This window comes from Rhodobacter sp. SY28-1, assembly GCF_005222785.1.
Taxonomy (GTDB): domain Bacteria; phylum Pseudomonadota; class Alphaproteobacteria; order Rhodobacterales; family Rhodobacteraceae; genus Tabrizicola.
In genome coordinates this window covers 777373-834455 of the sequence record NZ_STGH01000001.1, presented here as the reverse complement: position 1 = coordinate 834455, position 57083 = coordinate 777373, and the positions used below count along the sequence as shown (strand labels likewise).

The window sequence follows — 57083 nt, the reverse complement described above, 5'->3', positions numbered from 1 at the left end:
CGTTTCGCGCGCCGCCCCGCCTGCGCTTTGCCGCACGGATGCTGGGCTGGCCGTTCAAGTGGCTGGGCCTGAAGGGCGACCCCGAGCTTCCTCCGGCTACCCGCGCGCTAACCGCCCTCGGCCCCGCCTACATCAAGTTCGGCCAGGTCCTGTCCACCCGCCCAGACATCGTCGGCGACGAGCTGGCGCAGCAGTTGAAATACCTGCAGGACAAGCTGCCCCCTTTCCCGACCGAAACCGCCAAAAAGATGATCGAGGCTGAACTGGAGCTTCCCGTCTCCACCCTCTTTTCCGAATTCTCCGAACCCGTCGCCGCTGCCTCCATCGCGCAGGTCCACCGCGCCCGGCTGGCCGACACGGGCGAGGACGTGGCGGTCAAGGTCCTGCGGCCCGGCATTGAACGGGCCTTCCGCAAGGACATCGACGCCTTCTACCTCGCCGCCCGCTGGATCGAGCGCCTCGCCCCCTTCTCGCGCCGCTTGCGACCGGTCGAGGTGATCCAGCACTTCGAAGGCGTGGTGATGGGAGAGTTGGACCTGCGGCTTGAGTCATCTTCAGCCGCCGAGTTCGCCGCGAACACCGAGAAGGACGAAGGTTTCCAGGTCCCCAAGCCGCAGTGGTTCCTCTCATCCCGCAACGTGATGACGCTGGGCTGGGCGGAAGGCATCGGGCTGAACGACAACGACCTGATCGACGCCGCGGGGCATGATCGCCGGGTGCTGGCCGCCCGCGTGTTGCAGCTGTTCCTGAACCACGCGCTGCGCGACGGGTTCTTCCATGCCGACATGCACCAGGGCAACCTGAAGGTCGCGGCCAATGGCGACATCATCGCCTATGACTTCGGGATCATGGGCCGGATCGACGAATACACCCGCCGGGTCTATGCCGAGATCCTGATGGGCTTCATCCGCAAGGATTACCGCCGCGTCGCCGAAGTGCATTTCGAGGCCGGCTATGTTCCTGCCGACCGCGACATCGACGAATTCGCCCGCGCCCTGCGCGCGGTGGGAGAGCCGATCTTCGGCATGGACGCAAGCCGAATCTCCATGGCGCGCCTCTTGGCCTACCTCTTCGAGGTCACCGAACGCTTCGGGATGGAGACGCGGACGGAACTGATCCTCCTCCAGCGCACGATGGTGGTGGTGGAAGGCGTGGCGCGGTCCCTGGACCCGCACATCAACATCTGGCAGGTCGCAAGCCCCACCGTCGAGCGCTACATCCGCGAGAACGTGGGGCCGAAGGCCGTGCTGCGCGATCTGGTCAAGACCGCCCGGGTGCTGGCCCGCTTCGGCCCGAAGCTCCCGGCGCTGGTCGAGGCGCAGCTGATCCGTGCGGGGAACCCGGCCACCCTGCCCCCGCGCCCGACGTCGACCATCCGCTGGGTCTTGTGGCCCACGCTGGCCGTGGTGGCCTTTGCGGCAGGATGGCTGGTGCGGGCCTTCGTCTAGGGACACAACCGGACCTCAGTAGGCGCCCTTTTCCGTCTTCGCGTCCCGCCCGTCGGTCAGCTTGCGGAACCCGGCAACCGCGGCCCCGGCCGCCGCCGCCAGAAAGCGCGTATCCCCGCCCACGGTCGTCATGTCATAGCCCCAGCCCACGGCGCGGGCGGCATAATCCGGTGACCCGCAATGCAGGGCCGCCCGGATGCCGTTCTTCTTGCAGGCCGCAAGGATTGTCTGCAGGGCGGCGATCATCTCGGGTTCTTCCCGGTCCATGCCAGGAGAAAGCCTGCCCTGGGACAAGGACAGCGACAGGTCCGACGGCCCGACATAGATCCCGTCCAACCCCGGCGTCGCGGCGATGGCATCCAGGTTCGCCATTCCGTCCGCCGTCTCGATCATCGCGAAGGCCAGGATGTTGGCGTTCGCCTCGGCCCCGTAACTCGCCCCTGCCGCGAAGGCGACCCGTGTGGGGCCGAAACTGCGGGTGCCCAAGGGCGGATAGCGCAGATAGCTGGCGAACCGCGCGGCCTCCTCGGCCGTGTTCACCATCGGGCAGATGATGCCATAGGCACCTGCATCCAGCGCCTTCATGATGATCCCCGGCTCCAGCCATGGCACCCGGGCCATCAGCGTGGCCCCGCTGGCCTGCATCGCCTGCAACATCGGCAGCAGTGCGCTGTAGTCCAGCGCGCCGTGCTGCATGTCGACCGTCACACTGTCGAACCCCTGCGCCGCCATGATCTCGGCGGTGAAGGGATTGCCGATGGAACACCAGCCGTTGATCGTGGGTTTCCCTTCGGCCCAGAGCGCTTTCAGCCGGTTCGGGATCATCGGCCTACCCGCCCTTCAGCCGTTGCAGAAGATAGACCTCGCTGTCCGGCTTGACCGGGGCGGATCGGCTGTTGGCGATGACCTCGCCGTCCACCGCCACCGACAGCCCCGCCTTGATCGCCGGACCCAGACCCGGATGCGCCTTTTCCAGCGCATCCAGCATCTGCCCTACAGTTGCGGCGTCCACCTCCACCACCTCCTGCCCGTCGGCAAAGCGCCGCAGGCTGGCCCAGAGATGGACCTTGGCCACCTTTAGCCCTTCAGCGCCTTGATCGCCGCCAGCACCTTCGGCGGTGAACACGGCAGGCTGCGGATCCGCGCCCCCGTGGCCCCTGCGATGGCAGAGGCGACTGCGGGCAGCGGCGGGGTGATCCCCGTCTCGCCCACGCCCCGCACGCCGTAGGGGTGGCCTGGGTTCGGCACCTCGACGATGACCGTATCGATCATCGGCAGGTCGCTGGCGACCGGGATGCGGTAATCCAGGAATACCGGGTTCTGCAGCCGCCCATCGGCGCCGTAGACGTATTCCTCGTTCAGCGCCCAGCCGATGCCCTGCGCAGCGCCGCCCTGGTACTGGCCCTCAACATAGGCCGGATGGATCGCGGTCCCTGCGTCCTGCACCACCAGATAGCGCAGAATAGTCGTCCGCCCTGTCTCCGGGTCAACCTCGACATCGACGACATGGGTGCCAAAGCTCGCGCCCACGCCCTCCGCCGTCACCTCATGGTGGCCCGAGATCGGACCGCCCGAGCCACCCATCTTCGACCCGATCTCGCCAATGGTCATGGGAGGGAACTTGCCCGCGTTCGGGCCAGCCGGATGCGCCGCGCCGTCCTTCCACTCGACGGCCTCCGCGTCGATCTCCCACTCTGCCGCCGCGCGCTTGCACATCTCCTTGATCGCCTGCCCAGCCGCCAGAACCGCCGCCTTGCCGCTGGCGAATGTCGCCCGGCTGCCGTGGGTCGGCTCGTTGACGCCCAGCGCCCCGGTTTCGACCACGTTGACCCGCACATCCTCATACGGGATGCCCAAGGTCTCCGCGACCATCAGGCCGATGGAGGCGCGGCTGCCGCCGATGTCGGGCGTACCGATCATCACCGTGGCCGTGCCATCCTCACCGATGGCAAGCGACACCGAGGTCTCGCCGCCGTGGTTGAACCAGAAGCCCGAGGCGACGCCGCGGCCCTGGTTCTTGCCCAGCGGGATCGCATAGTTCGGATGCGCCTTCGCGGCCTCCAGCGTTTCCTGCAGACCGATCACATTGTAGACCGGCCCGTAGGACGACTTCGACCCATTCTTCGCCCCGTTCTTCAGTCGCACTTCGATCGGGTCGAGCCCCAGTTCGCGGCACATCTCGTCGACAAGGCTTTCCACCGCAAAGGCCGCCATCGGCGAACCGGGAGCGCGGTAGGCAGCGGCCTTGGGACGGTTGGCGATGACCTCAACCGCTTCATGCTTCAGGGCCGCAATGTCGTAGCAGGCAAAGGCGCACGGCAGCGCCTCGCCGATAGGGGACATGCCGGGGAAGGCCCCGCCCTGCATGCGGAAATAGACTTGGCCGGCCGTGATCGTGCCGTCCTTCTTCATCCCCAGCTTGACGTCCATCGACGCCGAGGCCGTCGGCCCCGTCGCCCGCAGCACTTCGGAGCGCGACATCACCAGCTTCACCGGCCGGCCGCCTGCCTTCTTCGACAGGGCCAAGGTCAGCGGTTCCATGAAGATCGTGGTCTTGCCGCCGAAGCCGCCGCCGATCTCGGACGGGGTGACCCGCAGGTTCGCCGCTTCGATCCCGAGGACCGCCGCTGACATGCGTCGGATGTACCAGTGGCCCTGGGTGCAGACCCACATCTCGCCCCTGCCGTCCTCACCCATCTGGCCGACGGCGGCATGCGGTTCGATATAGCCTTGGTGGGTCGCCTCGGTCTTGTAGGTATGCTCGCGCACGATGTCGGCGGCGGCAAAGCCAGCCTCGACGTCGCCGTGCCCGAACTCCATGTAGCGGGCGACGTTGCCGTGCATGCCTTCGGGCACGGAATAGTCCGCGACACCCGGACGGATCACCGGCGCACCCGGCGCCATCGCCGCGTCGACGTCTGTCACATGCGGCAAGACCTCATAGGTCACCTCGATCAGCCGCGCCGCGTCCTGCGCCAGAAGCTGCGAGGTCGCCGCCACCGCCGCAACCGAGTGGCCGTCATAGAGGGCCTTCTCCCCCGCCAGCGTGTTGTCCTGCAGGTTCAGGTCTTCCCCTGTCAGCCCCGTCGGCAGGTCGGCGCGCGTGACCACGGCCTTGACCCCGTCCAGCGCCAGGGCCTTGGAGGCGTCGATCTTCACGATCCGCGCATGGGCATGGGGCGACCGCACTACGGCGGCATGCAGCATCCCCGGCAGGGAGAAGTCAGCCCCGTACCGCGCGCGGCCTGTCACTTTGTCCAACCCATCCGGGCGGTTCGGACGGGTGCCGACGTACTTGTAGCCAGTCTTCACATCATCCCGTGCCATCACGCAGCCCCCCGATGTTCCTGCCGCATTTCCGCAGCCGCGTCCTGAACGGCGCGGATGATCTTGTCATAGCCCGTGCACCGGCACAGGTTCCCCGCCAGCCAATAGCGCACCTCGGTGTCCGTCGGGTCCGGGTTCCGCTCCAAGAGAGCCTTCGCCGCCACCAGAATACCGGGAGTGCAGAAGCCGCACTGCAGGGCCGCATGTTCGATGAACTTGCGCTGCAACGGGTGCAGCGCTTCCTTGGCCATGCCCTCGATGGTCTCCACCCGCTTGCCGTTGGCTTCCGCCGCCAGCATCAGGCAGGAACAGACCAGCGTCCCGTCCACAGTGACCGAACAGGCCCCGCAGTCGCCGGTGCCGCAGCCTTCCTTGGTGCCCGTCAGGTCCAGCTGGTTCCGCAGCGCGTCCAGCAGCGTCTCGCGCGGGTCAGCCAGGAACTCCACCGGGTCGCCGTTGACGGTGGTGGTGACGTGAATCTTGCTCATGCTTTCAATCCTTTCGCCCGGTCATAGGCGATCTTCGCCGCCCGACGCGCCAGCACACCCGCCACGGCGATCCGGAACTCCTTGGTCCCGCGCTTGTCGGAAATCGGCTTCGCCTCGCCCTCTGCCGCCTTGGCCAGCGCGCCCAAAGCCGCGTCGTCCAGCGTCGTCCCGATGATCGCCCTGGCACAAGCCTCGGACAGCAGAACCGTCGGAGCAACCGCGCCCAATGCCACCCTCGCCTCCACCACCTTGTCGCCATCCAGCCGCAGGCTGACCGCGCAGCCCACCACCGCAATGTCCATCTCGGTCCGCGGGATGAAGCGCAGATAGGCGTCGCCGCCGTTCTTGCCACGGGGTGGCAGGGTGATCGCGGAAATCACCTCACCCTTCGCCAGATTGGTCTTCCCCGGCCCCGCCGGAACCTGCTCGACCGGGAGATCGCGGGACCCGTTCGGCCCGGTCACCGTCACCGTCGCGCCCGCCGCGATCAGCCCCGGCACCGAATCCGCCGCAGGTGAGCCGTTGCACAGGTTCCCCGCCAGGGTCGCGCGGCCCTGCACCTGGGTCGAGCCAACAAGGTTCATCCCCTCAACCACGCCCGGCCAGTCGCGTACCAGATCGGCGTGACCGCCCAGGACGATCCCCGGCACCGCGACACCGATTCGCCAGCCGCCCTCGGCCGTGCGCTCGATCTTGTCGACGCCAGGAATGTGCTTGAGGTCGATCAGGTCATCCGGCTGCACCATCCCCGCGCGCATCTGGACCAGGACATCCGTGCCCCCGGCCAGAAACCGCAGGGTTCCCGACGCCCCCGCCGCAATCGCGGCCGCATCGGCAAAACTTGTTGGGGTGTGGTATCGCATTGCGCCTCCCTACCATTCTCAGGCGTTCTTCTGCCGCCGTTCGCCGGTGACTTTGCTGCACCCGGGCCGCGGCTGCAATGGCAGTCTGCGACGCCCTCGCTCTACCGCCGACCATCCGGCCCCGGAAACCGGGCTGACCGGCTTTCAGAATATTTGCATTTGCATCTAATCGAGTCTAGCCTGACCCGCAACATGGGAGGAACTGATGACGGCGAACCTGCTGGCTCAACTGGGCGCAATGATCGCCTCGGGCGCGATCGAGGTGGTGGATTGTTCGGGCGTCCTGGGGCCGGAGACGCCGCTCCTGAAGCTCCCCCCCGATTTCGCCAAGGACACCCCGCCGATCAAGATCCACCGGATCAGCGAATACGACAAGGACGGGCCGTTCTGGGCCTGGAACTGGCTTGAACTCGGCGAGCACTCCGGCACCCATTTCGACGCGCCGCACCACTGGATCACCGGCAAAGACTATGCCGACGGCTACACCGACACGTTGTCCGTCCAGCGGCTGGTGGCCCCGGTAAATGTCTTGGACTTCAGCGTGGAATGCGCCGCCGACCCCGACTTTCTGCTGACCATCGATCATGTGAAGGCTTGGGAGGCGAAGCACGGCCCCATCGGCAAGGGCGAATGGGTCGTCCTCCGCTCCGACTGGGACGCCCGCGCCCATGACGAAGGCCTGTTCCTCAACGCCGACGCCACCGGCCCGCATACCCCGGGCCCGACGGCCGAGGTGATCCAGTACCTGATCGACAAGGGCATCGTCGGCTGGGGGTCGCAGTGCATCGGCACCGACGCGGGCCAGGCGGGCGGCATGACCCCACCCTTCCCGGCGCACAACCTTCTGCACAAGCACAACTGCTATGGCCTGGCGTCCCTTGCCAACCTGTCGAAGCTGCCCCCCAAGGGTGCGATCCTCATCGCGGCGCCCCTGAAGATCAAGAACGGCACCGGCTCGCCCATCCGCGCGCTGGCGCTGGTTCCGCGCAAGTAATGGACGGCGCCGCCCGGGGCCTGGCCGACATCGGCCTGACGAACTTCGCGCCCTACCTGATGAACCGGATCATGGGCCGCTACAACGCGGGCTTCCGCGAGGAACTGGCGGGTCTCGGCCTGACCACCCCCAAGGCCCGCGCGCTGGCCGTTTTGTCGGTCGTCGACGCGCCCCTCATCGGAGAGTTGGCGGTCTACACCGTCACCGAACAATCCACCCTCTCGCGCGCGCTGGTCCAGCTCCAGACCGATGGCCTGATCCGCCGCCAGACCGACCCCGACGACAGCCGCGCCACCCGCGTGACCATCACCGAGACCGGGCGGGAGGTCTTCCAAACCCTCTGGCCGCACATGGCTTCGGCCGAGGACCGGATGTTCAAGGGCATCCCCGAGGACGAACGTCAGGCCTTCGTCGCGACCCTCCAGAAGATGCTGGTCAACATCCGCAAGCACGAGATCTGACATGGCCGAACGCTCCTTCAAGGCTCAAGTCGAAGACCTCAAGCTGGGCGCAGGGGAGACCTTCACCGGCGAAGGCATCCTCGCCATCACCAAGGCGCTTCTGGAATCCGGAGTCGGTTATGTCGGCGGCTACCAGGGCGCGCCGATCAGTCACCTGATGGACGTCCTTGCCGATGCCGAGGACCTCTTGACCGACCTCGGCGTGCGGTACGAGGCCAACGCCAACGAGGCCGCCGCCGCCGCAATGTTGGCCGCCTCCGTCCACTACCCGATCCGGGGCGCCGTCACCTTCAAGGGCCCCGTGGGCGTCAACGTCGCCTCGGACGCGCTTGCCAACCTCTCCTCCTCCGGCGTGACCGGCGGGGCGCTGGTCATCGTCGGGGAAGACTACGGCGAGGGGTCCAGCATCATGCAGGAACGCACCCACCCCTTCGCCATGAAGGCGCAGATGTGGCTGCTGGACCCCCGCCCGAACCTGCCCTCCATCGTCAAGGCGGTGTCGGACGGGTTCGACCTCTCCGAAGCGTCGAACACCCCCGTCATGCTGATGGTGCGCATCCGGTCATGCCACGTCACCGGCCAGTTCACCGCCCGCGACAACCAACGCCCGAAGCTGACGGTAAAGGACGCACTGTCCAACCCGAGAAGCGACTTTAACCGCGTCGTGCTGCCGCCGATGTCCTACGCCCATGAACAGGACAAGGTCAAAAACCGCTGGCCCGCCGCCGAAGCCTTTATCCGCGCGAAGGGCATGAACGAGGTCTTTGGCCCAATAGACGCCCCCTTCGGCATCGTCGTACAAGGCGGCATGTACAACGGCCTGATCCGCGCGCTGCAACGGCTGGGCCTTGCCGACATCTACGGCGGCACGCAGGTCCCGATCTACGTCCTGAACGTCACCTACCCCCTGATCTCCAGCGAGTTCCTCGACTTCTGCCAAGGTAAGGACCATGTCCTCGTGGTCGAGGAAGGCCAGCCCGAATTCATCGAAACCCAGCTTGGGTCCTTCCTCTACCGCGCCGAAAGTCGGGTCAAACTCCACGGCAAGGGACTGTTCCCGATGGCCGGGGAATACACCGGCGCGGTGATGCTGAACGCCGTCGAAGGCTTCCTGAAACAGGCCGCCCCCCATATGCTCCCCGCCGCGATCCGCGCGCCGAACGTGGACCGCCCGGCCATCCCAGACCTGACCAAGACCGTCCCGATCCGTCCCCCCGGCTTTTGCACCGGCTGCCCCGAACGCCCGATCTTCGCGGCGATGAAGCTGGTGGAGAAGGAGCTTGGCAAGCACCAGATCGCCGCCGACATCGGCTGCCACCTCTTCGCCAGCCTTCCCCCGTTCGAAATCGGCGGCGCCACGATGGGCTACGGCCTTGGCCCCGCCGCGAACGGGGCCTTCGACGGCGGCGGCGAAAAGCGGCCCATCGCGATCATCGGGGACGGCGGTTTCTGGCACAACGGGCTATCGTCCAGCTTCACCAACATGGCGTTCAACAAGTCGGACGGCGTGGCGATTATCGTCGACAACTACTACTCCGCCGCGACGGGCGGGCAGGACATCATGTCCTCCCGCGCCGACAACGGCACCAAGGCCACGAAGAACCCGATCTCCAAGGCCCTGCGCGGCATCGGCATCACTTGGGTCCGCCAGATCGACCGCACCTATGACGTGGCCAAGATGCGCGACACGATCCGCGAGGCGCTGAAGACCCCAACCAAAGGCCCGAAGGTCATCGTCGCCTCGTCCGAATGCATGCTGAACAAGCAGCGCCGCCAGAAACCCCTGACCCAACAGGCGATCAAGGAAGGCCGAAGGGTCGAGGCCCCCCGCTTCGGCGTCGACGAAGCGATCTGCACCGGCGACCACGCCTGCATCCGGCTGTCCGGCTGCCCGTCCCTGTCGCTGAAACGCCTTGACGACCCCCTGCGCGACGACCCCGTGGCCAGCATCGACCAATCCTGCGTCGGCTGCGGCAACTGCGGCGAGGTCGCCGACGCCGCCATCCTCTGCCCCTCGTTCTACCGCGCCGACGTGATCCATAACCCGACCAAATGGGAGCGAACCTTCGCCCGCTTCCGCTCCTGCATCATCCGCTGGCTGCAATCCCGCCGCGAGGCCCGCCGCCTGACATGGAGGGCCGAATGACCGTCCACCCCAGCTTCGACCCCCTCCCTGCCGATGCCACCCAAGGCATCATCAAGCTCGCCCTCCTCGCTGTCGGCGGCCAGGGCGGCGGCGTCCTGACCGGCTGGATCGAGGACCTCGCGCGGGCCAACGGCTATGCGGCGCAAGCCACCAGCGTCGCAGGCGTCGCGCAACGCACCGGGGCCACGGTCTACTACGTCGAAATGGCCCCCGCGACACACGGCACCCCCATCTTCTCGCTGATGCCCGCTGCCGGTGACGTCGATATCATGGTCACCGCCGAGCTGATGGAGGCCGGGCGCGCCATCATCCGGGGCTTCGTCACGCCGGACCGCACCACGCTCATCACCTCCACCCACCGGATGCTGGCCGTCAGCGAAAAGACCGTCCCCGGCGACGGGATCGCGGACGCAACTGAGGTCCTCGCCGCCGCAGACATCGCCGCCCGCCGCGTGATCGCCGCCGATTTTGACGCCCTTGCGCTCGCCCAAGGCTCCGTCATCTCCGCCAGCCTCTTCGGAGCCCTCGCTGCCTCCGAAACCCTCCCCTTCCCCCGCGAAGCCTTCGAGGCCGCCATCGCCAAGGGCGGGAAAGGGGTGGAGCCGTCCCTGAAAGCCTTCGCCGCTGGATACGAGGCCGCCCGGAACGGCGCACCGAAAGCCGCGGCAACCCAACCCGCCACGCGCAGCGACGTCCCGAAAGGCCCCGCCAAACTCGTCGCCGCATGGGTCACCCTGACCACCCGCCTCGACCACCTGCCGCCGCAAGTCGCCGAACTCGCCCGCCCCGGCCTGCGGAAAGTGGTCGACTTCCAGGACCTCGCATACGGTCGCGCCTATCTCGACAGGCTCGACCGGATCCTTACCAAGGACCGCGCCCCCTTCGACCTGACGCGTGAGGCGGCAAAGCATATCGCCAATGCGATGGCCTATGACGACATCATCCGCGTCGCTGATGAGAAGACCCGCGCCGCCCGCATGACCCGGATCGCCGGGGAAATGGGCGCGCAGGACAAGCTGATGCATGTCACCGAATTCCTGCACCCAAGGGCCGAGGAAGTCGTTTCCCTCCTCCCCGCCCGCATCGGCGCAAAGTGGGCCGCCAACCCCGGCCGGATGGCGCTGATCGACCGGCTGTTCAACAAGGGCCGCCGTGTGCGCACGGACTCCCTCCGCGGCTTCCTGATGCTGCATGTCCTCGGGGGCCTGAAGGGCTGGCGCCTGAAGTCCCTCCGCCACGCGACCGAAACCGCGCACATGGACCGATGGCTTGCCACCGCCCTAGGCTACGTGCCGCAGAACTACGACCTCGCGGTTGAAGTCATCCGCTGCCGCCGGTTGGTCAAGGGCTACTCGGACACCCACGCCCGGGGCCTGTCGAAGTTCGACAAGGTCCTTGCCGCAATCGACCTCATCAGGGACCGAGAGGATGCGGCCGACTGGGCCGGCCGCCTGCGCGAGGCCGCGCTGAAGGATGAGGAGGGCAAGGCGCTCGACGGCGCCATCACCACCATCCGCAGCTTCGCCTGACAAGGAAAAACCCGCGCCGTCCAGCGGACGACGCGGGCCATTTTCCGAAGTTACAGAGGCTTAGGCCTTGTATTCCGGCAGAGCCTCAAGCTCTTCCTTGGTCATGTCGACCCAGACGCGCACCGCGCCGCCTTCGGTCTGGGCGACGGTCAGGCGATCCATCGGGATGGCAACCGACTTGGCGCCCATCCCGAGGAAACCGCCGACATCCAGAACCACGTCGGTCACCTGACCTTCAGCCGACAGCACAAGGTCGCTGACTTCGGCGATCGAGGCGTCCGAGGCATCACGGACGTCCGCACCCGTCAGGGTCTCGGCGGTCAGGGCCTCGGGGCCCATGGCGGTATAGCCTTCGGGCAGCGCCATCGAGCCGTTCATGCCGGTGGCATCAGCGGTCGCGCCGCCATCGGCCGGAAGAGCCGTTTCCGTCGCGCTGCCAACGCCTTCGGTGCCCTCGGCAGTGTTTGACGCGGCCACAGCCTCGTCGGTCGCGGTGCCTTGGCCCGTCGTATCCGGTGCGGCTTCAGCGGTGTCGCTGATCGCCTCGTTCACGACCGGCACGTTTTCCAGGCCGCCCTTGTCAGTGTCGGTGGCGGCAGCCTGGTCGCCCATCGCGGGCCGCAGATACTCCGGGGCGCCTTCCAGCGTGGCCCGGTCGGTCTGCAGGACCAGGAACCAGTCATCGGCATCGGTCGCATCGTCCGACACGAACTTCAGCGACGACATGTCGACCGCAACCTGACGCTCGCCCATGCCGAGGAAGCCGCCGATATCGACCAGCACGGCGTCAACCGTGCCGTCACGGCCCAGAAGGACGTCGTTCACTTCGCCGATGTCATCCCAGCCTTCCTGAACGCCCTCGTAGGCATCAGCGTCAAGGGCGGCTTCCGAGACATAGACGCGCGCGCCGATGATCTCGGACGCATAGGCCGCAGGGCCGGCAGCTTCGGCCTGGAACGGCGAAACCGGGGCGTCCTGGGCAAGCGAAGGCAGCGCGAAACCGGCCGCCAGAGCGGTGGAAAGAAGCAGAGCTTTCATGGAAATTCTCCTGACTTATCTTGATGTTGTGGCAACATCCCCTTGACGTCGCCTATGCATCCACAACGCCCTTTGCGGCAGGCAGTTCCAAGATTTTTACCAGATTGGAAACATCTGACCCCAAGCGGCGGATACCCGCCGGTTGCAGGACTGCCGTCAGACCATCTCGTCCGGGACCAGCGGGAAGGCCCGGCCAAAGGCCTCGGCCTCGCGCAGGTTGTAGGGCAGGATGAAGCCGCGCCGCGCTTCGGGGGCAGCCTTGGCGTTGCGGGCGGCCAGCGCCCACCAGGCCTGCAGCGCCCTTTCCGGATCAAAGTAGTCGGGACCGGCCCCCTTGGGCAGCCAGTGTTCCATCAGCCGCTGCCGCAGCCCGCCGACCGTTGCGGGATCGGTCAGTACCAGCCCCGCCTCGGTATCCCAGCGCAGCGACCGGCCGTTCAGGTTGGCTGACGACACGATGGCGCGATGATCGTCGAAGATCGAGACCTTGGCATGGATATAGACCAGCGGCGCGCCCTTCAGCTGCGCCCGCCCCCGGTCGCGCGTCCGCCGTGGCTGGGCCGCACCGCCGACGAACAGACGGCGCCCGAATCCGCGCCGCAGGCTGCGCAGGCATTTGGCCTGCAGGAACTCACCCAGCCGCGCATCAAGGCCCGTCGCGCCTTCGAAGGCCACGTCGTCGGGTGCAGCAGGCAGGATCAGGATCAGCTTCAGGTCCGGCTTCCGCCGCGCCTCGCGGGCCAGATGCCGGGCCAGCCGACGGTCGCGAAAATACTGCGTCTCGATGTAGATCAGCCGCCCGGCCGTCTCGATGGCCTCGTGATGCGCCGCCTCGATCTCGGCCACCGCCGGTTCGGGAGAGAGGAAGCGCCAAGCCCCCGGCCCTCGCCGCCGTGACAGCGTGCGGACCAGACGCAGGCCTTCGCGTTCGGGCGCAGCGGGCGAAGGATCCGCCCGCCCGGCAATGATGTCGAGAAACTCCATAAGATGCGCCCGGGCATCCGCCGCCACTTGGCCTTCGACCATCAGCTGCACATCGTGCCAGGTCTCATGCGCGGGCTGATGGTGGTCGGGCGTGTCGTAGAACCGTTCGTCCAGATCAAGCCCGCCGATGTACAGCCGCGCGCCGTCGAAGACTGCCAGCTTCTGGTGATGCGTCGCGGGATACAAGGGCGGCAGCGAAAAGAGGCGCGGCCTCGGCAGGGCATCCTTGGCTGCAAGCATCGCACTTGCCCCCGGCATCTCGCGCAGGGCGGTCAGCCGGTGCGCCCGGACCTGACGCCGCAGCCAGCCCGCCAGCCGCGCGACGCGCGACTGCACCACCGGCCAGAACATCACGCGCGGCCAGATCCCGGCCACCGCGGAATGCATTGAGGGCTGAATGCGCAATCTGGCGCCTGGGCCTGCCAGTTCCGCCGCAGCCCAGAACATCCGCACCGTCCGCCAGGTCGCCCGATGGAGGCGCGGACGGGCGACGGGGTCGAAGTCCGACAGAACCAGATGCAGCACCACCCCGCGCCGCAGGGTATGGATCACCAGGTCGAACCAGGTCTTGCCGATGGCCAGAGCTTCGGGCGATCGCAGCCGGGTCTTCAGGTCAAAGACCCGGAACCCGGCGACGATCTCGAAGCGCGCCGAAAGAAAGGCGCGCTCCAGTTCAGGATAGGCTTCCCCCGCCGTCACCAGGACCTGAACCTGTGGCCTGACCTCGGGCGGGAGGGCGTTCATCGCATCTGTCGCGCGGGCGGATCAGTGCCGCAGCGTGTCGGTCGAGGAGAAGAACATCGCCTGGCTGACCGCCGACCGGACCTGTTCCTCGGTATAGGGCTTGTTGATCAGGAAGGCGGGTTCAGGCCGTTCGCCCGTCAGCAGACGTTCCGGGAAGGCGGTGATGAAGATCACCGGGATGTCGCCAAACTGCGCCAGGATCTCGTTCACCGCGTCGATGCCGGACGAATTGTCGGCCAGCTGGATATCCGCCAGGATCAGGTCCGGCTTTTCAGCCGCCGCCATGCGCACCGCCTCACGGTGGGTGCGTGCGGTCGCCGAAACGCGGTGACCCATGCCTTCGACAATCGCCGTGATGTCCATCGCGATGATCGCCTCGTCCTCGATCACCAGGACCGAGCCGCGCACCGACTGCTCCATCTCGCGCACGGCGATGTCGATCAGTTCGGCCGTCTCTGCGGTGTCGATCCCCATGATCGCTGCCACATCCGCAGTGCCGAAGCCCTCGATCGTGTTCAGCAGCAGCGCCTCGCGCGAATTCGGGGTCAGCGCCGCCAGATGCGCCTGGGCCTTGCCCGACAGGTCATCGTCAGCCTCGGCGACCGGAGCGCCCGACGTGGTCCAGATCGAATGGAAGACGGCGAACAGCGACACTTTCGGGTCGGCATGCGCAGACAGCAACGCAGGATCGGCGACGATGGATTCCAGCACCGCAACGGCGTACTGGTCGCCGCTGGTCTGGTTTCCCGTCAGCGCACGGGCATAGCGGCGCAAATAGGGCAGTTGACGCGCGACAGTCGCCGAATGATCGACCACTTCCTGTGCGAGCATGACATCAGTCTCCATGTTTTTTCTGCAGTTTTTGTGTTTGGTGTCGGGAACCAAACGTGCCCGGGAACGTTCGGTTCCCAACAGTCCGCAGAAAATTTCGTCCTCGGCGAAAAAACGCGGAACCATGACGCCGCGTGGGCGTTGACCGCGAAAGAAATTAGGAAACTGAGGCAATGACAAAAGAAAAAACTGGGGATGGGCCAGACAGACGGGCCATCCGGGCGCAGATCGACGAGAATCTCAAGCGGGTCTACACCTCGGCCCTGAACGAGGAACTGCCGGACCGGTTCCGCGATCTTCTCGCCCAGCTGAAGGCAAAGGACGGCCCAAGCCAGGACGGTCTGTCATGAAATCCGTCGCCGTCGTTGTGCCGCTGTCGCCGGAAGATCCGCGCGACCGCCTGGCAGGGGCGATCCCCAAGCTGCGGGCCTTCGCGATCAGCCTCACGCGGGAGGTGTCGCGGGCGGATGACCTGGTGCAGGAGACGATCCTGAAGGCCTGGACCAACATCGACAAGTTCGATCCTGCGACCAATCTGGACGCCTGGCTGTTCACGATCCTGCGCAACACCTTCTATTCCGGTCTGCGCAAGACCCGGCGCGAGGTGCAGGACAGCGACGGCGTCCACGCCGCGACCCTGTCAGTGAAGCCCGACCATGACGGACGACTTGCTTTGACGGAATTCCTGCGCGCCTTCGACCAGCTCAGCCCCGAGCATCGCGAGGTTCTGGTCCTTGTCGGCGCCTCCGGCTTTTCCTGCGAAGAGGCGGCGGGCATGATGGGCGTGGCGGTCGGCACGGTCAAAAGCCGGGCCAGCCGGGCCAGGAAGCGTCTGGCGGAAATGCTCCACCTTGAAGACGGTGAAGGTCTCTTCACCGGCACCGACGGGGCAACCCAGGCGGTAGTGCTGCGGTCGGCAGCAGCCGGGTTTTGACAGGGTCCCCGCGAAAACGCTTGCCATCCTCGTCCCTGGGCCTGCGCCTGGGGTCGAGCCTGCTTTTGGCTCTGCTGCCTCTGGGCGTCCTGTCCGTCATGGAGACGCGGGACGCGCTCAGAAAGCTGGACGAGTCCACGCTTGAAGGGGTTGGCGGGGCAGCCCTCCAATCGGTCCGTGCGCAGATCGACCTCATCAACGAGGCGCAGGTGACCGCCCGTACGCTTGCGGGGGTGCTGCGCCATGATACCGCCAACGACACGGCCTGCGTGGACCGGGTCAAATCGATCGCGGGCGACCTGCCCCAAGCAACGCTGGTGGCCTACATCCCGCTCAGCGGGCTGATGACCTGTTCGTCAACCGGCGATGTCTTCGATTTCAAGGACAACGCCACATTCCAGCAGATGACCTCGACTGCCCTGGCAAAGCTGATCTACAACCCCGTAGGCCCCGTCACTGGCGCGGCCATCGTTGCCGTCGCGCACCCGGTGTTCGACGACGCGGGCACCAACCGTGGCTTCGTCACGATCTCGCTGCCCTACGCGTCGGTGGCCCCGGATGCCTACAAGGATTCGGTCGCATCCTGGCACCCGACCTACATTGCCACCCTTCAGACCGATGGCTCGGTGCTGGTCGCCTCGGATCCCGAAGCCTCACCCGACACGCATATCCCGGGGGGAATCGACCGCGAGCGCCTGACCAAGCTTGCCGGCAGACCGACCTTTGTGGACGGAAAAGACGGGCAGCAGATCCTCTCGGTCATCAGCGTGACCCGCGACCTGTTGCTGGTCTCGGTCTGGGAGCGGGACACCGGCGGTTTCTGGAGCGCGGCGAACAGCCTGTCCCCCTACCTCCTGCCTGCGCTGACCTGGATCGCGGCGCTTGCCGTCGCTGGCTTCGCCTCCTCCCGACTGGTGGTAAAACATGTGCGGGCGCTGGCGCGGTCAATGGATGACTTCATCACCTCGCGGCAAAGGCCGCATATCCCCGACCTCGGCGACGCCCCGACCGAAATCCAGCGCCTGCACTCGGCCTACGAAGGCATGATACGGACCATCGAACAGGAAGAGGCCGAGCTGCAGAATCTACTGGTCGACAAGGACACCCTCCTGCGCGAGGTTGAACATCGCAGCGGCAACAGCCTGCAGATCATCGCCTCGGTGATGCGGATGTACCGGCGCGAGGCGACCGACCCCGAGCTGCGGCGCGTCATGGACAGCCTGATCAACCGGGTGATCGCGCTGTCGTCCACGCACACCAGCCTGTACTCGGTCTCGGGTCGGCAGGACATCGCGATGGACATGGTCCTGACCAACGTGGTCAAGCGGCTGAAAGAGATTCACGGGGTCGCCCTGGGCGTCGCAACCAAGCAGTTCCAGCCGATCCGGATGGACGCTCAGCTGGCCGTCCCCCTGGCCCTTGCGCTGGCTGAAACCGTCGGCTGCTACTTCGCGCGCCCCGGCTTGTCCGAAAAGACGGTTCTGGTTGCCCTGACCGAAGTGGATGATCGGGTGCTTTTGCGGGTCGAGGGTCCGGTCGTGCCTGAGCTTCTGCCCGAGACGACGGTCGGATTACCCTCGTTGCCCCAGCGCATGCTTCGCCAGTTTGCAGCACAGCTGAACGGGACGGTGACAATCGTGAAAGAGGGTGACGTGATCCGCGTGGGTCTGGCCTTCCCGCGGGCGCCAGCCTGATACGGAAAAGCCCGGCCGCATCGCTGCGGCCGGGCGGGCTTCAGTGCGGGCGCTGCGGGCGATCCGCACCGGGTGACGGTGTGAACAGCGCGGCTGCGCGACCGAGGTCGCTTTTGAAAGCGCTGCTCAGGCTGCGCGCCAGATCGCTGGCCTGCGTCACCTCGTGCTTGACGGTCCGCTTCAGATCCTCGGCCAGGCGGTCGCGTGCCTCGCCCAGAAGCCGGTCCTCGGTTTCGGTCTGCGGGAACAGGCAGGCGACAAGCGCCCCTGCCGCCGCCACTGCAGCACCCACCGCAAGGGGCCGCGCTTCGACCGTCGCGCGGCCCTTCTCGGCCACGGCGATGCGCGACAGATAGACCCGCTCGCGCGCCTCGATGGCAGTGGCACGGGCGGCCTCGGACATCGAGCCAAGCCCCTTGCCCAGGGCGATCCGCGTTTCGGCGGCCAGCGCTGCGACCACCTCTGCCCGGTGCCGCGCAAGCAAGGCCGCCGGGGCCAGCCCGCGACGGGCCGCGTCGTCGATCTGGCGCAGCAGGCCTTGAGCCTTGGCACGCAGGCCCCGGGCTTCGGTCAGCCAATCCTCTTCGGGATCGACCGGCTCGGGGGCGGGCGGGCCGCCCTCGTCTTCCCAGCGCGTCAACGCCTCGAACCGGGTGCCCGCCAGCGCCGGGGCCTCGGTCGCAGCCTCGACGTCGGACACCGACGCCCGCCGCCCAAGGACCAGCGCCGCAAGCGCCAGCCCTGCCACGGTTGCCGCCACCGGATGGCCGCGCACGGCCCGGTCGACCTGCGACACCAGGGGCGACGCCTGCGCCATCAGCGCGGATTTGCCTTCCAGCATCAGGTTGCGGGGACGGACCCGCTCGCGCAGGGCCGCCACCGATTGTGCCAGCGCGACCCTGTCGCGTTCCAGCGACCGTTCGATCTCTTGGATACTGTGGTCAGACATGATGGGTTCCTTCCAGGTTCGGATGGGCCAAGTTGGGATCGGCCATCTTCAGACCGGCCTTTACCGCCCTTGCATCGCTGCGCAGGCCGTCAAGAAAGCGGCGCGGCTTGCGACCGCGCAGCAGAAGCGCCGAGCGTCCCGCCAGCGCCAGCACCAGCGCCAGCAACGTCAGGCCAAGTCCGACGACAAGCGCCGCCCAGACCGGGCCCAGACCGGCATGCGCCAGCGCTCCCACGGCCGCGCCGGCCAGGACGTTCAGCCCGACAAGGGCAACCACCGCAGCCCCCGCCAGCTTGACCAGCCCCGAGCCCACGGAGCGCAGGCTGTCGGTGGCCTCGGCCCGGGCCAGCCGCAGCTCGCCCCGGACCAGACGCCCGACACCCGACAGGACTTCTGCAAAAAGCCCTGTCAGCGCGGGATCATGCTCTGCCGCAGGATCGCGCATCAGACGCCGGGTCCCCGGCCCGTCTCGGTGTCACGCCGCGCCGCCGACGACCGCACGAAGCGCGCCGCCGCAAAGCCCACGACAGCCGCTGCCGCCATGAAGGCGCCCGGGTGACGCTTGGCCAGCGCGCGGATATCGGCCGTCAGATCCGTGACCGACCGCTGCCGCAGCGCATCCGAGGCCGTGGTCAGCCCCTGCGCCACCGATGACAGCATGCGCGAGCGCAGCGCGTCGCTATCCGTCTCGGCCGAAGCGCGCTCCAGCGTCGCCGCCAGACGTTCGCCCGCGTCCGACAGGGTCTCGCGCGCAGCGTCCGCCTTTTCGACGGCAACGTCCTTCACCGTCTCCAGCGTCGAACCCGCGCCCGCGACGATCGCATCTTTCGCATCCACCGCCTTGCGCTTCACCGCGTCAAGGCCGCTCTCGACCGCATCCGTCGCGGTGTCGGCCATGTCGCGCGCCGTATCGCCCGCAGCGTCGACGGCCCGCATCGCCTTGTTCTCTGCTGCCGTTACCGTGTCTCTGTAGGTCTGGGTCATGGCTATGGTCTCCTGATCCTTGATGGGGTGCTGCGCCCCTGCGGCGCGGTCTACGCGATGACAACCCTGTGAGGCTCATCCGGTTCCACTGATCCCCGTCCCAGGCGGGCTAGCCGGAAAATCGCACCTGCCGGGAACCGAAGTCTGGCGGCCACGTTGACGGTGCAGAAACGCAATCAGGCTCGGTGCGAGCCACCAATCCAAAGGAGAACTCTCATGCTCGGCTGGGCTGTTACCTTCCTCGTGATCGCGATCATCGCCGGTGTTCTGGGCTTCGGCGGCATTGCCGGGACCTCTGCAGGCATCGCGCAGATCCTGTTCGTGGTCTTCCTGGTCCTCTTCGTGATCTCGCTCCTTCGCGGCGCGATGTCTCGCTGAACGCCTTCCCTGTCCTTTGTCCCCACGGAAGCGGTCTATCCCTCCCGTCTTCCGATACTCTGGGCCGCGACTCGTTCGCGGCCCTTTTTTCTTGCCGATCTGGCAAAGGCGGGGAACGCCGCCGGTTCAGACCGAAGTCGTCGTCGCAACCGTCAGCCTGACCGCGATCCGGTTGTCGTCCAGGGTCGGCTGCATCCGGCGCAGGAACTGGCGCAGCGCGACCACCGCCGGACCGGGCTGAACCGCAAGATCAATGCTGGCGTCGGTTCCGCAGCGCAGGGCGGGCAGGAAGGTCACCACCATCCGCATCAGCGCGAAGATCGCGGCACTGTCCGCCCCGTCCCCGGCCAGCACCAGACGGTCCAGCCGCCCGATCTCGCGCAGCCGTTCGTCAAGCACCGCAAGGGCCGCGCTTTGCCCCGGGTCGGCGCAGATCAGCAGCGCGTCGGGAAAGGCCACCTCGGCCAGGGCCATCCGCACCGGCGAAGTGCCTACGATGATGACCGTAACGGGCTCCGGTCCCATTTCGCGCCCGGACAACAGCGAAAGGGCTGCATCGTTCATCAGGATCACTGTCGCGCCCATTCACCGTCACCCCGTCATCTGCTTTGATTGCACCAGTGACCGAACGCCCCGGCGGGTCCGGCGGTTCCCACCCGAAAGGGAACCGAAGGGTTCCCGCCAGCGTTTGCCATGACAACAAGAACCCGGGGGGACATCATGGGTGAGACCGACGCGACCGCCACATCCGGGCGGGGCCGCTTTGTCAGCGATACCGAAAGCGGCCATGCCATCGTCTCACTGACCACGCTGGCCACCATCACCGTCGTCTGCGGCATCCTCTACGTCGCCAAGGACCTGTTCCTGCCCTTGGTCCTTGGGATGCTCTTTGCCTTCATCCTGACCCCGGTCGTGAACGCGCTTCGCAGGCGTGGCTTGCGCGATGTCCCCGCCGTGATCCTGACCGTGATGACCGCCGCGGCCATGGTCGCGGCCTTTTTCCTGATCCTCGCCTACCAGCTGAGCGTGATCGGCGCGAACCTGCCGCAATATCAGGGCAACGTGCTGACCAAGGTCGACACCATCCTGGACGCCGGGACCGACAACAAGATCATCTCGCATCTGCAGGGCATGGTCGAGAACATCTCCGAACGGATGTCGGCCCAGACCGAAGCTGCCGAGAATACCCAGGCCATGAAGGTCGAAGTGGTCGAGAATGCAGACCTCAAGGCCTGGCTGACCGACGTGATCCTGCCCACGCTTACCCCTGTCGGCATCTTCGGCCTGATCTTCGTGGTCGTCGTCTTCGCCCTTCTCGAACGCGCGACCCTGCGCGACCGGCTGGTGCAACTGATCGGCGGCTCGAACATCCTGGCCACCTCGCGCCTCCTGGCCGAGGCGGGGGCGCGGGTCTCGACCTACCTCCTGGCCCAGCTTGTGGTGAACATCATCTACGCCATCCCGATCTGGCTGGGCCTCTGGCTGATCGGCGTGCCGAATGCCCTGTTCTTCGGCCTTGTCACCCTTGTCCTACGCTTTCTGCCCTACATCGGCTCGGCCATCTCGGCGATCCTGCCGCTTCTAATGGCCTTCGCCGTCTCACCCGACTGGTCGCTGGTCCTGTGGACCGCCGCCCTTTTCCTGGTGGTGGAACTCGTCACCTCGAATATCATCGAGCCTTGGTTCTACGGCCAGCGCACCGGGGTCTCGCCGCTGGCGGTCATCGTCTCGGCGATGTTCTGGACCTGGCTCTGGGGGCCGATGGGCCTGATCATCGCGACGCCGCTGACCGTCTGCCTTGTGGTCATCGGCCACCACGTCCCCAGCCTGCGGCTGTTCCCGATCCTGTTCGGCGACAAGCCCGTGCTGGCGGATTCGGCCCGGCTCTATGACCGCCTCCTCGCCGGTCGCTCGTTCGAGTTCACCGAGGCCGCGACCTCGACCACGGCCAAGCACTATCTGGCCGAATACTACGACAAGACCGCGCTTCCCGCGCTGGCGCTGGCGCAATCCGACAGCGCGGCGGGTCTCTTGTCCGACTATCAGGTGGGCCGCATCGCCAATGCCGCCTGGACCCTCACCGAGGAACTGGAAACCGTGGTCGAGGACGAACTCGCGCTCGCCGCCGCTGCGCCCGAGGGAAGCCAGCCGCCGGTCGAGACCGCAACCCTGGTCGACAACGGCCTTCTGGACGGGCTGGACCGCAAGATCGCGGTCATCGCCGCGCAGACCCGGCTGGACGAGGCCGCCGCCCAGATGGTCGGCCAGGCGCTGCGCGCCGAAGGGGCCGAGGTCGTGACCCTGCCGCCCCGCGCATCGCTGCCCCGCGCCCTGGGCGGGTTCCAGCCCGAAACCGTGATCGTCGTCGGCCTCGCCGCCAACCAGGTCACGGCGACCGACCTGCTGGTCCGCCAGATCCGCCGCCGCCTCCCAGGCGTGCGCATCGGCCAGGCGACGTGGCAGGATGCCGCGGCAGAAGCCCCTGCGCCACGCGGAAAGACCTTGGTCGATTTCCAGGCGACCGGGATGGAGGCGCTGTTCGCCGCCGCTTTCACCCCGCCCACCGCCCCGCTGGCCGCGAAAGCGTGACCCACGACGCGCGCGGCAGGGATCAACGCTCAGGTGAAGTCACGGGGAATGACCCTTGCACCCTGCAGCCGCCGGGCGCTCATCCGGATGACCATCTTCCGCAGCGGCGGGACCAACAGCAGAATGCCCAGCGTATCGGTGAAGAAACCGGGCAGGATCAGCAAGATGGCCGCCACCGCGACCAGCCCCTGATCGACGATGGGCGACAGCGGGTCCTCGGCCATCCGGCCCCGGAACCCCTCGACGAAGTCCGCCTGCGCCATCCCCGACCCCGACCGCGCCAGCGACCGCAGCACCAGCACGCCCCCGACCGCCGTCAGCAGGACCCAGGCCAGCGTCAGCCACAGGCCAAGCCGCGCGCCCAGCGTCACGAAAAGCGCAATCTCCACAAGCGGAAGCGCCAGAATTCCCAGGATGATCCACATCGCCAATCTCCGCCCGTCCGATTGTCCGCCCGCATGGTAGACTTCGGCAGGCCCCCACCCTACATAAGGGCAAACCGTGCCCATTCCAACGGAACAACTCAGGCTCAGAGGTCACTAATGAACGGCTCCTTGATCCAGCTCCTGGTCCTTGCCGGGATCGCGATCTTCCTTATCCTCAAGCTGCGTTCGGTTCTGGGCACCCGCGACGGCTTTGAAAAGCCGCCGATCCCGCTGGACGAAGTCCGCCCCCGCGTGCGCCGCGACTTCGAAGTGATCGAGGGCGGGCCCGACCGCGACATCATCGACCACGTTCCCGAAGGTTCGGACTCTGCCCGCGCGCTGGCCGAGATGAAGAAGGCCGAGCCCGCCTTTGCCGTCGGCCCCTTCCTGCAAGGCGCGCGGGGGGCTTACGAAATGATCCTGTCCGCGTTCGAGAAGGGCGAGCTTGACCGCATCCGCCCCTTCCTGTCCGACGATGTCGAAGCCAGCTTCGCCGAGGCGATCAACCAGCGCGAGGTCGACGGGCTGACCATCGAGGCGAACTTCCTTGGCATCAAGGAGCTCACCCTGCACGACGCCACGTTCAACGCTGACAGCCGCTTTGGCGAAATCGCCGTCCGCTTCGTGGCGGACCAGACCTATGTCGTGCGCAACAAGGCCGGCGAGATCGTCGAAGGCTCCCCGCGTGAGGTCAAGAAAACCCGCGACATCTGGACCTTCGCCCGCCAGATGGGGTCGGACGACCCGAACTGGCAACTGGTCGCCACCGGCGACTGACCCCTTGGCATGCGGGCGTCCCTTGTCCTCCTCTCGGTTGCGGCGGCGCTGATGTCCGCATCGCCGCCCCGCGCCGAGGTGCTGGACTTCGAATCCCTCGACGGCTGGCTGGATGACAATCACCTCGCGGCGCTGACGTCGTTCCTGAACACCTGCGACCTGATCGACCAGCCCGACTGGAAACCGATCTGCGCCGTCGCCGCCGATGTCCCGAAAGACGACGCCTCGGCCCGCAGCTTTTTCGAGCTGTTTTTCAAGCCCGTCGTCGTGGGCGCCCCCCCCGCCCTTTTCACCGGTTATTTCGAGCCTGAACTGGACGGCTCTCCCACCCGCTCCGGTCGCTACCAGTACCCGATCTACGCCCGCCCGCCCGAACTGCGCGAAGGCGTGGCCTACCACACCCGCGCCGCCATCGAAGGTGGGGCCATCGCCGGTCGGGGGCTCGAAATCGCCTGGCTCGACGACCCCGTGGATGTCTATTTCCTGCAAGTACAGGGTTCGGGCCGGATCCGGATGACCGATGGCTCGGTGGTCCGCGTGGGTTACGCCGGCAAGAACGGCCATGCCTATCGCTCGGTCGGGCAAGAGATGATCCGTCGCGGCACCCATACGATGGACCAGGTCTCTGCCCCGGAAATCGCCAACTATGTGCGCAGCAATCCCACCTCGGGCCGCGACCTTCTGGACACCAACCCGTCCTACGTCTTCTTCCGCAAGATCGGAACGCTGGACCCAAAGGACGGCCCGATCGGCGCCATGGGTCGCTCGATCACCACGATGCGGTCGATCGCGATCGACCCGAAGTTCACCCCCCTTGGCGCGCCGGTCTGGATCGAGAAGGACGGCCGCCGCCCGATCCGCAGCCTGATGGTCGCACAGGATACCGGCGGCGCGATCAAGGGCATGCAGCGCGCCGACATCTTCTATGGCACCGGCAAGGGCGCAGGCGATGCCGCAGGCACGGTGAAGGACCCCGGTCGCATGGTCCTCCTCCTGCCCATCGACCGCGCCTTCGCGATGCTGGACGACGAATAGGCCGATGGCCCGCCGCCGCCACCTCTCGCCCGAGGAAGCCGACCTCTGGCGCAGCGTCGCACGGACCGCGCGGCCTCTGCACAACCAGCCGCTGCACCTGCCCGACCCGCCCCCCGCACCGGCACTGCCCCCGCTTGCCCATGCGAAACCCAGACTCTCGCCCTTCACCCTAGGCGAAAAGCACCGCGCCCCGGAAAAGCGCGACCTTGCCCCAACGCTGCCCGACCTTCTCGGCCAGGCGCCCTTGCGGATGGACGCGAACACCCATGCCAAGATGACCCGTGGTAAGCTGCAGCCCGAGGCGCGGATCGACCTGCACGGGATGACCCTGGCCGAAGCGCACCCGGAGCTGATCCGCTTCATCCTGAACGCCCAATCGCAGGGCCTGCGCCTTGTCCTTGTCATCACCGGCAAGGGCAAACGCCGCGAGGATACCGGCCCCATCCCCCAGCGCATGGGCGCGCTGCGCCACCAGGTCCCGCACTGGCTGCACCTTCCCCCGCTTGGCCCGGCCGTCCTGCAAGTCAGCGAAGCGCATCTGAAACACGGCGGCGGCGGGGCCTACTACGTCTATCTCCGCCGTCGCTAGATTCCTGGAACGCGTCCGGACTTCTCTTGCCCATTTCGAAACACTCCACGCCCTTCTAGGGTGTGCCTCCCCGGGCGGGCGTGACTACTGCCCCTCGGCAATCGCACCCACTGGCGCAAGCACGATCTCGGTCGCATTCCGCACCGTCAGCACCAGCCCGGGCAAAAGCCCGACCCGCGCCCGCGCATCCGCCGTGAAGGCGTCCGAGATGCCGACCAGCCCGCCGAACAGCTTCAGCAGAGCAGGGTTCTCACCCAGATTCAGGTGGCCCGTCCCGGTATTGTAGGCAGCCGTGTCCATATAGGTCACGTTCAGATCGGCGACCTCGGCCACGCTGTCGATGTTGCCCAGGCGCGCGCCGGTGCCAGAGATCGTCGCCGAGATGTTCAGGATCCGGTCGCGCGAACTGCCGAAGATCACGAAGGGTTCCGGCAAGGTGCCGATGTCCTGTGCCTGCGCGCGGAACACGTCCAGATCAAGGTCGGGCGCGATCAGGACCACGCCCTTGACCCGGTCCAGTGACCCCGGCCCGTTCTGCAGCACCATCTGCCGCATGGCTTCCATGGCCAGGAAGGACCCCATCGAATGTGCAACCAGAACCACGTTCTCGGCACCGGCCGCTTCGACCTCACTGATCAGCGAGACGAGTCCGCTGCGCGAATACAGGACCGAGTCCCGGTCGTAGACATAGCCCAGCGCCGACCCGCGCGAGGGCCAGGCGTAGTGCACCGCCACCCCCGGCACTTCCAGGTCATGGTGCATCTGCGCCACCCGGTAGACACCCTCGGCCATCGTGTTGTTGAAGCCGTGGACATAGATCACCGCGTCGGTCTGCCCGCGCAGCTTCATCGCCGCCTTCAGCGCCGTGCGGAACGCCTCGGGCGTGTCGAACCGACGTTCGTCCAGCATCAGGAAATCGCGCTTGGCATCGGGCTTGCGCGTCTTTGGCGGCCAGTTCACCTCGCCCGGGGCGCGCTCAGGCGGGATGGCAATATCATAACGCAGGAAGCCCGCCGCCTTCGACCGCTCGAACCCGTAGACCCCTTCGGCATCGGTCCGCGTCGTGCCCACGAAGATCGTCTCGGGCGTGCCCCCGGCCAGACCGGCCGGTGCCGGGGTAAAATCGCCACGCGCCGAGCAACCCGCCAACGCCAACACGATCAACAGTTTGCGCAATCGCATCTCCCATTTTCGCGGGACCTTCACCCGTCCCCCGGACCAGCGTCAACCCGACAGCGCGGGTGGACAGCGGACCGTCGCCACCGCTACCCTTTGCGGATCACGAAAGGAGCCCGGAATGAAACTCACCGGCAAGACCGCCCTCGTCACCGGCGGCAACCGCGGCATCGGCCTTGCCACCGTCCGCGCCTTGGCGCAGGCCGGGGCCGAGGTGCATTTCACCGCCCGCAGTTCCGCGAACCTGGCCGCGGCCCGCCGCGATCTGGGGGAAACTCCGGCCACCGGACATCTGGCCAACATGACTGACCGCATCGCGATGGCGACACTGCTGGAGCATGGCTTCGACATCCTGGTGAACAACGCCGCCGTGATCGGCCCAATCGGGCGCATCCTGGATGTCCAGGTCGAGGACTGGGCCGCAAACATCGACATCAACCTGACCTCGGCGTTCCACGCGACACAACGCGCCTTGGCCGGAATGGTCGCAAAGGGCGGCGGCACAATCGTCAACATTTCCTCGGGCGCCGCGCATCGGCCGCAAGAGGGCTGGTCGGCCTACTGCGCCGGAAAGGCGGGGCTGGCCATGCTGACCCGATCCGTCCACATGGAATATGCCGAGCAGGGCATCCGCGTCTTCGGCTTCGCACCCGGCGTGGTGGACACCGACATGCAGGGCGCCATCCGCGCCTCGGGGATCAACCCGGTCTCCAAACTCCCCCGCGCAAGCCTTGCTCCCGCCGACGAGCCCGCCCGAGCCATCGCCTGGCTCTGCACTCCGGCGGCAGACGCGCTGGTGGGCCAGGAACTCGACATCCGCGCCCCCGACCTTCGCGCCGCCGTGGGCCTGCCGCCGCTTGGATGAGGTTCTGGCCGTCGTTCCTCACTCCAATCCAAGAGTCGAAACGGTGAACCCAAGAGTTTTCGACGAAAATTCTTGGGTCGCTCCGGTCAATTGCACTGGAACCGGGTCGCTGCCCTAGTGCGTCAGGGCCTGCGCGCCCCAAAGCTCGCGCACCCTTGCATCCCGGCCGCAGGACTTGCGGTAGAAGGCATAAGCGTTCGACTGCTTCTTTGGCCCGGCGCGCGTCAGGACGATGTCGGTGCCCTTGTAGTAGTCCTGGTGGTGGTCCTCCGCGATCCAGAAGGTCCCGGCAGGCAGGACCGGCGTCACGATCTTCCGACCCAGCACCGCCTCGGCCTCGGCCACGGCCGCCTCCGCCGCCGCCTTCTGCGCCTTGTCCTTGACGAAGATCGCCGTCCGATAGGCGTCGCCCCGGTCGCAGAATTGCCCGCCCGCATCCAGCACATCGACCGACCGCAGGAACTTGGCGATCAGCTCATCATAGCTGATGACCTTCGGGTCAAAGGTGATCTCCACCGCTTCGTAATGACCCTCATGGTTGCGGTAGGTCGGGTTGCGCAGATCGCCCCCGGTATAGCCCGAGACGACCTCGCTGACCCCTTTGACCTTCTCGAAATCCGATTCGACGCACCAGAAACAGCCCCCCGCGACGATGGCCGTCTCGGCCCGCGCCACGCCCGCAAGCCCCGCCACCAGCATCAGCACCAACCTCAGCATCCCGGACCTCCCGCCCCTTTGCCCGATCAGGCTTGGGCGCACCGCCAGGTCCGGTCCAATCACCGATCCGTGCATCACCGCATGGTGAACGCACCGCCTGCCACCGCGACCCCTTGGCCAAACCCGCCCTCCGCACTAGCCTGCGCTTTCCACCGGCTGCACCTGCCGCCGAATCCCGAAAGGCCCCGATGCGTCACGCCGTACTTGCCCTGGGGCTGCTTGCCGGACCCGCCTTCGCCGAAATCTCGCTGCAGGATGCCGCCTCGGGCCTCGACCTCTTCCCCTGCGACGGCGGCTCCCTGTCCTGCACCACGCTGACCGTGCCCTTGGACCACAGCGCCAACGACCCGTCGAACACGCTGGAGATCACCTTCGCCCTCTCCTTCGCCACCAACGAAAGCCGGGGCATCCTGTTCTATTTCGTCGGCGGGCCGGGCGGTTCGGGTCTGGCCTCGGCGGATTCCTATCTGTCCTCGTTCGACCCCAGCCTGGTCGAGAACATGGACATCGTCTTTGTCGACCAGCGCGGCACCGGGCCGATACATGGCCTGTCCTGCCCCGCCGCCCAGGCCCGGTTCGACACCGCCCCGGCCTCGCTCGACGATCCCGATGCGATCCTTGCGATGGCCCAGGCCTATGTCACCGACTGCACCGCGGAACTCGACGCCGACGCCCTGCTCGCCCATGTCTCCACCGACGCGGCGATCCGTGATTCCGAACTGTTCCGCCAGTCCCTCGGCGCGCCGAAGGTCTGGCTTTACGGCGAAAGCTACGGCACCCAGCTGGTCCAGGCCTATGCCACCCAGGTTCCCGGCGCCGTGCGCGGGGTGATCCTCGACGGGGTGGTCGACCTGACGCTGTCGGCCGAAGGCTTCTACCGCCGCTACACGCTGGCAGCCGAGGCGCTTCTGGCGGAAACCTTCACCCTGTGCGACGCGCTGCCCGCCTGCGCGCAGGATTTCCCCGGCGGCGCGGCGGCGGCCTATGACGATCTGGCCGCCCGGGTGGCACAGGCCCCGGTGCCGGTGCCCTATCCGCTGGCCGACGGGACCAAGGCCTCCCGCCTCCTGACCACCGGGCTACTGGAAGCGAATGCCTTCTACGCGCTCTATTCGCCCGAAGGCCGGGCCGAGTTCCTGCGCACTCTGGCCGCGGCCCGGCAGGGCAATCTCGTCCCAATCTTGCAGCTGGGCTATGTGAACACCTACATCGACCCCGAAACCGAGATCGGGATCGAGGACGCCGGCTGGTATGGCGCCGCCTATTACGCGATCACCTGCACCGATTACGACAGCGGTGAAGGCCTGCCGGAAACCCGCGCCCGCCGCATCCTGGACGAAGCCCGCGCCTTCGCACCGCAGGCCCCGCGCCTCCTTCGGGCCTATTACATGGAACGGGTTGCCTGCGCGCTCTGGCCGCATCAGGGGCAGAGCACGCGACCCGCGCCCTATGCCGGGGGCGACTGGCCGACGCTGGTCCTGAACGGCGACCACGATCCGATCACGCCGATCAGCATGGCCTATTCCGTCCTCGACAACGCCGCCAACGCCTACGGCGTCTTCATGCGCGGCGGCCCGCACGTGATCTGGGGCCGGGGCTTCGCCTGTCCGGATACCATCGTTCAGGCGCTTCTGTACGACGGCACCCTGCCTGCCGCGCAGGAACAGCTGTGCGAACAGGATGCGATGAGCCCCTACCAGCCGCTGACGCTGACCGATCCCGCCCAGATGGCCGAGCCGCTGTCGGTCGCCCGGGCGGTGGAAACCGAACTGACCAGCCTCATTCCTCTGGCCGGGTGGGATGGCCAGCACCCGGCAACCTATGGCTGCCCCTTCGGCGGCACGGTGTTCGCCCAGCCAGGGGAAGAGGGCTCCGACTACCGTTTCGACGCTTGCAGCTTCTGGCCCAAACTGGCCGTGGATGGCCGCGGAACCGAGGTGTCGACCGAGGATGGGACGGGTTGGCTGACCCTCGACCTTGGCATCTCCGGGGCGCAAACCGGGCAGCTGACCTACCACAACAACCGCGCGGACGAGGCTGTCAGCCTGTCGGGAACCTGGAACGGCCAACCGGCCAACCTGCCCCGCAGCCCGCTTTAGCCCGGTGGCACCCCCGCCGCCGTGCGGTACTGCGCGACGGTCGCGCCGATCAGCGCCGACAACCGCTTGCAGGCTGTCGGGCTGTCCTCCGGTCGGGCCAGTTCCGCCGCCAGATCCGGCAACCGCCCGCAGCGGTCCGCCGTGTCGATCAGCGACGAAATCAGCGTCGGGCTGAACGGCACCTGGGAGAAGGCCTCGGCCCGCAGCTCCTTCGGCCACCAGGGCACATACCGCGCCACGGTCGAGACGGCCGACTGCACGGCGGACACCGGCATGTCCTCCTTGCCCAGCACAAGCCGGAACGCGCCATGAAATTCGGGCAACCGCCCCGGCACCGCACCGGGCAGCCCGGCCAGAAGCGGCAACCTGTCCTGCAGCGTCACCTCTTGCCGGTAGAGGATCGTCTCGATCCGGTTGTGATCGCTGATCGACACCTGCCCTTGCGCACTCAGCATCGACCGGAATGCCTGCGAAACGTCGCCCTCCTCAGCGCCCTTGTCGGGATCGACGGGCCGGATCACACTGGCCGCCACCAGCGGCAGCACTTCGGTCGCAAGATAGGCCAACGCCATGCCCTTGACCGCATCGCCCTCGCGCAACGGCCCGGCAGTGCGCAAGGCACGCCAGGCGTAGGGACTGTGCGCACTTCGCGCCATCCCGCGCACCGCCTGCGGTACGGCCTCGCCCAGACGGGCCAGCGCCCCGCCCCCGGCCAGTGACAGAACCAGCACCCCGCCCATCCAGGCAGGCCAAAGCTGGGGTGACTGTTGCAGGACACCGCCATAGCTTTCCATCAGCAGGGCGCGCTGTTGCCCGTTCTGCAGCCACTCCTGCACCGCCCCGGTCAACTCGGCCCGCGACCCCGGACCCACCTCGGGCTCCAGACAGGCCGTGGCCGCCTGCAAGGCCGCGACGGACAGGTCCTGCAAGTTCTCGGACGTCATCTCGCCGGGTGCCGACGCGGTGGCCGAGGCGATGATCCCGTCCAGAAGGCTCCGCGCCAGCCGCGGGGCTTCGGCGGCGACCGGCGCCAGGTCCAGCGCCGCAAAGCGCGCCGCGACCAGATCCGCCGGCATCGGCCCGCCTGCCGCCGTGGCCCCGGCAGGCGCCCCGGACTCGCCGATCTCGCCCGCCGCGACCGCCTCTTCGACGACCGAGCTTTCCAGCCCCTCCGACAACTGGAACTTCCGCCGCCGATCGCGCGCGCCCTTCCGCGCCGCCCCGGGCGCCAGGGTTTCCACCGTCGCGCGGCTCACTACCCGGCCCAGCGCGTTGCGGAAGCGCTCCTCGGCAAAGTCCAGGTCCGCCACGGCCGCGCCCAGGTGATCGGCCAGCGCCCGCAGCACCGCCGGGTCCTCGGGCAGGCTCTCCGGATCGCCCAGCGCGCGATAGTACATCGCCTCGTACTCCGCCCCCGGCTCGCCTTCGGCGGCCCGCGCCTCGTACCAGCCGACCGCCGCCGCGATCACCGCCTGCGCTGTCTCGTGCTTCAAGAGCTGCGGCAGCATCCGCCGCCGCAGTGCCGGGACATGGACGACCACCCGTTCCTCGCCGGACGGCCGCTGCACCAGCCAGACCATGTCGTCCAGCTTGTCGAACAGCTCCTCCGCCTCGGCCAGCGTCAGCCCGTCCTTCAGCTTGCACGGCCCCGCCAGCACCTCGCGGATCAGCTCCGGGGTCACTTGCCGCAGCACCAGCCCCGGGCTGGCCAGCGCCACCAGCTCCCTGGTGGGCAGCCGGTTCAGGATGCGCGACATCAGGAACGTCTGTCGCATCTCGCCGTCCAGCTGCTCCCGCGCCTCGGACGCCCCGCCCCTGGCAAGATCGGTCAGCGCGCCAAGGCTGTCGCCGCCCGCCTTCTCTATGCCCTCGGCAAACCGCGCCAGCATCATCAGGGTCAGCGGGTCCGCACCGAAGACCTCGACCAGCTTCGGCACCAGCGCCCCAGCCGCGATCCCGCGGCGGTCGAACTGATCGCGGAGCAGCGCGCGCCCGCCCGCCACCGTCAGCTCGCCCAGAAGCAGCGTCCCCTCCACCGCCAGACCCGGCAGCGACATCTGTACCAGGCTGCTCGCCTCGCGCCCCGACAGGATCACGCGCGGGCTCAGCCGATGCTGGCCCACCAGCCCGATCCAGTCCGCGATCAGCCGCACCCGGTCGGGCCCCAGGATCAGCGCCTCCTCGAACGTGTCGAAGATCAGGACCAGACGGATCGCCTCGTCCTTGCCATCCGCCGACAGAAGCGTGTTCAGGTCGGTCAGGCTGGCATAGACCGCACTCGCCTCGCGGCTGGGGTCGATGCCTTCCGTCGTCATCGCCACCCCGCCGCGCAGGGTCTGCCGGATCTCGGACAGCCTGGCATCCAGCGCGGGCCGCGCCTGACCGATCTGCCGCATAAGCTCTTGCGTCAGCGCCACCCGATGCCCCGCCCGCAACGCGGGCTGGTCAAGGTCGAAGGTCACCTGCAGGATCGACGCCGTCTCGGCCAGCCGCCGCCGCAACGCCTCCAGCAGCGCCGATTTCCCGCTGCCCCCCAGACCGGACAGGATCACCGTCGGCGTGGCCCCCGGCAAGGGCGTCTGGTTCATGTCACCCGGCACGAAGGGCGGGGTCGAGACCTGTCCCAGCGTCGCAAACCGTTTCAGCGCCGCAAGCTCGGCCCGCCGCCCCTGCAGCGTCCACGGCAGGATCTGCGCACTCGCCGCCCGCTTGTCGGCCTTGACTGTTGACTGCGCCAGCGACCGGGACAGGTCGGCATCCGCGGCCCAGCCCTCGAGCGGCACCTGCACGCTGTTCAGAAGCTCCAGCGCCTGCATCAGCCGCAACAGCTGCGGCAAGTCCTCGGACTTGGGCACCTTGCCACGCGGCCTGACAAAGTTTGGCGCGCGCTCCCCGCCCTCCAGCAACAGAAGAAACGCCGCGGTCATCGCGTCGCCGCCGATCGCTCTCACCTTCTTCAGAAGCCGCGCCCGCGCCGCGCCCTCAGGCAGCTGTGCCAGCCCCATCCGCTGTCCGTCCGGCGTCAGCCGCCACAACCAGCGCACCTCAACCGGCGCATCCGCCGAGAACGGAGTCGGGACCGTGGACGGCACTTCGATCGCCACCGCCGCCTGCGCCCGCAGACGCGCATCCCGGTCCGGGGCATTGCTGTCGATCAGCCTGTTCGGATCGAACACGCCCAACAGGGCAGCACAGGGCAGGTCGTCGCTTGCGGCATTGTCTGCCATCACCGGATCGCCTTCATGTAGACGCGCGAGACAAAGCCGGACATCCGGGCCAACGGGCTGGTATTCCTCATCCAGTTCTTCAGTTCAGTGGCCGAATAGGCCACCAGCCGCGCCTGCAGGCTTGCCGTCTCGGCCAAGGTCACCTTGCCCGCCTCTTGTAGAAGCCGTCCCAGGCACTCCTCGATCTCCTTCGGGTCCACCTTCCCCGGATCGGCCAGCACCTCGGTCGAAATCTTGTCCGGCCCCACGTTGACCAGCGTATCCGACAGACCGATCAGGACGATGCGCATGATCTGTTCCAGCTCGCCATCGCTGTAGATGTGATCCAGCAGGGTCCGCGACCCGATCTGCGGCAGCTTTACCTTGTCCAGATCGTCAATCAGCAGCCACACAAGCTTGCCCGGCGGCGTGCCGGACCCCGCGATCCCCTGCAAGGCCCGCTTTAGGATCGCGAAGACATCGGCAACGGTCGCGGCCGAGGTCGTCAGCGTCGCCAGCGGCGCAAAAAGCCGCTTGATCTCGGCCTCTGACAGCCCCGCCTGCCGCAGGATAGCCCTCGCAAGGTCCCGGGCATCGGCAGGCAGGCGGCCCGCGGTCAGGCTGATGATGACCCGCTGCTCCCCCGGGATCGAATCGCGCAGCAGCAGCGAGGAAAAGGTCTTTCCGCTTTGCGCCGCGCCCCGGATGACCAGGATATAGGTGCCTCTCCCCTCGGCCATCATCCGCAAGGTCGACTGCGTTGCATCCCGGCCGATCACCGCGGCCGAGCCGTCCGACAGTTGCGAGATCCGGTCCAGCTTCGGATCGACACGCTCAAGGTCCTTGGCCGCCTGCCTGATCGCCTCCAGCCGGATCGCCCGCCTGCGCGGCTCCGCCCCGCCCCCGAGAACTGACCCTTGGTGCATGGCGATGGGCCGCAGCCGGTTGTCCAAGCACAGGCCGCCCGACGATCCGGGAGAGGTCCAGACATTGTGCCGCAGGAAATCCTTGTTGGGCTCGACGGCGGTGTGGGTCGCGAAGGCCGCCCTTTGCGGCACGCCATGCGGATGCTGGAACACGAAGAAAGCGTCGGTATCCTTGTCCAGCGCGCCGGTCTGGGTCAGGTCATACCAGCCGCGCTCTCGCCCCGGCGCGCCTTTCAGGCGGATCGCGCAGTAGTCCAGCCGCTTTGGCCCCGCGGCTGGCGCTGGATTGGCGACGGGGTTCAGGTCGACCGGGCTGAAGTCGATCAGCCAGTCGTCGGCCACGGCATAGCTGCGTCCGGTGATCTCGGTCAGCGTCTCGAACTTGCACGAGATCTTGGCGGCGCTCCCGTCCTTGGCCTTGCCGGTGATCGGGTCGATAAGGTCCGCGACCACATGATGGTTGGTCAGCACCGTCTGCGGACCGACCAGAAACCCCGTTCCCTTGCTGGGTGAAGTCTCGCCTGCAACCGTGATCAGGCACAGCCTGCGCGCTGCAAGGCTGAAGGCGTGCAACAGATCGGCCATGCGCAGGGCGGGGGCGATCACCTTGCTGAAGTCCGCCGCATTCAGGGCCGAGCCATCCGCATTCTGCGGCAGGATCGACAACCCGCCCGCGGCGCTGCCCGGGGCATCCAGCGCCTCGGTCAGGTCGATCATCCCCTGCGTGGCCAATTCGGCCAGCAGCACCCGGTGCCAGGGCGGGTCCGTCTTTCCCGTCTCTATCAGCGCCGCCTCGAAGGCCGCGCGCGGATCGTGGATGCCCAGCGCCACCGTCTTGAAGTCGGGCAGGTCGCGCCCCATCCGCGCGGCGGTCTCGTCATAGACCGCCGCAAAGGCCAGCCGGCTGCCCGTGATCCCTTTCGCCAGGGCTTCAGCCTGCGTGGGGGTCAGGGCCGCCTCGGTCATGGGAACAGCGCCGCAAATGCCGGCGCCTTCGCCCGCACCACCGCCAGGTCATGCGCGTGGTTCGCCCGTAGCCAGTCACCCGCGAAATGCAGACCCACTGCCGGAAGGTCCCCGCTCAGCGCGCCGATGACCGATCCGGAATTGCCGCCCAGCGTCGTCGCATCGTGGTTGAAGACCCAGGGCTGCGTTCCTGCCTGCGCCAGGCCGGGGCTGAAGTACTTGCGCCGGTAGTTCAGGCCGAAGATCTCGCGCAGCCGTTCGATGACGTCGTGGCGCAGCGCCCCCCTCTCGTCGCGCGGCACCGCGCCCGGAGGGGCCGGGAAGCCCACGACGAACAGGTTCGCATCCGCCCCGCGCCAACCCGCGTCCTGGTTCACCGTGAACGCCTTCGGCAGCGCCATTCCCGCCGCATTCACCGTCTGGACCTTGAGCAGCGCCATGTCCAGCTTGGCAAAGCTGATCGGCAGCCGCTGGATCTGCTGCGGCCCCGCGAAGGCCACCGCCTCGACCGCGAACTTCTGCGCCGGATCGTTGCCCGAGGGCGAGAAGTCGATCGTCGTCGTCCGCACCATCTGCCAGCGCTTCGGCTTGTCGGCGCGCGGCAGGGGGCTTGCGAATTCCTCCAGCACATGCCGGTTGGTCATCACGAGCCCCGGCCCCACCACAAAGCCCGTGCCCAGATGGATGCCATCCCCGTCGATCCGCCCCACCGCCTGCAGCGGCCCCGCCTCCAGGTCCGGCCGCGCCAGCTCGATCAGCCCGGCAAAGCGGCCCAGCTCGGGGTCCGTCGTGTCGATGGTCTGCAGCTCCTTGCCCTCGGGCGTCGTGCGATAGCTTACCGCCAGCGCAGGCCGTTCGGTCAGCGACACCAGTGCCTCAAGCTGCATCAGCGTGGTCTCACCCAGCCGGGCCGAGGTCCCCTCGCGGTGCAGCGTCGCAAGGCCCCGGTCCAGCCGGTTCAGGTCGACCGTCTTCTCGCTCTTCTCCAGCCGCCGCTGCAACGGAGCCAGCGCCGCCTTGCGCCCCGTCGCATTCAGCCGCGCCTGACCCTCCTTCGGGTCCACGCCTGATGCCGATTCCACCGACAGCCCCGGCTGCGCCGCCGCACCCAAGCCCGACAGGACCTTGGCCAACCGCGCCCCGTCCACCGGCGCGGGCATGATGATCGCGGGCGCGGGCGGGCTGCCGCGCAGGGCCAGTTGCGCCAGACGCGGGTCGCGGCTGCCCGCCGCCGCCTCGATCAGCTCGGCCGAGGCCCGCCGGAACGCCCGCGTCTCGCGCCCCGGCCCCCGTGCGTCGCGCCCGGCCCGCGAGTCGGCAATCGCCAGCGCCGCCACCTCGGGCCCCAGCGCGTCCCAGTCGAACTCCGGGTCCGCCTTGCCCGGTCCCAGAAGCCGCGTCAGCGCCTCGTCGATTCCGCCGCTCGGGTCCTCAAACGCCGATTCCACCACGGCCGAGGCGATGTCACCCAAGGCCAGCCCCAGAAGAGCCTCGGCATTGACCACCCCCGCGCCAAGCCCCGAGGGGAACCCCGCCGGCCGCCGCGCCGTCTGCTGCACCGCCGTCCGGAACAGCGCCTGCACGCTGGCCCCCCGCGCCCGCGCCGCCTGGATCACCTTGGCCCGGCCATGATGGCCCAGCCACAGGGCCGCCACCCCCGCGCTCAGCGCCGTGGCAAACGACGTCCCCTGCCCGCCCTCGATCTTGGTCTTGGGCGCCGCCGGATCGGTCGCCACCGCCTTCCAGACATGCTCTGCCGGGGCCGAGAAATCGACCGCAGGCCCATGCGACGACCCCTTCCATTTCTTGTCGTGGATGTTGGTCCCCCCCACCGCGATCATCTCGGGATAGGCCGCGGGCCAGACCACCAGCCCCACGCAGTTTCCCGCCGCCGCCAACAGGATCACATCCTTCGCAATCGCCCGCTTGATCGCCTGCCGCAGCGCAAAGGACGGGATGCCCCCCAGGCTCATCGAGATCACATGCGCCCCTTTCTGGACGGCATGGTCGATGGCCTTCGCCACCGGGGCTGCGTTGAAGATCTTCACGTCATTGATGCAGCGGATCGGCACCAGCGTCGCCTTGGGCGCCGAGCCCTTCATCTTGCCGCCTTCGCCCGAGGCGACGACCGACCCGGTCCCCGTCCCATGCCCGGGGTTCGACATCGACGATGACAGCGGATCGGTCGGCTTGGTCCCACCCTCGACAAGGTTCAACGTCTTGGTAAAATCAATGGTGGTGTCGGCGAACTCGGTATGGTCGGTGATCCCGGTATCGGGCTGCGCGACCACGATCCCCTTGCCCTTGCCCGGCGACTTCGCCCAGGCCTGCAACACCCGCGCCTTGTCCAGCGCCCAGGTTTTCGGTTCGGGCGCATCGCCCTTCACCCAGCAGACCGCATCCATCACCACGCCTTCGGTGGCCGACGGCACGTCCTTCACCGGCTCGGCATAGGCCGTGGCCCCCAGGTCGGGGTCACAGGCGATCAGTCCCAGCTCGACCCGCAGATCACCCGCAATGCTGAACAGCACGTCTTCGGGCAGGGTCCGGTCCAGACCGTTCGGCGTGAAGGTGTAGGTCACCGGCTCGCCCGGCTCGACCGTGTCGAACATCGGCTCCAGCCCGAATCGGTCCGAGCCCAGCACCGTCGCCAGACGCGCCCGCAGTGCCTTCAGGTCACCCGCCCCCGGCAGAACCGTCAGGGCAAAGCGCAGCCGGTCCGGATCATAGACCGATCGCGCATCGGACTTGGTGGCCTCGGCCATCAGGGTGCGAAGAAACGGCAATCCATAAAAGTGCGACATCGGCCAGCCTCCAAATTGCAAGCGGTACATGCGTCGTCAGGACAGGACCGTTGCGCTGGGGCGGCGGACGAAATCCCTTGCCCTTTGGACCGGCAGCGCAGCGGTCGAAGAATATCATGTGTTCAACAATACACCGTATCATAACGTATTCGCGCGCCGGATTGCGTGAATAATGCGTCAGGTTCCGCCGCAGGTTGAATGAGGATTTGGCCGACTCGGCCATTTGCAGTAATGTCGGGGACAGGCGCTTCCGGATTGTCCGCGCCCTGCTTTAAGTCACCAAAACCTTAGCTTCCCCCGGATTTCTCCGGACCCGCGCCTATTCATTCAGGCCGCTATTGCTGGCCAACATATTCAGGAAGGAAACACGATGGCCGAGACCGTTGTTCGCAACGAGTATGGCGAAGTCGTCTTTGTGCAAGGCACCGAAGCCTCGACACTCGAAAGCGCCACGACTCTGTCCACGCCGCAGCTTGCGGCTGAACACTACATGAAATCCATGCAAGGCATGCTTGGCCTTGAAGGAACCCGGATGGCAGGTGACCCCGCGCTGGAAGGCGCAGGCGACATGCCCGTAGCCGAATTCGACTCTGAAAAGGACATCGTCGGCACCAAGGTCGTCGTCTACCAGCAGACCGTGATGGGCCTTGATATCTTCGGCGCCCGGCTTGGCATGCAGATGGACGGTGACAGCCTGGCGCTGGAATCCGTCCAGTCCTCGATGCATGCCGAGATCAAGGTGGAAAATCCCGGCGCCAAGTCCGATGGCGGCACCCGCAAGGTCAGCCGCACCGCACTGGCCAAGATGCTGGGTTTCGAGCTTCCCGACATGGACAACGCCAGGATCGAGCGCCAGGTCGTCCTGCGCTATGAGCCCGACCAGCGCGAGGAAGCCCACGACCACGAAGGCTGCATCGGCGGTCCGGGTGTTGACCTGCCGCATCTGCCCGCGCCCAAGCTGAAGGGGCTGGCCAAGGGCAAGCATTACATCTGCGACGAGGTCCTTTTCCAGGCCGCGATGGGAAAGGGGCAGGCCCAGGTCAACTGGCGTGCGCTGGTGGAACCGAAGTCGGGCGAGGTCCTCTATCTTCGCGCGCTGGTGGCCTGCGCCACGGGCCTCGTCTTTGACCGCGACCCGCAGACCCAGACCGGGGCTGCAGTCTCTGCCGCCTCGACAAACGCCGTCCTGAACCCGTTCCGGAACTCGGTGACGCTTGCCGGGATCACCCCGGCCGCGCCCCAGACGTTGACTGGCAATTACGTCCGGATCGCCGAAACCCAGGCCCCGGTGCAGGCCGCGCCGACGGTGCCAAACAACGCGGGCGCCTTCAATTTTAACGCCCAGACCGAAGAGTTCAACGCGACGAACTGCTATCACAACAACGACCGGCTGTTCCGCACGATGGAGGATTACGGCTTCAATGTCGCCTCCTACTTCAATGGAACCACCTTCCCGGTGCCCTGCGATTTCCGCGCCTTGGGAGACGCGATCAACGCCCAGGCCCCCGGCAATGCGATGGGGAACGGCCTCCTGGAGTTCCGTTACGGCAAGATGATCGCAGGCCAGACCATCGGCATCGCCACCGACAACCGCGTCGTCTGGCATGAATTCGGCCATGCACTGTTGTGGGACCACGTCAACAGCCCCAACTTTGGCTTCGCCCATTCCGCGGGCGACACCCTTGCCGCCGTCCTGAACGACCCCGGCTCACAGGCCCCAGACCGTTTCATGACCTTCCCCTGGACGGCGGCGGGCCTGAACATCGACCGCCGCCACGACCGCAGCATCGCCGATGGCTGGGCCTGGTTCGGCCCGCGCTGGAACACCCAGTACGGCGGCGAGCAGGTGCTCTCCACCACGCTCTTCCGCTTCTACCGGTCAATCGGCGGGGACGCAGCCCAGATCGCCACCCAGCGGCGCGCGGCCCAGACCACGGCCTTCCTGATCTTCAAGGCCATTGGTCTCCTCGCCTCGACCACCGCCTTCCCCGAGGTCTTCGTCGGACAGCTCCAGACCGCCGACAGAACCACGACTGCGTTCAAGGGCATCCCCGGCGGCGCGCTGCACAAGGTGATCCGCTGGGCGTTTGAGAAGCAGGGCCTGTTCCAGCCCGGTGCCGCCCCCGGCCAGCCGCAGACGGTGAACCGCGAGGGCAACCCGCCCGATGTCGACGTCTACATCAATGACGGCCGCAACGGCGAATACACCTACCAGCCGAACCACTGGTCCTGCCAGGACATGTGGGTCCGCCGCCGCCCTGACGGAGGCCTCACACACCAGAACCCGCTCGTCGGCTTCAAAAGCTACATGTACGTCCGGGTCAAGAACCGCGGCCTTCTCCCCGCCCAGAACGTCCGCGTCGACGCCTACCATGCCCTGCCCGGAACCGGCCTTGCCTTCCCCGACGACTGGGCGGCGATGGACACGCCCACGCTTTCCGCCCCCGGCCCCCTCGCCCCCGGCGCCAGCGTCATCCTCGGCCCGTTCCGCTTTGTCCCCACCGTTGTCGGCCACGAATGCCTGATGGCCATCTCCCACGCCGACGGCGACCCCGGCAACGACACCACGATCCAGGGCACGATCCCCGAACACCGCTTCGTGCCCTTCGACAACAACATCGGCCAGCGCAACATCTCGCCCGTCCGGCCGACGCTGCTCGACATCCTCAAGCTCCTCGGCAAGCACTGGATCTGGATCCGCAACCCGTTCAAGAAGGCGGTCAAGGTCCAGGTCCAGGTCACCCTGCCCAAGTTCCTGCAGAAACTCGGCTGGAAACTGGCAATCAAGTCGGCCGGTGCCGGAAAGTTCGAACTCGGCCCCCGCGAACAGCGCAAGGTCCTCTTCGTGCTGACCCCGGGGAAAGAGTTCGACGCCGACCTCCTCAAGCAGTCGATCTCGCGCAAGGATGACGAGATCCGGATCCAGACCCTGATCGACGGCGAGGTTTCGGGCGGGATGAGCTACAAGCTCGACTTCGGCACCGGAAAACACGACGACGACCCCGGAGAACCGGATGACGACGATCCGAAGGACGGCCCGCACGACGGCCCGAAGGACTGGCCGCCGAAACTGCCCGACCGCCCGATCCGCACCCGCAAGCCCACGATGGAGGAAATCCTGAAGATCCTTCGGGGCGAGGACACCGACAGCGGCGCGCGCGGGATCAAGACGATGCGGCTGGAAATCGACTTCTCCGACGACTGACCGTAGCAGGACCGGGCCGGGGCCAGCAAGGTCCCGGCCCTCTCGCACCGATGATTTCACAAGGGCATTTTCCATGGCAAAGCCACCACCCGGGCCGCCGGAGGCCGGGCTCATCAGGGTCCACGACATCCCGCCCACAGCGACGATCAAGCGCAAGTTCGCGCTGTTCCTCTGGACCTCCACCGTCATCCTGATCCGCCATGCCGAACGCGGGGCCGGGGCCGACCCGGCGCTCACCCCCGCCGGTCAGGCCCGCGCCGCGCTTCTTGCCGGAATGCTGCAGGACGCGAACCTCGGTGCCGTCTTCGTCACCGACACGCTCCGCTCGCGCCAGACCGGCACCCCCGCCGCGCAAGCCGCGGGCCTGCAACCGACCCTTTACAACGCCAACGACGCCGCCGCCCTTGCCGCGACGATCCGCGCCAGCCACCCCGGCCGCACCGTCCTCGTCGTCGCCCATTCCAACACGGTGGACGACATCGCCGCCGCCCTCGGCTCTGCCGGAGTGACCGAGCTGACCGACACCCAGTTCGACCGCATGTTCATCCTCTCCCGCAGCTGGTGCGGCACCCGCCTTCTCCGCCTGCGCTACGGCGCCCCCACGCCCTGACCTCAGGAGACCCCCATGACCCCCATCACCCGCGCCATCATCGTCCTTGACCAGACCAGCGGCAGCTTGCGCGAAGACGACGGTCGCCTTCTCGGCCTCGACCTCGCGCCCTCCCTGCAGGACCCAGCGACCTCCCTCTCCGGCGTCGAAATCCTCCTCGCCATCCCCGGGGCTGACGAGATGCCGGGGGCCGACATGCTGTCCGGCTTCGCCCCGACCGGCCTGCGCATCCTGCCTCTCGGCCCCCTGACCTACGGTCTGCAAGGTCTCTCCGGCGGCGACCCCGCCACCGCCCTCGTCTCCGCCGACCGTCGCCTAAGGGGCGAGGCAAAGGCCGCAGGCTTCACCCCTGCCGCCCATCCCGCACTCATCCCCATGCTCGCGAAGGGCACAGCCCCGGTGGCCGCCCGCATCGCCGGCCCGCGCGACGTGCTGCACCGCTTTGCCCTTGCGACAGGCGCGATCCCGATGCAGTTCCAGCCCGCGCCGGAAACTGCTGGCGAAGGCTGGGCGCTGATCGCCCTCCTTCCCCCCTCCGCGTTGGCAGATGCCGCGACGCTGGGCCTTTCGGTCTTCCCGCTGAACTACGACCCCGCAACCGAAGACCTCGTCTGGGCGCGCATCGACGGCGACCCCGCTGGCCACGATGGCCACGACCAGGACCACGACGACCTCGCCACCGTCCTTGTCGGCCGTCCGATCATTTACAGCGAACCAGGCCAGATCCTCATCGCCCTAAAACCCGGCGAATCGGCCGAGGCGTTCCACCTTCACGGCGGCCACGGCCATGCCGAATTCCTGGCTCCCGACCCCGGTCTCCTCCAACCCGCCATCAGCGAAGCCGCCGATTTCGACGTCCCCGACGTGGGCAAGCTGCCCGAGATCCTGGAGGCCGTCGAACTCGACCCCGAAATCCGCAAGATCCTCGCCAACATCCGCCCGCGTTGTTCCGTCATCACCGCGAACTACACCGCCGACCTCGACCGCTACACCGGGGTCGCCCCCTTGGACGCAGCCGGGCCCATCGTCTCGCGCCACTCGGCCCACCCCGACAACAAGCGTGCCGAGACCGCTCTGATCGCCGACCTCCGCGCGATGGGCTACTGCCCCTGGCGGCACAACTTCGTCCACGCCGGAGCGACGCATTCCAACATCATCGCCGACCTGCCCGGCCTTGGCCGCCTGCGGATCAAGCCCGACATCCTGGACCGGTACCTCCGCATCCTGCGCGACGCAGGCCCCCTGCCCCCGCCGGACCAATGGCTGCCCGGTCTCGACACCCTCGCCCCCGACAGCTGGTCCGACGGCTTCGATGACCTTCCGGACGCCACCATCCGGACCGAGATCGAGCGGGTCCTCAAGTTGCAGCCCTGGTTCGCCTGGTGGAAAGGCCGCTGCCCCCTGCCGGGCTTCGGCGCGGGCCTTGTGGTGGTCGGCGCGCATATGGACAGCACCGCCGGGTTCGAGCCGGGCTATCAGGCCCCTACCTCGCCCGCACCCGGCCGCGACGACAACGGCTCGGGCCTCGCCGGGGTCCTCTCGCTTGCCCGCCACTTCCGCGCCTATGCCGGACGGCTGACCCATACCCTCCGCTTCTGCTTCTTCAACGCCGAGGAATCGGGCCTCGTCGGATCAAAGGCCTATGCCGCCTCGCTCAAGGCCGCAAAGGCCCCGGTCCGCGCCGTGATCTGCATGGACATGATCGGCTACAACTCCGACGCCAACCGCATCTTCGAACTGCACGCTGGCTACACCGACCCCGCGATCCGCGACCTGAGCGTGCCCTTGGCCGACCGCGTGGCGACCGCCGCCGCCCAGCTTGGCCAACTGGCCCCGGCGCAGATCTACAAGGGCACCTCGACCTTCGGCGGGCCTGACCGCAACGTCTATGACGGCGCGATCAACCGCTCCGACCACGCGGCCTTCCACCAGCAGGGCTGGGGTGCGGTGCTGGCCAGCGAGGATTTCTTCGCGAACCTGCCCACCGAGCCCGCCCCTGACGGCAACCCGAACTACCACCGCGCCGCCGACCAGACGACCGATCCGGCCTATGCCCGCGACATCGTATGCGCCGTCGCGCGCGCTGTCACCCAGCTGGCACTTTGAAGGACGAAGGCCCAAAATCCTTGAGCAAGGATTTTGACAAATTCCTTTCTTAAGGAATTTGGGGACGTGACACCGCAAAAAGTAAAGGGCGCGTAAACTCGCGCCCTCAACCCCTTGATTTTACTCAGTCAGAAAGCCCGTCCACCGTGGACAGCTACTTCTTGCCCACCCGCGCGTTCCGGCTTGCGATCAACCGCAGCCGCAGCGCGTTCAGCCGGATGAAGCCCTCGGCATCCTTCTGATCGTAGGCCCCCGCATCCTCTTCGAACGTGACGTGCTTTTCGGAATACAGCGAATGCTCCGACCACCGCGCCACCGTCCGGGCCGAGCCCTTGTACAGCTTCACCCGCACCGTCCCGGTCACGTGTTCCTGCGTCTTGTCGATCAGCGCCTGCAGCGCCTCCCGCTCGGGCGAGAACCAGAACCCGTTGTAGATCAGCTCCGCATAGCGCGGCATGATCGAGTCCTTCAGATGCCCCGCCCCCGCGTCCAGCGTGATCTGCTCGATCCCCCGGTGCGCTTCCAGCAGGATCGTCCCGCCCGGCGTCTCATAGACCCCCCGCGACTTCATCCCAACGAACCGGTTCTCCACCAGATCCAGCACGCCCACGCCATGCTTGCCGCCGATCTCGTTCAGCCGGGTCAGGATCGTGGCTGGCGACAGCCGCTCGCCGTTGATCGACACCGCATCCCCGCGCTCGAAACCGATCTCGACCATCTCGGCCTGATCGGGGGCCTCTTCCACCGGCACCACGCGCTGGAGCACATAGTTCGGGAATTCCTCCGCCGGGTTCTCCAGCACCCGCCCCTCGGACGAGGTATGCAGCAGGTTCGCGTCCACGCTGAACGGAGCCTCCCCGCGCTTGTCCTTCGCAATCGGAATCTGGTTCGCCTCGGCAAATTCGAGAAGCTTCGTGCGGGACGTCAGGTCCCACAGCCGCCAGGGAGCAATCACCTTGATCGCCGGGTCCAACGCCGCCGCCGACAGCTCGAACCGGACCTGGTCGTTGCCCTTGCCCGTCGCCCCATGCGCCACCGCATCCGCGCCCGTCTCATGCGCGATCCGCACCAGATGCTGCGAAATCAGCGGCCGGGCGATCGAGGTGCCCAAGAGGTACAGCCCCTCATACAGCGCGTTCGCCCGGAACATCGGGAACACGAAGTCCCGCACGAACTCTTCGCGCACGTCGACGATATGGATGTTCTCGGGCTTGATCCCCAGCAGCACCGCCTTCGCCCGTGCCGGTTCCAGTTCCTCGCCCTGGCCCAGGTCGGCAGTGAAGGTCACCACTTCGCAGCCGTATTCGGTCTGCAGCCACTTCAGGATGATCGAGGTGTCGAGACCGCCCGAATAGGCAAGGACGACTTTCTTGGGCTTCAGCATCGGGAAGGCTCCATATCGCGGTTTCGCTGGCGCTTAGAACGAAAACTCCGCAAGGGCAAGGACAGCGCTGTGCCGGACACAATTCGGCATGCAAAGGCATTCCTTGCCATGCGCCCGGCCTTCCGGCATTGGGGGCAGATGACCGCCTTTCCCGCCCTCGCCCGCGCCGCCACGGCCGCCCTCCGCGACCTCTTCCCCGAGACGCCGCTGCAGCGGAACGACTTCCTCTCCGCACGCTACGATGCCGAGATCTGGCTCAAGCGCGAGGATCTGTCCCCCGTCCGCAGCTACAAGCTGCGCGGGGCCTTCAACGCGATGCGCAAGGTGCGCGCCACACGGCCCGACCAGCACCAGTTCGTCTGCGCCAGCGCCGGCAACCATGCGCAGGGCATGGCCTATGCCTGCCGCCATTTCGACGTGAAGGGCACGATCTTCATGCCAGTGACGACGCCGCAGCAGAAGATCGACAAGACCCGCGTCTTCGGGGCCTCGAATGTCGAAATCGTGCTGACCGGCGACTATTTCGACCAGACCCTGGCCGCCGCCCAGGCCTGGTGCGCCGAAGCGCAAGCACATTTCCTGTCGCCCTTCGACGACCCCGACGTGATCGAGGGCCAGGCATCGGTCGGCGTCGAACTGCTTGAACAGCTTGGCCGCGCGCCCGACCTTGTCGTGCTGCCGGTCGGCGGTGGCGGTCTGGCCTCGGGCGTCACCAGCTACCTGCGCGAGGTCGCGCCCGAAACCGGGTTCCGGTTCGTGGAACCGCTTGGCGGGGCCAGCCTGACCGCCGCGCTGATGGAAGGCGCACCGGCCAAGCTTTCGCGCGTGAACAGCTTTGTCGACGGGGCCGCCGTGGCGCGGGTCGGGGACCACACCTTCCGCAGGCTGTCCTGGGTCGACCAGTCCGACGTCCTCCTTGCCCCCGAAGACCGCATCTGCGTCACCATGCTGGAGATGCTGAACCATGAAGGCATCGTGCTGGAACCCGCCGGCGCCCTGTCGGTCGATGTCCTGCCCGAACTGGCCGAGGAAATCCGCGGCAAGACCGTGGTCTGCGTGACGTCAGGCGGGAACTTCGACTTCGAACGCCTGCCCGAGGTGAAGGAACGCGCCCAGCGCTATGCGGGCTTGAAAAAGTATTTCATCCTTCGCATGCCGCAGCGCCCCGGCGCCTTGCGGGAATTCCTGAACCTCCTTGGCCCGGATGACGATATCACGCGGTTCGAATACCTGAAGAAATCGGCGCGCAACTTCGGGTCCGTCCTGATCGGCATCGAAACCCGCTCGGCCGAAGGGTTCTCCGGCTTCACCGCCCGGATGGACGCCGCGGGGCTGGCCTTCCGCGACATCACCGCAGACGAAACGCTGTCCGAATTCCTGATCTGATCCACCACCACCCGGTGCGCCGCAAGCGAGGAGGGACAAAGTCCACGACGAGCGGACCCATACGGCGTTCCGCTTCACAGTCCTGACGCCCAGACCGCCCCGTCGGGCGCCAGGCAACCGATCAGGCCGCCCCCGCCTCGCCAACCGACAACCCGCCCAGTAGCGCCGCGCGCGAGGCGCGGTAGACGGAGGCGACAAGCGACACATCGACCAGCGCCCCTTCCCCGACCGCGGCACGACGTTCCCCGTCCTGGCAGATGGCCGCCAGGTCCGACAGGCCCAGGTTCAGCGCGCTGCCCTTCAGGAAATGCAGCTGCCCCTCGACCTCCTCCGCCGTGATTCCGCGCAACAACGCCCGCACGGCGCCGTCCGCCTCTTCCAGGAACATGTCTGCCACCTCGGCAAAGCCGTCGGCGCCGATCTCGTCCCGCAATTCGTCAACCCGTTTCCAGTCGATCATCACACATCACCCGCAAGCCTGACCCAAGGGGAAAATCTGGCACCTGGAGTGTTAACAAATGGTCGCCGGGCGCAGGCGAAACACACCGCATTTTAGCATTCACCTGGCGTTAAGCCCTGCCGCGCAGGTTGGCCTGACATGGTTGAAGAGGTTGACGTGTTGGCCACCGTGGTGGGGTTCAAATCGGAAATGCAGGCCGGCGACACGGCACGGCATGTCCTGGTTGTCGATGACAGCCGGGCGCAGCGCCATATGCTGACGATGCAACTCAAACGCTGGGGCTACCAGGTCAGCGAATGCGATTCGGGCCAGTCGGCGCTGGCGCTCTGTCGCACGCGGGACGTCGACATCATCCTCAGCGACTGGATGATGCCAGGAATGACCGGGATTGATTTCTGTCGCGAATTCAGGGCCTTGGGGCGAGAGTCCTATGGCTACTTCATCCTCCTGACCTCGAAATCCGAAAAGACCGAAATCGCCGACGGGCTTGAAGCCGGGGCCGACGACTTCCTGACCAAGCCTGTCGCGTCGAACGAGTTGCGCGCGCGACTGCGGGCCGGGGAACGCATGCTTGCGATGCAGGCCGAGGTGCTGGCCAAGAACAAGGTCATCGTCTCGACGCTCGTCGAACTGCAGAAGCTATACGATTCGCTCGACCGCGACCTGATCGAGGCGCGAAAGCTGCAGCAGACCCTCGTCCGCGACCGGGTGCGTGATTATGGCTGGGCCAGGGTCTCGCTTCTGTTGCGCAACTCGGGCCGCGTCGGGGGCGATCTGGTTGGCAGCTTCCCGGTCGACGCCAGCCGCTTTGTCGCCTATTCGATCGACGTATCGGGCCATGGCGTCGCCTCGGCGATGATGACGGCACGGCTTGCAGGCTTCTTGACCGGGTCCTCGCCCGACCAGAATCTCGCCTATGGCAAGGGTCCGGACGGCTCTCACGTCCTCCTGCCCCCCGAAGTGGTGGTTGAACGGTTCAACCGCCTCATGCTGGATGAAATCCAGGCCGAACAGTACTTTACCATGGCCTTCGCGGTGGTCGACCGTGACAGGGGTCGGCTTGGTCTGGTGCAGGCCGGGCACCCCCACCCCATCCTGATCCGCGCCGATGGCCGGATCGAGGAGTTGGGTCGTGGTGGCCTTCCCGTCGGCCTTCTGCCCGATGCCACTTTCGAACGGCAGGATCTGCCCATCGGCCCCGGCGACCGGCTGGTCCTCTTTTCGGACGGCTTCACCGAATGTCCCCTGCCCTCGGGCCGGGACTTCGGGCAGGACGGCCTGACCGAAAGCCTGCGCCGGTCCGCCCACCTGTCAGGGTCGGAATTGTTGGAGGCGCTGGTCTGGGACCTTGCGCAGCAGGCCGGCAGCGATTCGTTTCCCGACGACGTTTCCGGTGTCGTGGTCGACCTTCTAAAGCAAGACACGGGCCAGCATCGCCCGGTCCCCGTCATTGCCGAGGAGCGTCAGCCCCTCTTCGACGGGTAGCCAGACCGCCGTATGCCCCACCTCGCTGGGCGGACCCAGCCGCCGCACGGGCCGCGCCAGATAGACCGCGCAGACCTTCTCGGCCCAAAGATCGTATTCCGGCATGTAGGTGAACCGTCGGAACGCCCCCAGCCGCCGGGTCACCGCGATCTTCCAGCCTGTTTCTTCAAACACTTCGCGGTGCAGCGCCGCGATCGGCTGCTCACCCTTGTCTATCCCCCCGCCCGGCAGCTGGAACTCGGGGACAGGCTCGGCCTGATGCGTGGCCAGGATGTGGTCCCCCTGCAACAGAACCGCATAGACCCCCGGCCGCCGGATATAGCGTTGCCCTGCCTTCACCGCCTCGCCATAGCGCCGGATCATCGCCTAACCCCCTTGGACCTTCGGTTGCCCTGCCTATATAGGCGCGGTATGCCAGCAATTGGCACCATCAGGAAATCCCCATGACCATCGGTTCGCAAATCGCCTGGGACGATACCGTCCTGCCATTCCAGCTTGACGCCTCGGGCATCCGCGGCCGCGTCGCACGCCTTGATGGCGTCCTTGACCAGGTCCTGAAGCAGCATGCCTATCCGTCCGTGATCGAGGCCCTCGTCGCCGAAACTGCCCTGCTCACCGCGCTGATCGGCCAGACCATCAAGCTGCGCTGGAAGCTTTCGCTGCAGGTGCGCGGCAAGGGTCCTGCCCGGCTGATCGCAACCGACTACTACGGCCCGACCAAAGACGGCGAACCCGCCCGCATCCGCGCCTATGCCAGCTACGATGCCGACCGGCTGGACCTGAAGGCCGATCCCTTCTCCCAGATCGGCGAGGGCTACTTCGCCGTGATGATCGACCAGGGTGAAGGCATGGTCCCCTACCAGGGCTTCACCCCGATCGCCGGGAAAAGCCTGTCCGATTGCGCCCAGACCTACTTCGCCCAGTCCGAACAGATCCCGACCCGCTTCCAGCTGGCTTATGGCGAAAGCGCCGAACCCGGCCGCCCGCTGCACTGGCGCGCGGGCGGCATCATGCTGCAGCACATGCCCTCCGTTGGCGGGGTCGCCGCCGAACAGGGCAGCGGCGAGGGCGGCCTCCTGACCCATGCCGACATCCTCGGCGGCGCGGAATCGGATGACTGGAACCGCGCGAACCTCCTTCTCGACACCGTCGAGACGCTGGAGATGATCGGCCCCTCGGTCCCGCCGACCGACCTCCTTGTCCGCCTCTTCCACGAGGAAGGCCCCCGCGTCTTCGACGCCCAGCCGGTGCGTTTCGGGTGCTCCTGTTCGGAAGACAAGGTGCGCAACACCATGTCGATCTACAGCCAGAAGGACATCTCCAAGATGACGACCGAGGCCGGGGTCGTCACCGCTGACTGCCAGTTCTGCGGCGCGCATTACGAGCTTGACCCCAAGACCCTGGGGTTCGAGGCCGTGAAACCGTGACCGACCCCGAGGACGCCCTGCGCCAGGCGCTAGCCCGCCCCGCCGGGCCGTCCTCGGATTTCGACCTGAACCCGGGCATCCGGCCCCCCGCAGACAAGCTCCTGCGCCCCGCCGCCGTGCTGGTCCCGGTCTGGCTGCGCCATGACGGCCCGCGCCTGATCCTGACCAAACGCTCCTCGCACCTCAAGCACCACCCCGGCCAGATCGCCTTTCCCGGCGGCAAGGTCGACCCCACCGACGCCAGCCCCGAAGCCGCCGCCCTGCGGGAAACCCGCGAGGAAATCGGCCTTCCCGAGACCCGCGTCGAAATCCTCGGCACCCTCCCCATCCACGAAACCGTCACCGGCTTCGCCGTCACCCCCTTCGTCGGCCTGATCCGCGGCCCCTTCGACCCTACCCCTGAGGCAGGAGAGGTCGAGGAGGTCTTCACCGTCCCCCTGACCCACGTTCTCACCCCCGCCCGCTTCGCCATCGAACGCAGGCAATGGATGGGCGTCTGGCGCCGCTACTATGCCGTCCCCTACGGCCCCTATTACATCTGGGGCGCCACCGCGCGTATCCTGCGGGGGTTGGCGGACCGGGTAGGGCAATGAAAGTAGCAGGCGACTGGCTGGACCATCCGGGCACGCAAGCCCTGGTGCAGGCGCTGGAAACTGCGGGCCACAAGGCCCTGTTCGTGGGCGGCTGTGTCCGCAATGCGCTGATGGGCGTCCCGGTCTCGGATATCGACATCTCCACCGATGCGCCGCCCGAAGCAGTCTCTGACATTGCCGAAACGTCAGGCTTCAAACCCGTCCCCACCGGCATCGACCACGGCACTGTCACCGTCGTGGCCGAGGGCAAACCGCACGAAGTCACCACCTTCCGCCGCGACGTCGAAACCGACGGCCGCCGCGCCGTGGTGGCCTTCTCCGACAAGATCGAGGAAGACGCCCAACGCCGCGACTTCACGATGAACGCGCTTTACGCCGACCGGCAGGGCACCGTCATCGACCCGCTGAACGGCCTCCCCGACCTCCTCTCCCGCCGCGTCCGCTTTGTGGGCGACCCCGAAACCCGCATCCGCGAGGACTACCTCCGCATCCTGCGTTTCTTCCGCTTCCACGCCGCCTACGGCGACCCGGCCGAAGGCCTCGACCCCGAAGGCCTCGCCGCCTGCGCCGCGCTGCAAGAAGGCCTCGACGGCATTTCCAGGGAACGCATCACCGCCGAACTGCGCAAACTTCTTGCCGCCCGCGATCCCGCGCCCGCGGTCGCCGCCATGTCCCACGCTGGAATCCTGACCCGCATCCTCCCCGGCGCGGACCCCCGGGCCCTTGCACCCCTTGTCCACTTGGAAGGCAGCCAAGAGCCGCGCTGGGAACGGCGTCTCGCAATCCTTGGTGGCACCGGCATCGGCGAGGCCCTTCGCCTGTCGCGTGCCGAAGAACGCAGGGTCGACACGCTTCGGCAGGCAGCGTCCAGCGTTCACACGATGGCTGCTTTGGGTTCAGTCCATGGCTTCCGGCTTGGCCTGGATGCGGCCCTGGTGCGGGCTGCGTCTCTCGGGACAGCATTGCCAAATGACTGGGAAAAGGACATCGAGCGCGGCTCCTACACTCCCTTTCCCGTAACGGCATTCGACCTGATGCCCGCTCTGCAAGGCGAAGCGCTTGGAGCGAAACTCAAGGAACTGCACGAAAGCTGGCTCGCCTCTGACCTCACCCTCACCCGTGAGGACCTGCTGAAAGGGGCGTGACAATCCGCCGCGATTCGGCTAAGCACGGCGAACTCAAGAAGGAGACCAGCATGGAAAACGGGATTTCGCCAAGACTCGCCTGAGTTGGCCGATCCCGTCGTGGCGGCCGCCTGCAGGCACCGCTTCACCCCATCGCTGCACTTCGTTCAGGGTCTCCCCCCAATGTTTCGTTTCCTCGAAAACCTCGTCGATCCCTATCAGCCCTATGCTGAACAGGACGCCCCGCCCCGCAAGCTCTGGCCCTTCCTGAAGGACTACATCCGCCCGTTCAAAGGCATCTTCGCGATCACCGCCCTCTTCTCGGTCGGCAACGCGGTGCTGGACGTCGGCATGATCTGGTATCTCAGCCGCCTTGTGGACCTGATGACCGGCCAGACCCCCCAGGCCTTCCTGGAAAACCACTGGACCGAGATCATGATCGCCGCTTTCGTGATCCTGGTCATCCGCCCCCTGGTGGCAGGCGGCTCGGTAGGCCTTCTCCACAACACGATCCTCACGAACTTCGGCACGATGATGCGCTGGCGGGCGCACCGGCATGTCCTGCGCCAGCCCGTCGGCTGGTTCGAAAGCGACTTCGCGGGCCGCATCGCCAACCGCATCATGCAGGCCCCGCCTGCTGCCGGGGACGCGGTGTTCCAGGTCTTCGACATGGCAGCCTTCGCCGCCGCGACCTTCCTTGGCGCGCTTCTCATGCTGGCCAACTCCGACCCCCGCCTGATGGTGCCTTTGCTCCTCTGGCTTGTGGCCTACCTCGCCCTCATGCGCTGGACGATCCGCCGCGCGGGTCCCGCCGCGACGGCCTCCTCTGACGCGCGGTCAGCCGTCACGGGCCGCGTCGTGGACAGCTACACCAACATCCACTCGGTCAAGCTGTTCGCTCACCAGTCCAGCGAAGAGAACTACGCCAAGGAAGCCATCGAGAACGCCCGCACGACCTTCCAGAACGAAATGCGGATCGTCACCAAGATGGACGTGGCCCTGACCTTCATCAACGGCTTAATGATCCTGGGGGTCTCCGCACTTGCGATGTGGCTCTGGACCCACGACCTAGCCACCGTCGGCGTCGTCGCCGGGGCCGTGGCGCTGGTCCTGCGGCTGCATTCCATGACCTACTGGATCATGTGGGCCTCGACCCAGCTCGTCCAGAACCTCGGCACGCTTGCCGAAGGGATGGAGACAATCGCCCAACCCGTGACGCTGGTGGACAAACCCGGCGCGAAGCCCCTGGATTTCCGTCAGGGCCTCCTGGAGCTGAAGAACGTCTCGCACCACTACGGCCGCGGCTTCGGCGGCCTGAAGAACGTCAGCCTGACCATCCGCCCCGGCGAGAAGATCGGTGTCGTCGGTCGCTCTGGCGCGGGCAAATCCACGCTGGTCAAGCTGATCCTGCGCTTTTACGACACCGAAAGCGGGGCGATCCTGATCGACGGGCAGAACATCGGCGACGTGACGCAAGAGTCCTTGCGCCAGAAGATCGGCATGGTCCAGCAGGACAGCAGCCTCCTCCACCGCTCGGTCCGCGACAACATCCTCTACGGCCGCCCCGAGGCATCTGAAGCCGACATGATCGCCGCCGCGAAGAAGGCCGAGGCGCATGACTTCATCCTGACACTGGAAGACCCCCAGGGCCGCAGGGGCTACGACGCTCACGTCGGCGAACGCGGGGTGAAGCTGTCCGGTGGCCAGCGCCAGCGCGTCGCCATCGCCCGGGTGATCCTGAAGGATGCCCCGATCCTGATCCTGGACGAGGCGACCAGCGCTTTGGACAGCGAGGCCGAAGCCGCCATCCAGGGCGCCCTTTACGGCGTAATGGAGGGGAAAACGGTCATCGCCATCGCTCACCGCCTGTCCACCATCGCCGCGATGGACCGGATCGTGGTGCTGGAGGACGGCGAAGTCGTCGAGGACGGCCCCCACGCCGAACTCCTGCGGAAGGGCGGCCTCTACGCCCGCTTCTGGGCGCGGCAGTCGGGCGGCTTCATCGGTCTGGAAGAGGAAGCCGCCGAGTAACCCTCGTCGTTCGACTTCGTCTCCTCCTCGGCCCACCCGCGAGGAGGAACGAAGTCCCCGACGAGCCACTACACAGGGAACTGACCACAGGCGCACAGCGTAAACCCTTGCTTCGCCCCAAGGACCGGCCTACCTCTCCCCCATGAGCGCGCTTCAAAGCCTCGGCTCCCTCATCGACGCCTTCCGCCCCGCCGACGGCCCCCCGCCGCAACGGCTGGGCCCGTTCATGCGCTGGTCGCTGGCCGGCTCCTGGCCGATGCTCGTCATCGCGGGCATCCTGTCGTCTCTCGCAGGGGTCACCGAGGTCGTCTCCGCCCTCATCCTCGGCTGGGTGATCGACGCTGCCGTCAATTCCGGCCCGACCGATTTCTTCGCCGCCCACTGGAGCCTCGTCATCTGGTTCCTCGCCTTCTACCTGATCCTGCGCCCCCTCGCCTTCGCCGTATCCTCGGCCTCGAATAGCATCATCATCGGCCCGAACGTGATGCCCCTGGTCCTCAGCCGCCTCCACCGCTGGACGCTGGGCCAGGCGGTCACCTTCTTCGACAACGACTTCGCGGGCCGCATCGCGCAAAAGCAGATGCAGGCCGCCCGCGCCGTCACCGATGTCGCGACCGAAGTCATCAACACCGTCTGCTTCGCCCTCGCCTCCGTCATCGGCTCCGTCGCCTTCCTGATCGCCGTCGACTGGAAGGCCGCCATCGCGCTGGCCATCTGGCTGGTCGCCTACATCTTCCTGATCCGCTTCTTCATGCCGATGATCCGGGTCAACTCTGCTGCCCGCGCCTCCTCCCGCGCGATGGTCTCCGGCCAGGTCGTCGACACGATCACCAACATCAAGACCGTCAAGCTTTTCGCCCATGCCGCCTTCGAGGACCGCGTCGCCATCGACGCGATGGAGGTCTTTCGTGACCGCTCCCTCGAATTCGGCGTCATTTCCACCTGGTTCCGCTTTGCCCTGATGCTCCTGGCCGGGGTCCTCCCCGTCCTCCTGATCGGCGGCACCGTCCTTCTCTGGCAGCAGGGCGCGGCCACCGCAGGCGACATAGCCGCCGCGGGCGCCATCGCCCTGCGGATCGCCCAGATGTCGGGCTGGGTCAGCTTCACCCTGATGTCGATCTACACGAGCGTAGGCGAAGTCGAAGACGGCATGCGCACCCTCTCCGTCCCCCACACCCTTGCCGATGCGCCTGACGCCGAAACACTGCCCCGCATCAAGGGCGAGGTCCATTTCGACAACGTCACCTTCGCCTATGGCCGCGAACGGGGCGGTGTCCGTGACATCGACCTGACCATCCGCGCCGGGGAAAAGCTGGGCATCGTGGGCGCCTCGGGGGCAGGAAAATCCTCGCTCGTCTCGCTTCTTCTGCGCCTCTACGACCCCGAACAGGGCCGCATCACGGTGGACGGCTTCGACCTGCGCAAGGTTACCCAGGAAAGCTTGCGCAAGCAGATCGGCATGGTCACGCAGGAAACCGCGATGTTCAACCGGTCGGCCCGCGACAACATCGCCTACGGCCGCCCCGAGGCGTCGGAGGCCGAAATCATCGCCGCCGCCAAGGCTGCCGAAGCCGATGAGTTCATCAGCGGCATGCTCGACCACCAGGGCCGCAAGGGTTATGACGCCTTCCTCGGCGAACGCGGGGTCAAGCTCTCCGGTGGCCAGCGCCAGCGCATCGCCCTTGCCCGCGCCTTCCTCAAGGACGCCCCGATTCTTGTGCTGGACGAAGCAACCTCCGCCCTCGACTCCGAGGTCGAAGCCAGCATCCAGGAAGCCCTTGGCCGCGTCATGCAGGGCAAGACCGTCCTCGCCATCGCCCACCGCCTGTCCACCATCGCCGCGATGGACCGGATCATCGTCCTGGACCGGGGCCGGATCGTCGAAGTCGGCAGCCATGACGAACTACTGGCCAAAGACGGGCTTTACGCGCGCTACTGGAAACGGCAATCAGGCGGCTTCATCGGCACCGAAGACGAAGAAGCGGAAGCGGCAGAGTGATCGTCACCATCGAACGGCTGGGCCACCTTGGCCACGGCATCGCACGCGACCAAGATTTGCGACCAATCTACGTCCCCGGCACCCTGCCGGGTGAGGTGGTCGAGGGCACGCCTGATGGCGACAAGCTGATCGATGCAAAAATCACCACCCCCTCGACCGACCGCGTCAAACCGCCCTGCCGCCACGCCCGCGCCTGCGGCGGCTGCCAGTTGCAACATGCGTCCGACGCCTTCGTGGCGGGTTGGAAGCAAGAGGTGGTCCAGAACGCTCTCGCCGGTCAGGGCCTCACCGCCGATTTCCTACCTTTGGTGACTTCCCCGGCCCGCAGCCGCCGCCGCGCCACGCTCTCCGCCCGCCGCACCAAATCCGGCGTCCTGATCGGCTTCCACGGCCGCGCCTCGGACACCATCGCCGAAATCCCCGACTGCCAGCTTCTCCACCCCGGCATCCTCGCCGCCTTCCCCGGCCTGCAAGCCCTGGTGATGGCCGGAGGATCGCGCACGACCGAGCTTTCCCTGCAAGTCACCCTCACCCGCGGCGGCCCCGATGTCATGGTCACCGGCGGCAAACCGCTTGACGCCAGCCTCCGCCTCGACCTCGCCCGCCTGGTCGAGACGCACGCCTTCTCCCGCCTCACCTGGGACGGCGAGACGGTAGCCCTGCGCGACCGCCCTGCCCTGACGATGGGCGCCGCCACTGTCGTCCCCCCCGCCGGGGCGTTCCTTCAGGCGACGCAAGAAGGCGAAGCCGCCCTTCTGTCCGCCGTCCGCCAAGCCCTCGGCCCCCAGAAGCGCATCGTCGACCTGTTCTCCGGCGTCGGCACCTTTACCCTGCCTTTGGCCGAAACCATGGAAATCCACGCCGTCGAAGGCGACGCCGCGATGACCAAGGCGCTCGACCTCGCCGCCCGCAACACGCCGAACCTTCACCGCATCAGCGTGGAAACCCGCGACCTCTTCCGCCGCCCGCTCGAACCCGACGAGCTTCGCCCCTTTACTGGCGCCGTCATCGACCCCCCGCGCGCCGGGGCCGAGGCCCAGACTGCCACCCTGGCCGCTTCGACTATCCCCGTGCTCGCCGCCGTCTCCTGCAACCCCGTCACCTTCGCGCGGGACGCCAAGGCCCTCACCGCCAAAGGCTACCGGCTCGACTGGGTCCAGGTCATCGACCAGTTCCGCTGGTCCACCCATATCGAGCTTGTCGCCCGCTTCTCCCGCCCCTGACATATCCGTGAAGCCCAGCGCCCTTTGCCGCACTAGGCAAATCACCCGGATTCCTGTATCGGTTGGAAAAAAATAATGGCGGGC

General features: G+C 67.1%; 47 protein-coding genes (1 of these 47 running past the window's edge). 26 read left to right on the top strand and 21 right to left on the bottom strand.

Annotated elements, in window-relative coordinates; genetic code table 11:
- On the top strand, nt 1–1448 hold the 3' portion of the coding sequence (gene ubiB / locus E8M84_RS04095) for a 2-polyprenylphenol 6-hydroxylase (RefSeq protein ID WP_137109890.1). The gene continues 85 nt to the left of window position 1, outside the view; only the last 1448 of its 1533 coding nucleotides appear in the window; its start codon lies off the left edge, out of view; its stop codon occupies nt 1446–1448.
- A gap of 15 nt (nt 1449–1463) precedes the next feature.
- On the opposite strand, the gene E8M84_RS04090 is transcribed toward ubiB, so the two are convergent.
- Genes E8M84_RS04090 through E8M84_RS04070 form a run of 5 tightly spaced genes read right to left on the bottom strand, consistent with a single transcriptional unit; the run spans nt 1464 to nt 6126 of the window.
- Nucleotides 1464–2273 carry an HpcH/HpaI aldolase/citrate lyase family protein gene (locus tag E8M84_RS04090; protein WP_137109889.1) on the bottom strand — a complete coding sequence of 270 codons (810 nt, stop codon included), beginning with the start codon at nt 2271–2273 and terminating at the stop codon, nt 1464–1466.
- A 4-nt stretch (nt 2274–2277) separates the two neighbouring features.
- Complete coding sequence (locus E8M84_RS04085) at nt 2278–2523, bottom strand: MoaD/ThiS family protein (protein WP_137109888.1); 246 nt, start codon at nt 2521–2523, stop codon at nt 2278–2280.
- A 2-nt stretch (nt 2524–2525) separates the two neighbouring features.
- On the bottom strand, nt 2526–4775 hold the full coding sequence (locus E8M84_RS04080; protein ID WP_137109887.1) for a xanthine dehydrogenase family protein molybdopterin-binding subunit: 2250 nt from the start codon (nt 4773–4775) through the stop codon (nt 2526–2528).
- A complete protein-coding gene (locus E8M84_RS04075; protein WP_137109886.1) occupies nt 4775–5263 on the bottom strand; it encodes a (2Fe-2S)-binding protein in 489 nt (162 codons plus the stop codon). The genes E8M84_RS04080 and E8M84_RS04075 overlap by 1 nt, the downstream gene beginning before the upstream one ends.
- Nucleotides 5260–6126: a xanthine dehydrogenase family protein subunit M gene (locus tag E8M84_RS04070; protein ID WP_137109885.1), complete on the bottom strand. Its 867-nt coding sequence runs from the start codon at nt 6124–6126 to the stop codon at nt 5260–5262. Before E8M84_RS04070 ends, E8M84_RS04075 begins: the two co-directional genes overlap by 4 nt.
- Nucleotides 6127–6331: 205 nt before the next feature.
- Here E8M84_RS04070 and E8M84_RS04065 point away from each other — a divergent pair, with 205 nt between their 5' ends.
- The 4 genes from E8M84_RS04065 to E8M84_RS04050 are packed head-to-tail and all read left to right on the top strand — an operon-like array spanning nt 6332 to nt 11256.
- A complete protein-coding gene (locus tag E8M84_RS04065) occupies nt 6332–7120 on the top strand; it encodes a cyclase family protein (RefSeq protein WP_240790277.1) in 789 nt (262 codons plus the stop codon).
- Complete coding sequence (locus E8M84_RS04060) at nt 7120–7581, top strand: MarR family winged helix-turn-helix transcriptional regulator (RefSeq protein ID WP_137109883.1); 462 nt, start codon at nt 7120–7122, stop codon at nt 7579–7581. The genes E8M84_RS04065 and E8M84_RS04060 overlap by 1 nt, the downstream gene beginning before the upstream one ends.
- Before the next feature lies 1 nt (nt 7582).
- On the top strand, nt 7583–9727 hold the full coding sequence (locus E8M84_RS04055) for an indolepyruvate ferredoxin oxidoreductase subunit alpha (protein WP_137109882.1): 2145 nt from the start codon (nt 7583–7585) through the stop codon (nt 9725–9727).
- A complete protein-coding gene (locus E8M84_RS04050) occupies nt 9724–11256 on the top strand; it encodes an indolepyruvate oxidoreductase subunit beta family protein (protein WP_137109881.1) in 1533 nt (510 codons plus the stop codon). Before E8M84_RS04055 ends, E8M84_RS04050 begins: the two co-directional genes overlap by 4 nt.
- A gap of 60 nt (nt 11257–11316) precedes the next feature.
- Here E8M84_RS04050 and E8M84_RS04045 read toward each other — a convergent pair whose 3' ends face one another.
- From E8M84_RS04045 to E8M84_RS04035, 3 genes are all read right to left on the bottom strand, one after another.
- Nucleotides 11317–12294: a PRC-barrel domain-containing protein gene (locus E8M84_RS04045; protein ID WP_137109880.1), complete on the bottom strand. Its 978-nt coding sequence runs from the start codon at nt 12292–12294 to the stop codon at nt 11317–11319.
- A 156-nt stretch (nt 12295–12450) separates the two neighbouring features.
- Nucleotides 12451–14022 carry a phospholipase D-like domain-containing protein gene (locus E8M84_RS04040; RefSeq protein ID WP_137109879.1) on the bottom strand — a complete coding sequence of 524 codons (1572 nt, stop codon included), beginning with the start codon at nt 14020–14022 and terminating at the stop codon, nt 12451–12453.
- Nucleotides 14023–14043: 21 nt separating this feature from the next.
- Entirely contained in the window at nt 14044–14868 is an 825-nt protein-coding gene (locus E8M84_RS04035; protein WP_394347383.1) for a response regulator, read from the bottom strand.
- 158 nt (nt 14869–15026) lie between these two features.
- Here E8M84_RS04035 and E8M84_RS04030 point away from each other — a divergent pair, with 158 nt between their 5' ends.
- The 3 genes from E8M84_RS04030 to E8M84_RS04020 are packed head-to-tail and all read left to right on the top strand — an operon-like array spanning nt 15027 to nt 17481.
- Complete coding sequence (locus E8M84_RS04030) at nt 15027–15203, top strand: NepR family anti-sigma factor (protein WP_137109878.1); 177 nt, start codon at nt 15027–15029, stop codon at nt 15201–15203.
- On the top strand, nt 15200–15787 hold the full coding sequence (locus E8M84_RS04025) for an RNA polymerase sigma factor (protein WP_137109877.1): 588 nt from the start codon (nt 15200–15202) through the stop codon (nt 15785–15787). The genes E8M84_RS04030 and E8M84_RS04025 overlap by 4 nt, the downstream gene beginning before the upstream one ends.
- A gap of 20 nt (nt 15788–15807) precedes the next feature.
- Nucleotides 15808–17481: a sensor histidine kinase gene (locus E8M84_RS04020; RefSeq protein ID WP_137109876.1), complete on the top strand. Its 1674-nt coding sequence runs from the start codon at nt 15808–15810 to the stop codon at nt 17479–17481.
- Nucleotides 17482–17521: 40 nt separating this feature from the next.
- On the opposite strand, the gene E8M84_RS04015 is transcribed toward E8M84_RS04020, so the two are convergent.
- Genes E8M84_RS04015 through E8M84_RS04005 form a run of 3 tightly spaced genes read right to left on the bottom strand, consistent with a single transcriptional unit; the run spans nt 17522 to nt 19414 of the window.
- A complete protein-coding gene (locus E8M84_RS04015; RefSeq protein ID WP_137109875.1) occupies nt 17522–18430 on the bottom strand; it encodes a DUF3618 domain-containing protein in 909 nt (302 codons plus the stop codon).
- Nucleotides 18423–18875: a phage holin family protein gene (locus E8M84_RS04010; RefSeq protein ID WP_137109874.1), complete on the bottom strand. Its 453-nt coding sequence runs from the start codon at nt 18873–18875 to the stop codon at nt 18423–18425. The genes E8M84_RS04015 and E8M84_RS04010 overlap by 8 nt, the downstream gene beginning before the upstream one ends.
- Nucleotides 18875–19414: a hypothetical protein gene (locus E8M84_RS04005; protein WP_137109873.1), complete on the bottom strand. Its 540-nt coding sequence runs from the start codon at nt 19412–19414 to the stop codon at nt 18875–18877. Before E8M84_RS04005 ends, E8M84_RS04010 begins: the two co-directional genes overlap by 1 nt.
- 216 nt (nt 19415–19630) lie before the next feature.
- Between E8M84_RS04005 and E8M84_RS04000 the strand changes: the two genes are divergently transcribed.
- Nucleotides 19631–19792, top strand: a complete 162-nt coding sequence (locus tag E8M84_RS04000; protein WP_137109872.1) for a DUF1328 domain-containing protein — start codon at nt 19631–19633, stop codon at nt 19790–19792.
- A 126-nt stretch (nt 19793–19918) separates the two neighbouring features.
- Here E8M84_RS04000 and E8M84_RS03995 read toward each other — a convergent pair whose 3' ends face one another.
- A complete protein-coding gene (locus tag E8M84_RS03995; RefSeq protein WP_137109871.1) occupies nt 19919–20377 on the bottom strand; it encodes a hypothetical protein in 459 nt (152 codons plus the stop codon).
- 108 nt (nt 20378–20485) lie between these two features.
- On the opposite strand from E8M84_RS03995, the gene E8M84_RS03990 reads away from it, so the two are divergent.
- The gene (locus E8M84_RS03990) at nt 20486–22381 is read left to right on the top strand and encodes an AI-2E family transporter (protein WP_137109870.1); all 1896 of its coding nucleotides are present in this window, start codon (nt 20486–20488) and stop codon (nt 22379–22381) included.
- Between the two features lie 29 nt (nt 22382–22410).
- On the opposite strand, the gene E8M84_RS03985 is transcribed toward E8M84_RS03990, so the two are convergent.
- On the bottom strand, nt 22411–22806 hold the full coding sequence (locus tag E8M84_RS03985; RefSeq protein ID WP_170971848.1) for an FxsA family protein: 396 nt from the start codon (nt 22804–22806) through the stop codon (nt 22411–22413).
- 117 nt (nt 22807–22923) lie between these two features.
- Here E8M84_RS03985 and E8M84_RS03980 point away from each other — a divergent pair, with 117 nt between their 5' ends.
- Genes E8M84_RS03980 through E8M84_RS03970 form a run of 3 tightly spaced genes read left to right on the top strand, consistent with a single transcriptional unit; the run spans nt 22924 to nt 25207 of the window.
- A complete protein-coding gene (locus E8M84_RS03980; protein WP_137109868.1) occupies nt 22924–23583 on the top strand; it encodes a Tim44/TimA family putative adaptor protein in 660 nt (219 codons plus the stop codon).
- 9 nt (nt 23584–23592) lie between these two features.
- Complete coding sequence (locus tag E8M84_RS03975) at nt 23593–24618, top strand: murein transglycosylase A (RefSeq protein ID WP_137109867.1); 1026 nt, start codon at nt 23593–23595, stop codon at nt 24616–24618.
- Between the two features lie 4 nt (nt 24619–24622).
- The gene (locus tag E8M84_RS03970) at nt 24623–25207 is read left to right on the top strand and encodes a Smr/MutS family protein (protein ID WP_137109866.1); all 585 of its coding nucleotides are present in this window, start codon (nt 24623–24625) and stop codon (nt 25205–25207) included.
- Between the two features lie 84 nt (nt 25208–25291).
- Here E8M84_RS03970 and E8M84_RS03965 read toward each other — a convergent pair whose 3' ends face one another.
- Nucleotides 25292–26383, bottom strand: a complete 1092-nt coding sequence (locus tag E8M84_RS03965) for an alpha/beta hydrolase (protein ID WP_170971847.1) — start codon at nt 26381–26383, stop codon at nt 25292–25294.
- 121 nt (nt 26384–26504) lie between these two features.
- On the opposite strand from E8M84_RS03965, the gene E8M84_RS03960 reads away from it, so the two are divergent.
- Nucleotides 26505–27248 carry an SDR family NAD(P)-dependent oxidoreductase gene (locus E8M84_RS03960; protein ID WP_137109864.1) on the top strand — a complete coding sequence of 248 codons (744 nt, stop codon included), beginning with the start codon at nt 26505–26507 and terminating at the stop codon, nt 27246–27248.
- A 114-nt stretch (nt 27249–27362) separates the two neighbouring features.
- Here the strand turns inward: E8M84_RS03960 and msrA are convergent, their stop codons facing one another.
- Nucleotides 27363–27965 (bottom strand): peptide-methionine (S)-S-oxide reductase MsrA, encoded by a 603-nt coding sequence (msrA, locus tag E8M84_RS03955; protein ID WP_137109863.1) that lies wholly within the window; start codon nt 27963–27965, stop codon nt 27363–27365.
- A gap of 188 nt (nt 27966–28153) precedes the next feature.
- Between msrA and E8M84_RS03950 the strand changes: the two genes are divergently transcribed.
- Nucleotides 28154–30064, top strand: coding sequence for an alpha/beta hydrolase (locus E8M84_RS03950; protein WP_137109862.1), 1911 nt, complete (start codon nt 28154–28156; stop codon nt 30062–30064).
- On the opposite strand, the gene E8M84_RS03945 is transcribed toward E8M84_RS03950, so the two are convergent.
- From E8M84_RS03945 to E8M84_RS03935, 3 genes are read right to left on the bottom strand one after another with little or no spacing between them, the layout of a single operon-like run.
- A complete protein-coding gene (locus tag E8M84_RS03945; protein WP_137109861.1) occupies nt 30061–33291 on the bottom strand; it encodes an ATP-binding protein in 3231 nt (1076 codons plus the stop codon). The genes E8M84_RS03950 and E8M84_RS03945 overlap by 4 nt on opposite strands.
- Nucleotides 33291–35162, bottom strand: coding sequence for a serine protease (locus E8M84_RS03940; protein ID WP_137109860.1), 1872 nt, complete (start codon nt 35160–35162; stop codon nt 33291–33293). Before E8M84_RS03940 ends, E8M84_RS03945 begins: the two co-directional genes overlap by 1 nt.
- Nucleotides 35159–37966 carry a S8 family serine peptidase gene (locus E8M84_RS03935; RefSeq protein WP_170971846.1) on the bottom strand — a complete coding sequence of 936 codons (2808 nt, stop codon included), beginning with the start codon at nt 37964–37966 and terminating at the stop codon, nt 35159–35161. Before E8M84_RS03935 ends, E8M84_RS03940 begins: the two co-directional genes overlap by 4 nt.
- Nucleotides 37967–38336: 370 nt before the next feature.
- On the opposite strand from E8M84_RS03935, the gene E8M84_RS03930 reads away from it, so the two are divergent.
- The 3 genes from E8M84_RS03930 to E8M84_RS03920 all read left to right on the top strand — a co-directional run bounded on the left by E8M84_RS03930 (nt 38337) and on the right by E8M84_RS03920 (nt 43887).
- Nucleotides 38337–41171, top strand: coding sequence for a hypothetical protein (locus E8M84_RS03930; protein ID WP_137109858.1), 2835 nt, complete (start codon nt 38337–38339; stop codon nt 41169–41171).
- Between the two features lie 73 nt (nt 41172–41244).
- Complete coding sequence (locus E8M84_RS03925) at nt 41245–41781, top strand: phosphoglycerate mutase family protein (RefSeq protein WP_137109857.1); 537 nt, start codon at nt 41245–41247, stop codon at nt 41779–41781.
- Between the two features lie 15 nt (nt 41782–41796).
- Nucleotides 41797–43887, top strand: a complete 2091-nt coding sequence (locus E8M84_RS03920; RefSeq protein WP_137109856.1) for a M28 family metallopeptidase — start codon at nt 41797–41799, stop codon at nt 43885–43887.
- Between the two features lie 154 nt (nt 43888–44041).
- On the opposite strand, the gene E8M84_RS03915 is transcribed toward E8M84_RS03920, so the two are convergent.
- Entirely contained in the window at nt 44042–45271 is a 1230-nt protein-coding gene (locus E8M84_RS03915) for an argininosuccinate synthase (protein WP_137109855.1), read from the bottom strand.
- 138 nt (nt 45272–45409) lie between these two features.
- Here E8M84_RS03915 and ilvA point away from each other — a divergent pair, with 138 nt between their 5' ends.
- On the top strand, nt 45410–46657 hold the full coding sequence (gene ilvA / locus E8M84_RS03910) for a threonine ammonia-lyase IlvA (RefSeq protein WP_137109854.1): 1248 nt from the start codon (nt 45410–45412) through the stop codon (nt 46655–46657).
- A 121-nt stretch (nt 46658–46778) separates the two neighbouring features.
- Here the strand turns inward: ilvA and E8M84_RS03905 are convergent, their stop codons facing one another.
- Nucleotides 46779–47117, bottom strand: a complete 339-nt coding sequence (locus tag E8M84_RS03905; protein WP_137109853.1) for an Hpt domain-containing protein — start codon at nt 47115–47117, stop codon at nt 46779–46781.
- Nucleotides 47118–47255: 138 nt separating this feature from the next.
- On the opposite strand from E8M84_RS03905, the gene E8M84_RS03900 reads away from it, so the two are divergent.
- Entirely contained in the window at nt 47256–48602 is a 1347-nt protein-coding gene (locus E8M84_RS03900) for a PP2C family protein-serine/threonine phosphatase (RefSeq protein WP_394347382.1), read from the top strand.
- Here E8M84_RS03900 and E8M84_RS03895 read toward each other — a convergent pair.
- Nucleotides 48528–48965 (bottom strand): NUDIX hydrolase, encoded by a 438-nt coding sequence (locus E8M84_RS03895; protein WP_137109852.1) that lies wholly within the window; start codon nt 48963–48965, stop codon nt 48528–48530. The genes E8M84_RS03900 and E8M84_RS03895 overlap by 75 nt on opposite strands.
- 80 nt (nt 48966–49045) lie before the next feature.
- On the opposite strand from E8M84_RS03895, the gene E8M84_RS03890 reads away from it, so the two are divergent.
- The 6 genes from E8M84_RS03890 (at nt 49046) to E8M84_RS03865 (ending at nt 56999) form a co-directional block, all read left to right on the top strand.
- Nucleotides 49046–50029: an Hsp33 family molecular chaperone HslO gene (locus tag E8M84_RS03890; RefSeq protein ID WP_137109851.1), complete on the top strand. Its 984-nt coding sequence runs from the start codon at nt 49046–49048 to the stop codon at nt 50027–50029.
- Complete coding sequence (locus tag E8M84_RS03885; RefSeq protein WP_137109850.1) at nt 50026–50622, top strand: CoA pyrophosphatase; 597 nt, start codon at nt 50026–50028, stop codon at nt 50620–50622. Before E8M84_RS03890 ends, E8M84_RS03885 begins: the two co-directional genes overlap by 4 nt.
- Nucleotides 50619–51767 carry a CCA tRNA nucleotidyltransferase gene (locus tag E8M84_RS03880; RefSeq protein WP_137109849.1) on the top strand — a complete coding sequence of 383 codons (1149 nt, stop codon included), beginning with the start codon at nt 50619–50621 and terminating at the stop codon, nt 51765–51767. Before E8M84_RS03885 ends, E8M84_RS03880 begins: the two co-directional genes overlap by 4 nt.
- A gap of 162 nt (nt 51768–51929) precedes the next feature.
- Nucleotides 51930–53777, top strand: a complete 1848-nt coding sequence (locus tag E8M84_RS03875) for an ABC transporter ATP-binding protein (RefSeq protein ID WP_137109848.1) — start codon at nt 51930–51932, stop codon at nt 53775–53777.
- A 142-nt stretch (nt 53778–53919) separates the two neighbouring features.
- A complete protein-coding gene (locus E8M84_RS03870; protein ID WP_137109847.1) occupies nt 53920–55776 on the top strand; it encodes an ABC transporter ATP-binding protein in 1857 nt (618 codons plus the stop codon).
- Nucleotides 55773–56999, top strand: a complete 1227-nt coding sequence (locus tag E8M84_RS03865) for a class I SAM-dependent RNA methyltransferase (RefSeq protein WP_137109846.1) — start codon at nt 55773–55775, stop codon at nt 56997–56999. The genes E8M84_RS03870 and E8M84_RS03865 overlap by 4 nt, the downstream gene beginning before the upstream one ends.
- Nucleotides 57000–57083: the final 84 nt, after the last annotated feature.

Excerpts from the sequence above, each read along its gene's own strand:
- E8M84_RS03985 (WP_170971848.1), bottom strand. The coding sequence starts at position 22,806 with ATGTGGATCATCCTGGGAATTCTGGCGCTTCCGCTTGTGGAGATTGCG.
- E8M84_RS04060 (WP_137109883.1), top strand. The coding sequence starts at position 7,120 with ATGGACGGCGCCGCCCGGGGCCTGGCCGACATCGGCCTGACGAACTTC.
- E8M84_RS03895 (WP_137109852.1), bottom strand. The coding sequence starts at position 48,965 with ATGATCCGGCGCTATGGCGAGGCGGTGAAGGCAGGGCAACGCTATATC.
- E8M84_RS03945 (WP_137109861.1), bottom strand. The coding sequence starts at position 33,291 with ATGGCAGACAATGCCGCAAGCGACGACCTGCCCTGTGCTGCCCTGTTG.
- E8M84_RS03900 (WP_394347382.1), top strand. The coding sequence starts at position 47,256 with ATGGTTGAAGAGGTTGACGTGTTGGCCACCGTGGTGGGGTTCAAATCG.
- E8M84_RS03925 (WP_137109857.1), top strand. The coding sequence starts at position 41,245 with ATGGCAAAGCCACCACCCGGGCCGCCGGAGGCCGGGCTCATCAGGGTC.
- E8M84_RS03990 (WP_137109870.1), top strand. The coding sequence starts at position 20,486 with ATGACAACAAGAACCCGGGGGGACATCATGGGTGAGACCGACGCGACC.
- E8M84_RS04000 (WP_137109872.1), top strand. The coding sequence starts at position 19,631 with ATGCTCGGCTGGGCTGTTACCTTCCTCGTGATCGCGATCATCGCCGGT.
- E8M84_RS04005 (WP_137109873.1), bottom strand. The coding sequence starts at position 19,414 with ATGACCCAGACCTACAGAGACACGGTAACGGCAGCAGAGAACAAGGCG.
- E8M84_RS04045 (WP_137109880.1), bottom strand. The coding sequence starts at position 12,294 with ATGAAAGCTCTGCTTCTTTCCACCGCTCTGGCGGCCGGTTTCGCGCTG.
- E8M84_RS04050 (WP_137109881.1), top strand. The coding sequence starts at position 9,724 with ATGACCGTCCACCCCAGCTTCGACCCCCTCCCTGCCGATGCCACCCAA.
- E8M84_RS03980 (WP_137109868.1), top strand. The coding sequence starts at position 22,924 with ATGAACGGCTCCTTGATCCAGCTCCTGGTCCTTGCCGGGATCGCGATC.
- E8M84_RS03995 (WP_137109871.1), bottom strand. The coding sequence starts at position 20,377 with ATGGGCGCGACAGTGATCCTGATGAACGATGCAGCCCTTTCGCTGTTG.
- E8M84_RS03875 (WP_137109848.1), top strand. The coding sequence starts at position 51,930 with ATGTTTCGTTTCCTCGAAAACCTCGTCGATCCCTATCAGCCCTATGCT.
- E8M84_RS04075 (WP_137109886.1), bottom strand. The coding sequence starts at position 5,263 with ATGAGCAAGATTCACGTCACCACCACCGTCAACGGCGACCCGGTGGAG.
- E8M84_RS04065 (WP_240790277.1), top strand. The coding sequence starts at position 6,332 with ATGACGGCGAACCTGCTGGCTCAACTGGGCGCAATGATCGCCTCGGGC.
- E8M84_RS03870 (WP_137109847.1), top strand. The coding sequence starts at position 53,920 with ATGAGCGCGCTTCAAAGCCTCGGCTCCCTCATCGACGCCTTCCGCCCC.
- E8M84_RS03930 (WP_137109858.1), top strand. The coding sequence starts at position 38,337 with ATGGCCGAGACCGTTGTTCGCAACGAGTATGGCGAAGTCGTCTTTGTG.
- ilvA (WP_137109854.1), top strand. The coding sequence starts at position 45,410 with ATGACCGCCTTTCCCGCCCTCGCCCGCGCCGCCACGGCCGCCCTCCGC.
- E8M84_RS04080 (WP_137109887.1), bottom strand. The coding sequence starts at position 4,775 with ATGGCACGGGATGATGTGAAGACTGGCTACAAGTACGTCGGCACCCGT.
- E8M84_RS03940 (WP_137109860.1), bottom strand. The coding sequence starts at position 35,162 with ATGACCGAGGCGGCCCTGACCCCCACGCAGGCTGAAGCCCTGGCGAAA.
- E8M84_RS04015 (WP_137109875.1), bottom strand. The coding sequence starts at position 18,430 with ATGTCTGACCACAGTATCCAAGAGATCGAACGGTCGCTGGAACGCGAC.
- E8M84_RS04025 (WP_137109877.1), top strand. The coding sequence starts at position 15,200 with ATGAAATCCGTCGCCGTCGTTGTGCCGCTGTCGCCGGAAGATCCGCGC.
- E8M84_RS03970 (WP_137109866.1), top strand. The coding sequence starts at position 24,623 with ATGGCCCGCCGCCGCCACCTCTCGCCCGAGGAAGCCGACCTCTGGCGC.
- E8M84_RS03950 (WP_137109862.1), top strand. The coding sequence starts at position 28,154 with ATGCGTCACGCCGTACTTGCCCTGGGGCTGCTTGCCGGACCCGCCTTC.
- E8M84_RS03975 (WP_137109867.1), top strand. The coding sequence starts at position 23,593 with ATGCGGGCGTCCCTTGTCCTCCTCTCGGTTGCGGCGGCGCTGATGTCC.
- E8M84_RS04090 (WP_137109889.1), bottom strand. The coding sequence starts at position 2,273 with ATGATCCCGAACCGGCTGAAAGCGCTCTGGGCCGAAGGGAAACCCACG.
- E8M84_RS04055 (WP_137109882.1), top strand. The coding sequence starts at position 7,583 with ATGGCCGAACGCTCCTTCAAGGCTCAAGTCGAAGACCTCAAGCTGGGC.
- E8M84_RS04035 (WP_394347383.1), bottom strand. The coding sequence starts at position 14,868 with ATGGAGACTGATGTCATGCTCGCACAGGAAGTGGTCGATCATTCGGCG.
- E8M84_RS04010 (WP_137109874.1), bottom strand. The coding sequence starts at position 18,875 with ATGCGCGATCCTGCGGCAGAGCATGATCCCGCGCTGACAGGGCTTTTT.
- E8M84_RS03880 (WP_137109849.1), top strand. The coding sequence starts at position 50,619 with ATGAAAGTAGCAGGCGACTGGCTGGACCATCCGGGCACGCAAGCCCTG.
- E8M84_RS03920 (WP_137109856.1), top strand. The coding sequence starts at position 41,797 with ATGACCCCCATCACCCGCGCCATCATCGTCCTTGACCAGACCAGCGGC.
- E8M84_RS03890 (WP_137109851.1), top strand. The coding sequence starts at position 49,046 with ATGACCATCGGTTCGCAAATCGCCTGGGACGATACCGTCCTGCCATTC.
- E8M84_RS03960 (WP_137109864.1), top strand. The coding sequence starts at position 26,505 with ATGAAACTCACCGGCAAGACCGCCCTCGTCACCGGCGGCAACCGCGGC.
- E8M84_RS03905 (WP_137109853.1), bottom strand. The coding sequence starts at position 47,117 with ATGATCGACTGGAAACGGGTTGACGAATTGCGGGACGAGATCGGCGCC.
- E8M84_RS04070 (WP_137109885.1), bottom strand. The coding sequence starts at position 6,126 with ATGCGATACCACACCCCAACAAGTTTTGCCGATGCGGCCGCGATTGCG.
- E8M84_RS03915 (WP_137109855.1), bottom strand. The coding sequence starts at position 45,271 with ATGCTGAAGCCCAAGAAAGTCGTCCTTGCCTATTCGGGCGGTCTCGAC.
- E8M84_RS04040 (WP_137109879.1), bottom strand. The coding sequence starts at position 14,022 with ATGAACGCCCTCCCGCCCGAGGTCAGGCCACAGGTTCAGGTCCTGGTG.
- E8M84_RS04030 (WP_137109878.1), top strand. The coding sequence starts at position 15,027 with ATGACAAAAGAAAAAACTGGGGATGGGCCAGACAGACGGGCCATCCGG.
- E8M84_RS03935 (WP_170971846.1), bottom strand. The coding sequence starts at position 37,966 with ATGTCGCACTTTTATGGATTGCCGTTTCTTCGCACCCTGATGGCCGAG.
- msrA (WP_137109863.1), bottom strand. The coding sequence starts at position 27,965 with ATGCTGAGGTTGGTGCTGATGCTGGTGGCGGGGCTTGCGGGCGTGGCG.